This window comes from Candidatus Binataceae bacterium, assembly GCA_035650475.1.
GTDB lineage: Bacteria > Desulfobacterota > Binatia > Binatales > Binataceae > JAKAVN01.
Genome location: DASRHP010000010.1, coordinates 228766 through 286436 on the forward strand (window position 1 = coordinate 228766; position 57671 = coordinate 286436).

A 57671-nucleotide genomic window follows, 5' to 3' on the forward strand; every position below is an offset into this window, starting at 1 on the left:
GAAAGCCGTCCATCTCCGGCATCATGAGATCGAGCAGGATCACGTCCACCGGGGTTTCCCGCGCGATCCGCAGGCACTCCTGGCCCGAGATTGCCGGCAGCGCGACGAAGCCCTCGCGCTGAAGATGGCGCGCTAGGATCGCCACGGTGTCGGGGTCGTCGTCAACCACCAGGATGTGAGGCACCCGTTCCTCCGGCATAGGCTCCCTTCCTCACGCGTCGTCGCGCCAGTTCGAATTGTTCGGCGCGATCACCCCGCATCGCCGCAGCTTGGCCGAAAACGTCGTGCGCTTGAGCCCGAGCAGGCGCGCCGCCGCCTGCTTGTTGCCGCCGGTCTGTCGCAGCGCCTCGTTGATCATACGCCCTTCGAGCTCGCGCACCATCGCGTTGAGGTTGACGCCGCCTTCGGCGAGCCGGCCCGGAACGTGATTGTCGGCGGCCGCGCGCGTCGTCGCCGCCATGTTGGGCGGCAGCAGCGAGGCGTCGATCGCCGAACCCTCGCAAAGGATCACCAGTCGCTCGACTATGTTCTCCAGCTCGCGCACGTTGCCCGGCCAATCGTACGACCACAGGCTCACCATCGCCTCCTGCGTAACCTCCCAGTGACGGCCGGGAAAGCGCGCGCGCATCCGCCCGAGAAAGTACTCCACCAGCAGCGGGATATCCGAGCGCCGCTCGCGCAGCGGCGCGATCATGATCGGCACCACCTGGAGCCGATAGAAGAGGTCCTCGCGAAACGTCCCCTTTTTGATCGCGCCCGCGAGGTCCGAGTTGCTTGCCGCGATCACGCGCACGTCCACCTTGTTCGAGCGGTCGGAGCCGACCGGCCGCACGATCCCGTCCTCGAGCACGCGCAGCAGCTTGGCCTGTAGCTGCATCGGCATCTCGCCAATCTCGTCGAGGAAGATGGTTCCGCCATCGGCCGTGCTGAACAGGCCCTGGCGCGGCCCGAAAGCGCCGGTAAAGGCGCCGCGCTCGTGGCCGAACATCTCGGATTCCAGCAGCTCGTGCGGGATCGCGGCGCAGTTGACCGGCACGAACGCCCGGCCGCGTCTCGCCGAGAGGTCGTGGATCGTACGCGCGACGACCTCCTTGCCGGTGCCGCTTTCGCCGGTGATCAACACGGTGGCGTCGGTGGCGGCCACGCGCTCGACCAGCGCGCGCAGCTTGACCATGGTCGGATGTTCGCCGATGAGCGCGCGCTCGCTTACGGGCCGCCTAGCCGCGGCGGTGTCGTCCTTCAACTCGGGTGCGGCCACCTCTCGCAGGCCTCCCCCCTTGGCAGGCACTGGCATTGCGCAGCAGCCGGATTTTCTCACGCGCGCCGGTCGCCAAACAAGATACAAACTGCTGCCCGGACCGCGTGAGCGTGCGAGCACGAGAAAAACCGGCGCGTCTGTGAATAATAACAGCCCGCTTTGACGGGCTAGGCGCGTTAGAGATGACGCATCGATTCTATCGTCCGCTCACTTCGGCGCGATAGCTGGCGAGCTGTCCGGGAGCCTCGGCGACGGAAATTTCCAGCGTGACGACGGCGTCGAGCGCGTGCTGCGCCTTAAGCGCCGCGCACAGTTCGTTCCAGATATAACGCGCCAGTTCCTCGGCCGAACTGTGCGCGATCGGCAGCATGCAGGCGTCCGCCGCCGGCAGCCGAAACTCCTCCTCGCCATAGCGGATTCGTACTTGCCCGTTGTCCAGCCGTTCGATCCGCAGGCAATCGCTCTGTGCCGGTATCAGCGTATGCTCGTCGAGCCGGTCCACGATCGCTTTCGTAAGGCGCTTGACGAGGCCGAAGTCGAGCACGTAGCCCGTCGGTGACAGCCGCCCCTCGACGCGCACTCCGACCTGGTAGTTATGGCCATGCAGCGGCTCGCGGAAGCCCGGGTAGGCGATAAAGTGCGCGGCGGAAAACTTCAGGTTCTCCTTCGCCACGTAGATCGAGAATCCTGACGCCACGCCGGTCACTCCACCGCGCGCATGGGAGCCGCCGCGAGCAGCGGCGCGAGGCTCGGATGGGTCCGGGCGGCGAACTGCTTGCGATAACGAGGATGGTCGAGCGAGGTCGCCGCCAGGAAGCGCTCGGGCTCGCCCGGCGCGGCGGCGTCGAGATGGCTCAGCAGCTCACGGCCCCAGTCGCTATCCGGTTCCAGTTCCTCTATCAGGTCATCCACCGCGGTCCCATGGATCCCGCCGAGCAGGCATTCGGCGAAGTAGCCGGCCTGACCGGCGCGATCGAGCGCCAAGCTCTTCACCTCCATCGCTTCGCGCATGGTGAGCAGCCGATCCATCCCAAGCTCGCTGCGCCTCGAGCGCACTGCCGGGTCGCCGCTGCCCTCGTAACCCGAGCCTATCGCGGCAATCGCGACCCGACCGTCGGCGAGCGGCACCGGATGGAAGATATATCCGGGCGAAGTGTAGCCGAGCAGCTTGCGCAGCGCGCATCGATAGGCGAGGAGATCGAAATCCGTGCGGCGCGCGATGGCGAGCAGGAAATCGCCGAGCGCGGCGCCGGCGGCGTCGGCGCGCGCGATCAATTCCAAGAATTTCTCGGGTGAATACTCCTCACGTTTGGCGATGAGTGGCGCCCACTTGCGGTCGAAGACCAACGCGACGGCGCCGATTCCGTTCGTGCCGGAGCCGTTTGCGGATACGCCGTCGCGGCTCGCGCGCGCGACGATCGGCTCTCCCGCGCGTATCGGCTCGAGGTCCATCGCAAGATACTGCCCGTGGGTCGAGGGCTTGGCGAATCCGCGGCGCGCGTTGCCGAGTGTAACCGCAAATGCGTCACGCGCGACGAGCCGGCTTGCGCCGCCGCGCCGCTCGGCCAGTATTCCGTACCCGCTGAGCAGCGAGCCGTAGCCAATCACCAGCAGAGTTTCGTTCGCCACCTCGGTTGCCGCACCTCGTGCCGCGCGCGCCGCAATGAGCATTATGCTAGCCCACGCGGCTCGCGGTTCAAACCAGCATCACGACGCCGCGCGCCGATGCGCCCGTCGCCTCGGCGATCGCGCGCAGGTAGATCAGGAGCTGCACTCGATATTCTTCCAGACGCGGCGCGATGTCGGCCTCGGTCTTGAAGTCCACCACCACCCATCGCTGGCACCCGTCCGCACGCTCGGGAAAGGCGAGGTCCGCGACGCCCTCGATTGTGAGGCCGTCTTCGGTCTTCATCACGAGAGCGCACTCGCGGCGCAACGCTGCGCCAGCGGCGGCCGCCGCGCGGATCAGCGGTGAACGGAGCGCCGTCGCGACGGCCTCGCATGCGGCCGCGACTTCGGCGTCGTCGGCGCCGAGCATCCGGGCGAAGAAGTGCGCGGCCTCCGCGATCGCCTGCGCGTCGGCGTCGAGCGCGACGCGCGAGAGCATCGCGTGGACCAGCGAGCCGAAACGCGCGCCGCGCGGACGGGCGCAATTGCGCTCGACTTGCACGAATTCGATTCGGGCCGGGTCGCCAAGCCACGCGGGCCGTGCGTCGCTCTCGACGATTCGCGCCGCAAGCTCGGTTGCGGCCACTACTTTGAACGTTTCGGTCGCGCCCTCGGCGCGCACGCGCGCGCGCCGTTCCTGCCATCGCGCATGCTCCTCGGCACCCTGCGAGGCAACCCGCGCGCCCTCGTCGGCCGTCAGCAGCCGGCTTTGCCTGAGCCCCATCGTCTCGCGCACGTCGAGCCTGAGCCGCGACGGATCCCACCAGACGACGCGATGGTCGCCGGCCTGTGGGCGATGAAGCCCGGGGGCAACCACGCGCGACTTGGGCGGCGCCTTGGGCGGACGGACCATCAGCGTATCGTCCCCAAACGCGGGACATCCGAGCGGCGTGGTTTCCAGCGGCGCGCGCCAGTCCTTCTCGGCCGGGTAGATCACCGGAGCAAGCTTGCCGAGCCATCCATCATGCGGCGCGGATCCGACCGCCGGCACGATCAACAAGTCGCGCGCGCGCGTCGCGGCAACGTAAAGCAGGCGTATCGCCTCCTCGCGGTCGCGGCGGATCTCCTCCTCGGCGTGGTCGAGCAGTTCGCGGGGGGCATGGCCGCCGAGGCGCAGCGCGCACAGCCCGCGCTCCGGATCGACCCATCGATGGGCTTCGCCGGCGGTCTCGTTGCAGGTCAGGTCGGCGAGCAGGACCACCGGGAATTCGAGGCCCTTGGCGCGATGGACGGTCATGATCCGCACGCCCTCGGCGCCTTCCTCGACCACCGGCGCGTCGGCGCTTTCCTCGCGCTCGGCGCGCGCCTCGAGCTCCTCGACGAAGCCGCGAAACGAGCGCGCGGCGCGCCGCACCTCGTAACGCCGTGCGAGATCCATCAGGCGCATCACGTTGGCCAGCGCCTGTTCGCCGGTGGGCCAGATCGCCAACGCCGCGTGGGCCCGCACTTCGGCGAGCAGACGCGCGATAGTCTCGGCGATCGGACGGCGGTTGCGGCCGCGGCTGAGCTCGCGCAGCACCTTGAGGGCGCCGCTGACCTCGGCCAGCGCGGGCGGCAGCTCGGCGGGCAGCCTGCGGAACGGATGGAGCGAGCCGACGGCATGGCGGAAGGAGAGCAGCGCGGCGTCGTCGAGCGCGAAGAGCGGGCCGCGCAGGGTCGCGAAGACGGCCAGCTCATCGTCGGGCCGCTCGATCGCGCCGAGCGCGTTGCGTATGGCCTCGACCTCCTCGCGCGCATTGAACGAGCCGCCCTTGATGAGCACATGGGGGATATGGCGCGCCTCCAACGCGCGCACGTAGGGACGCGTCACGTCGCGCCCGAAGCTCGTGAAGCGCCGGAAGAGCACGCAGATGTGCCGCGGGCGGATCGCGACGCGCCGCGCCGGCGCGTCGCGCTCGGTTACCGTCCATCCGCTTTCCTCGACCAGCCAGCGGACGAAGGCGCCGACCGCGTCGGGCAGCGACTCGTCGATCTGCCGCTTGGTCACGTAGCCGCGCTCGTTGAGCGGCGCGGGCACCGGCAGCACGACGGTCGCCGGCTGCGTCGGGCAGTCGTCGCGAAAGCGATCGAGCGGCGAGTAAGCGGGCTGGCTCGCCGACTCGGCCGGCATCAGGGGCGCGAAGGCGGCGTTGATCGCGCGCTGAAGCTCGGGTGTCGCGCGGAAGCTGACCGTGAGATGCTCGAGCTCGGCGCCGCGCTCCAGCAGGCGGCGCTTGACCTCCTGGTAGAACGCCACGTCGGCGCGCCGGAAGCGATAGATCGACTGCTTGGGATCGCCCACGATGAAGAGCTTGCCCGGCGCCGGGCGCACGCGCCGCCAGTCGCTTTCGGCAGGATCGTCGGCGGCGAGCAGAAGCAGGAGTTCGGCCTGGAGCGGATCGGTGTCCTGGAACTCGTCAACGAAGATGCGGCTTATGCGCGCCTGAAGGTCGGCGCGCACGGAAGCGTTGCCGCGCACGAGGTCGCGCGCGATGAGCAGCAGGTCGATGAAGTCAACGACGCCGGCATGCCGCTTGGCCTCCTCGTAAAAGCCTCTGAGCGGCCACAACTCCTCGCGCAGGAGCGGCGCGAGATTGGCGCCCGCAGCGTCGCGGAAACGCTCCAGCCGTGCGCGCAGCGCGGCGCGCCGCGCGATCACCGCGGCGCGCGCCTCGCCGGCGAACTCCTCGCCGTATCCACGCCAGCGCCAGCGCCCGTCGCCACCCCGCAGGAGTGCAAGCAGCGCAGCCTCGAGCGCGTCGTAGTCGCGGCCGCGCACGCTCTCGAGCCGGGTCGCCTCGTTGATCGGGCGCGCGATTTCCTCGAGCGCCTTGCGCAACCAATCGTCCGGTTCGCCGCGCGCCGCCAGCGCGCCGAGCGCGCGAATCTCCTCGACTAGGCCATCGATTGCGGAATCGCGATCGAACTCCTGACGCGCCCATGGCGCGCTGAAGTCGCGCCATTGCAAAAGCTCCCACGCTGCGGCCCGAATCGCGGGCCGCGGACCGTCGCGATCGAAGGCGTCGCGCCGACGCAGCAGGCGGCGCAGGCCCGGACCGGGCGCGCCCAGCGCCTGCTCGAACCAGCGGTCGAACGCGCCGTCGAAGAGTTCGGCGGCGACGTCGTCGGCCGCGACCTCGAACATGGGATCGACGCGCGCCTCGACCGGCCGCTCGCGCAAAAGGTCGGCGCAGAAGGAATGGATCGTGCCGATGCGCGCCTCTTCGAGCTGCCGCAGCGCGTCGGAAAGGCGTCCGCGCTCGGCCGCGCCGCGCGCCCGGTCGCCGCGGGCGCTCTCGATCTCAGCGCGCAGACGCAGCTTCAGCTCGCCGGCGGCCTTCTCGGTGAAGGTGACCGCGACGATCCGCCCGAGCTCGGCGCGTCCCTGGGCGAGCGCGGCGACGATCCGATGAACCAGCGCGGTGGTCTTGCCGGTGCCCGCGGCGGCCTCGACGATCAGGGTCGCGTCGAGATCATTGCGGATACGATCGCGCGCGCGCTGATCGGCAAGCGCCCCGCCGGTGGCATGCGCAAGCGAGCCGCTCTCGGCCGTCTCGCGATCGGGCGCTTCGTTCATCGCTGGCTGCGCAGTTTCTCGAGCGAGGCGAGGCGCGCCGCCGGCTTGAGCGCCGTGCGTAGCTCCTCGTACGGCCCACACACCATCCGATAGTCGCACCACTCGCACGCGCCTGCGGCGGGCGCCGCGGGCAGGAAGCCGTCGGCGATCGCGCCGTTCACGACAGCGGCGAATTCTCCCGCCGCCTCGCGCGCCGCGGCGTCGAGCGCGACCACGCGCTCCTCGTAGCCGCCGCGCGAAGTGCAGTAGTACAGGCGGCCCGACTCGACCGGCTCCTTCAGCAGCTTCTCGGCGGCGAGCGCGTAGAGCACCGGCTGGAGGAAGCGGCCACCGCCGATAACCACGTCGGCGGGCGCGTCGGCCTTGCCGCTCTTGTGATCGGTGACGCGCAGCCGCCCGTCGTGCGCACGCTCGACCAGGTCGATCGAGCCGCGCAAACTGAGCGCGATCCGTGGCCCGCTCGTCGGACCAAGCGCAAGCGCAACCGGCTCGGCGCGGCTTGCGGGGTCGGCCTGCTCGCGTCCCTCCAGGCCGAAGGCGAGCTCGCAGCGCTCCGGCGTCCATCGCTCGGGATCGTCGGCGGCGCGGCGGAGCCACTCCCGCAGGTCGGCGCGAATCGCGTCGATCGCGTCGTTCCATACACGTTCGATCGCCGGAGCGAGCCGCTCGTGCCAATTGTGGGCGACCTCCTCCAGGGTCCGATCCATCTCGGACAGGATTCCGTCCAGCGCCTCGCGAGCGACCGGCAGCCGGCCCGCCGCGCGCAGGCGGGTGAGCAGCTCGAACTGGACCTCGTGGAGCAGTGCGCCGCGCGTGAGCGGATCGATCACCTCGATCGCCTCGGCCTCCTCGCGCGGCTGGATCCGATGGATCGCGTAGAGCAGGAAGCGGTAGGGGCAGACGGCGTAGTGCTGGAGCGCGGTCGGCGAATAGGAGCGCGCGGAGAGCTGATGCCTGGCCAGGGCGGCGCGCGCCTCGGGCGCCGGATCGACGAGCCCGTCGGCGGGCGTCCATCGCCTGAGCCATCGCCGTGCCCGCGCGCGCAGAGCGCGCGCCAAATGCTCGTTGGCGCCGAGCAGATAGTGCGCTGCGCCGATCGTGGTTTCCGGATCCGCGTCCACCAGCCGTTCGAGCACAGCGAGATCGAACTCGGCCTCGTCGATCGCGTCGGCGGCCTGGCGCGGCGCCGGCCATCCCAGGCGCGCGGCCTGCTCGCTGGTCGCGCGGCGGGCGAGCTCGTCGAAGCCGGGCAGGCGTCCCTCGGCGGCGCGCAGGACTTCGAGCGCATAGAACGACGGCACGCGCGGCCGGCCCTGGTCGAGATCTATGCGCGGGTAGGAGAAGAGCACGCGGCGGCGCGCGGCGCCGGCCGCAAGGCGCAGCGCGAGCCGTTCGGCGCCGGCGCGATCGGCCTGAAGCTCCAGCCCGTGTCCGAGCCGTTTGCGCGCCGCGTCGAGCAGGATCGGATCCTCGATGAGCTTTTTAGGGAAGATGCGCTCCGTCAGCCCGGGCACGATTACGACTTCGAAGCTGAGACCGCGGAGATCCTGCGTGGGCGCAACCAGCACTGCGCCGTAACGCCGGCGCGGCGGCGGCGCTTCGAGCCGTCCCAGCCGTTCGGCCAGTACCTGGCGCACCTCATCGAGACTGACCGGCCCCACGGGCGCCATCGGTTCGAGCTCGGCCAGCGCGGCGAGAACGGGGGCGGAATCGCGCACGGCGAGATGAGTGAGCGCGCGCAGATGAACCAGCCATTCGCCCCATGCCGCACGCTGCGGCAGCGCCGCGAGCGCGTCGATCTGCGGCATCGCGACGGCGCGCAGATGTTCGAGGTCGATGAGACGGCGATCGAACGCTTTGGCGCGGGCGTCGTCCTCGACCAGCTCGCGACGCTTCATTGCGAGTTCTTCACGCAGGCCGTCGAGCCTTCGTTGCCAGCGCTCGCGGCTGCCGATCACCGACGCGTCCACCAGCAGCCGCTCCCATCGCCAGGGCGCGCGCAATGTGCCCTCGACCACGGGCACCGGGTCGTCGTCTTCGATTTCGACCGGCGAGGCGCTGGCGTTGTCACTCGTTGTAAGTTCAGGGGCCGTGGCGCCTGCTGTCTCCAGATCGGGCGCGACAAAAGGACGTTCATTGCCGCGCCGGGGGTCGGGTACCTGCGCCAGCGACAGGTACTCGGCCCATCGGCGCGCCGACAGCCGTTCGGCGGCGCAGGCCAGCAGCGCGAGCAGCGCGCGCCCGCCCGGCTCGGGACGGCTGGCGCCGCGCGCGAAACTGGTGGGGATGGCGGCGCGGCCAAGGGCTTCTTCAAGATATGGTACGTAGCGCGCGGGCGCATGCAGCGCCACGGCGATCTGATCGAAGGGGATGCCGCGCGCGGCCTCGGCGAGGATACGCCGCGCGACCTCCACGCACTCCTGCATCTCGCCCGGCGCCGAGACGACCTCGACGCTGTCGTCGAGCGAACGCTCGGGCGGCGTCTCCTCGCTGAACAAGTAGTCCTGCAGCCGCGCCAGCGACGGGGCCGCGGCGGCGTCGACGCGCAACGCCGCTTCGGGCGCAACGCCGAACGCCGCTTCGAGCATCGCGGCGCTTACCCCATCGCCATGCGGCACGGTGGCGAGGACGCTGGGCGAGCGCACTGCCAGCGCGGCGAAAAAGTCGCGTTCAAGGGCCGAAGCGACCGCGACGTCGAGGAGCAGGAGCGGCATCGCGCCGTAGCGCGTGGCTTCGTCCGAGCCATTCATCGCGGCGGCGGTCGCAATTTTCAGCATCGCCGCACGGTCGACCAGCCGCGCCTCGGCAAGCTCGGCCTCGAACTGGCGCAGCATCGCCGCCAGCGGCGCGCCGATTTCGTCGAGCGCTTGAAGCTCTTGGGCGCCGACACCGGCCATCCTGAGTTCACTCAGCGTGCGTGCGAGCGCGCCGGGGAATCCTGGCCGGTCCGCGACCGGTGCGAAATAGCCGAGCCCGCCGCCGGCGGCTAGCTTGTGAACCGCACGCGCAGCCACGGCCTCGACGCTGAGGCCGCTAACCGGCGCGAGACCCTCGCGGAACAGCGCGTCGGCGCACAGCGCGCCGACCAGCCGCGTCGGAGTGAAGCGATTGATCCCGAAGAGCGCGCGGCGGCCGGCGACCGCGCGTACGAGATCGTCGGCGGCGCTGTGGCGCGCCGCCACCACGATCGTTTGGCCTTCCGGCGGTAGCGCGTCGAGCCATCGCGCAGCCGCTTCGAGCCGAACGGCGGCGCGCGGCGAGATTACAATCGAGCGGCGGAAAGCAGTCATCGCGTACGGCCGGCTCGCCCGGCAACCGGGCCGGCCCGCCTCAATCGTCTGCCGCGTAAGCGTATGCCGCAAGCGCTGCGGCGCGGCTTAGTGCACAGCGTGGCGCTCGACGCGGGCAGAATGCAGTAGTGAGCTACTTGGCCAGTACGACCGCGTCGCCGACGCGTACCGTGCCGGGCGCGCCGATCGAAGCAAAGACGCCGAGTTTGGCCTTGTGATGCTGCGCGGCGGTGCGCAGGATCGCGAGGTCGCGCGGCAGCTCACTCTGCGCATGGGTCGTCATCACGCAGCGCAGCGCCGGCTGCATCGCCGTGATCTTCACCTCCGCGCCGACTTCGAGCACGCCGTCGAGCCATTCGTCCTCGACGAAGCCGCCGCTGTCGCCGCCGGTATCGACGAAGATGTTGGGTCGGAAGCGGCGCGGGTCAAGCACCGAGTTCGGTCCGCACAGCCGCTTCATGTGCATAACCGAGCCGCTGGCGAGTACATGGACCGCCGCCGAATCGAAGAATGCTCCGCGCATCAGGGCGAAGGTGCCGGGCAGCGTCTGGCGGGTCAGGCCGGGAAAGATCTGTTCGACCGGAACGTCGGCGAAGATCGTGTTTGGATCGATCTCGCCGCGCGCATGCTCGTCGGGTTGCGCGGTCACCAGGCGCACCGGGCGTCCGAGCGTCGCCGACAGCCGTTCGGAGGCGTCCGGGTCGGCAGCGTGGATTCGCGTGCCGTCGGGAAAAACGATCGTTACCGGCGCGAGCGCTCCGGGCGCCGGCGCTGAATCGTAGCCGGCGCGAAAGCCCAGCATGTTCGGCCATTTCTTGGCGGTCGTGATCCCGCCCGAAGCCTCGCGCAGCGCCCAGGCGCGATCGCCGATCGCGCCGTTGGGCGTGAGCGGCAACTCGTCGAGCTTCTCTCCCAGCATCGACTTGACCGGATAGCGGTAAAGCGCGCTGACCACTCCGACCTTGCGCCGTTCCATCGTGCGTTCCTTTCCCAGGCAGATTACCATGTGCGCGCCGCGGGGTCGCGCGAGCGGGCTACAAACTGGTCGCGCCTGGATGCGGGTCGGGCGGACGTATCGTGGTGCCAGGCGCGGCCCCGGGCGCGGTGCTCGACGCCTTCAGATCGTCCGCCTTTGAAGTGGAACCGCCTGCGGTCGCGGAAGCGCTTGGAGCTGCCGCCGGGCTTGGCGCAGCAGAGGGTAGCGCGGCAGCGGGGGTCGACGGGGACGCCGACGGAGTGGCCGCGCCGGCACTGCCGCTCTCCGCAGGAGTCGCGGCGGGCGCGGTAGCCGAAGCGCCAGCCGCGGGCGTGGCGCCTGCGGCCGGAACGTACACTGTCGGAATCGGCGTGGCAGGCCCACTCGGCGTTTCGCTTGCCGCTGGCGTCGGCTGGGACGCGCCGGCGAAGGTGGCGGTGCCGACGCCGTAGTCGTAGACCAGCGCGCCGCCGAGATAACCCTGGTACGAAACAAGGATAAGTGCGGCGACCGAGACGATTAGATAGAGCGGACGCGAGCTCGCGATGAAGCCGAGCACCTGCACGCCGATCCGCCATACGGCGAGCGCCGTGATGACCCATGGAATGATGTCGTCACCGAGCCAGGCGTGGCGCTTGAGGACATCGAAGGCGGGACCGTCGGCGGCTTTGACCGCCTTCCATACCTTGTCGGCTTCCCATCCGCCGGTCACGCTGGAGCCCCATGCCGCTCCCGCCGCCACGATCATCAGCGCGAGCGCCGCGTAGCGCAGCCACAGCCGGTTCGAGAACAGGCTGGCGACAAGGTCGGCGACGACCGCGAGCACGAAGATCGCGACCGTGAAATGGTCGATTACCGGATGGATGTGCCACTGCTGAATAGTGGCGAGCAGGCTTTGCATCCCGGACGTCCTTTGGCGAAACGGTTACCCCGCCCGCGTGCGTCGGTTTACGCCATGCGCAGCAGGCCGTGGCGGTTTTGGTCTTTATTACAGAGCGGCGCACGTCGCGCAAATCGCCTTGGGCGAAGCACGCGCAATTGTGCGGTCTCGCTCTTCGATGACGAGAAGAATCGGCTAGCGGCTAGACCGGCGGGCCGGAAGACGGAGTACCGGATGGCGAAGCTGTTGGCGAGGGCGCTGCCGACGGCGACGGGGCGACGCCGGGCGTTGGGACGGATATCGCGGCCGGCGTCGGCGCTGGCGCCACGGACGGTATGGGAGTTGCGGCAGGCGAAGCCGGGGGCGCCGCGCTGGGAGCCGTGGCGGGCGCGAAGATGACCGTCGCCGCGGTCGGGAGGCTGGGGCGCACGACGATCGTGGCGCGGTCGGTCTGAAGCGGACCCCATGCGCGCGCGCTTAGCAGGTAGTTCAAGGCGGCCGGCGGCGAGAGCGCCTCCCACCGCGGATGCCATGCGGCGGACAGCTCGAACTCATAACGTGCCTGCACGTCGACCTGCGGCAGGTTCGGCGCTTCGGCGCCGGCGACGACCGCCGAGGCGCTTGCGGCGTTGTCTGCAGGCGCGAACTCGCGCAGATACCATCGCAGCACCGGCGAGCCGTCGGCAAAGAAGACCCGCGCGCTGCGGGCTGGCAACTGACCGATCACTCGCGTGCATTCCTGCCGGGCCTGAAGGGTGGTAACCGGCGCGGTCCAGAAGAGCAGCGCGGTGCGTGCCCACGGCGCCTGGCTGGCGTCGGGGGCATAAAAGACAAAGCTGTTGGCGGCCTGCACGTAAAGTGTCAGCAGCGCGAGCACGGCGAGCGGATAACGGATGACAGTCCACGCCGGCGCGTGATGGAGGTAGTCGATCGCGACGGCGCCGAGCAACGCCATCGGTACGATCATCTGGAGCACAAGCGCCGGCGAGCGCTGCGGCGTCCAGAGATAGAAGGCAACCGCCACCAGGCTCCAGATGAGCGCGCCCGTCGCCAGGCGCGACCGCACGCGTATCGTGACCACCGCGATCGCACCCGCCACGGCCAGAATCACGAGCAGGAACTCATAGAACGCGAATATCGGCAGATAGAAATTCAGCCCGGCCCTGAAGCCCGCTACGCCCGAGGGTGCAAAATTGATGTGCGCGGCCGCCACTACCGCGCCGAGTGGAGAGCGCGTCGCAAGCCCGCTCTCGAGCAGCGCCCACAGCGCCGCAGCCACCAGCACGCCGACGAAAAGCAGCGCCTTGCGCCGCGTCCACCACACCCGCACCTGGAGCATCGCGCGCCGGTCAGTTACGGCCCGCCCGAGGCCGATTACAGCAAGCGCGGCCAACATGAAGAGCGCGGTCATCATCGCGGGCGCGGCGGCACTCGCGAGCCCCAGACCAGCGGCCGCGCCGACTCCCGCCGCTCCGGCCGGCGTCGGCCTCTCGACAAGCTCGAGGAAGGCCGCAAGGGCGATCACTGCGAACGCAAGCGCGGGAACGATCGCCGCTGTGCTGCGCGCGAAATAGGCGGCGCTGGGCGAGAGCGCGATCAGCGCGGCAAAGGCGAGGGCGCCGGCGCGCCCCAGATGGCGGCGCATCGCGAGTGCCGCGCCAATCAGCAGCAGGCCGCTAAGCGCGTACGCGATGCGTGCGGCGAAGTCACCGGCGCCGAGACCTGCGAAGACCGCAGTCTCGGCCAGTTGAACCCAGCTCAGATGAGCGCCGACGGCGGCGTTGCCATGGAGCAGGGAGAGTTCGGTGAGCGCCTCGCTCGCCTCGGCGGGATCGAGCGGCCGCGCGCCGAGCATCAGCAGGCGGCTCACCACCGCCCAGCATGCCACCGCCGCCCATCCCAGATGCTCGGCCGTAAGGACGAAGAGCGCGCGCCCAAGGCGTTCGGCCGAGTGATCGCGGACCGCTTCGGGCGCGGCTTCGACGGCTTCGAACTCTTCCAGCGTGCCGAGCTCGACTCCGAGCCGCCATTCGTCGATTTTGCCCTTACCTTGGGAGGCCACCCTGCAAAGCAGCTATTCGGGCGCCGCCCGCTTGTCAACGCGCCGTGCGCGCGGGCTAAGCGATTTATCAACCGCCTGCCCCCGCTGCGGGCGACTCATGCTATCAGCCAGCGCCATGGCGGCTTGGCCGCGGCACATCGCTTGCCTGACCGTCGTGCTTGAGCGCGCGGGGCGCTATGCTGGAAAATTCGCTGTCCGGACGGCGAGCCAGGCATGAACGCGCGCAGGCTAATCAGCGGAGCGGTTTCGATACTGATCGTGGCGGCGCTGCTCGCGCTGTTTTTCAGCTTCCGCGCCCACGCCCCCCATCTGCACGGGCCGCGCTTCAGCGTCTCGGTCCGCCAGCTGCCGTACTATGCCTTCTGCTCGTTCTACCGCATGCTGGCGGCGTATGTGCTGGCGATGGTGTTCTCGGTCGCCTACGGGATGGCCGCAGCGCGCGGGCGGAGGTGGGAGCGGGTGATGATCCCGGCGATTGATATCGCGCAGTCGGTGCCTGTTATCGGCTTTTTCCCCGCCGCGGTCTATTTCTTCGTCGCGCTCGCTCACGGCGGCCGGCTGGGGGTCGAGATGGCGGCGGTCTTCCTGATCTTTACCAGCCAGGCGTGGAATCTGGCGCTGGGCGTGTTCGAGTCGATGCGCACGATACCCGACGACTTGCGCCAGGCGCTCGAAGCCTTCGGCGCCAGCGCCTGGTTGCGTTTTCGCAAGCTGTCGTTGCCGGCCTGCGTGCCGAAGCTGGTCTACAACTCGATCCTGTCGTGGGTGGCTGGATGGTACTTCCTGATCGCGTGCGAGATCATCACCGTCGGCCCCTCGCACTACCGGTTGCCGGGTCTGGGCAGCTACCTGATGGAGGCGGCGGACCGCGGGCGCAGCGGGGAGATCATCGCCGGACTGACGATGCTGCTGTTGATCATCGTCCTGATGGACCTGATGGTATGGCAGCCGTTGACCGTGTGGGCGGAAAAGTTCCGCTACGAGTTTGCCTCAGGTGCCGCCGGCGAACCGATGGGCTCGCTAGGGATGCTGCACGCGCTGAGTGCGCTGGGCCCGGCGGTTTATCGCACCGCGCGCTTCGTGATACGGCCGCCGGCGGCGCTGCTGCGCGTGTTGCTCGCCGGCCTGCCGGCGCTTGATTCCACAACCCGCGCGCGCATTGCGCGCGCCGCTCGCGCCACCGGCTACGCGGCACTGATCGCGCTCTGGCTGATCTTCCTCTATGCGATTTTCAAGGGGCTCGCCGCCCTTGCCCACGCGCTCAGCGGACCGTGGCCGGACCAGGCGCGCTTGATTCCCGCCGCCACCGGCGCCTCGATCCTCCGGATCGTCGTCGCCTACTCGATCTCGCTCGGCTGGACGCTGCCATGCGCGCTCGCGGCGGCGGACAATGTGCGCTTTCGCCGGTGGCTGGCGCCGATTGCCGAGATTGTCGGTTCGATGCCGGCCACCGCGCTCTTCCCGCTTATCGTGCTGTTCGTGGTCGAGGTGACCGGCGGTATGAATCTCGCCTCGATCCTGCTGATCCTGACCGGCATGCAATGGTACCTGCTGTTCAACCTGCTCGCCGGCGTCAACCAAATCCCCGAAGACCTCAAGGAGGCGGCGCACGCCTATGGTCTGAACAGGTTGGCCATCTGGCGCAAGCTCACCGTGCCAGCGCTGGTGCCGTCGATCGTCACCGGCAGCATCACGGCGTGGGGTGGCGGCTGGAACGCGTTGATTCTGTCGGAGTACTTTTCCTATCGCGGCAAAACCTACAAGGTGCTGGGGCTGGGCGCGCTGCTCGACGCCGCGACCTACGAGACCGGCGACAGCATGATGATCCTGCTTAGCCTGCTTTCGATGGTCGTGGTAGTGGTAGGCTTGAACCGGCTGGTTTGGCGCAGGCTGTATAACGTGGCGACCGAACGTTACAGGATCGATTGACCCAAGGTGAGCGGCGATGTGTGACGATCCGCCAGAGCCATGGCCCTGCTCGAGCTCAGACAGGTTTCCAAGAGCTACCCCCACGCCAAGGGCAACCTGCGCGTGCTCAACGAGATTTCCTTCAGCGTCGAGCGTGGCGAATTCGTCGCGATCGTGGGGCCGTCGGGGTGCGGCAAATCAACTCTGCTCAGGATCATCAACGGGATCATTGCGCCGACCGCGGGCCAGGTGCTGTACAACGGCCAGCAGGTGGACGGCATCAACCCCGAATGCGCGATGGTTTTTCAGTCCTTTGCGCTGCTGCCGTGGCTGAGCGTGAAGGCCAACGTCGAACTCGGGCTGGAGGCGCGTGGCGTGCCGCCCGCCGAGCGCGAACGGTTGGCGACCCTGTATATCGATAAGGTGGGACTCGATGGTTTCGAGGAAGCCTACCCGCGCGAGCTTTCGGGCGGGATGAAGCAGCGGGTTGGGCTGGCGCGCGCGCTGGCGGTTGAGCCCGCGGTCTTGCTGATGGACGAGCCGTTCTCGGCACTCGACGCGCTGACCGCGATCGGCCTGCGCGAGGAACTGCTCGACATCTGGCAGGCGCCCGACAGCCCGGTCGAAACCATCATCATGGTCACCCACATCATCGAGGAGGCGGTCGAACTGGCGGATCGCATCCTTGTGCTCTCGGCCGGGCCCGGACGGCTGGCGGGCGACCTGAGGGTCGATTTGGCGCGCCCGCGCGACCGGCGCAGCGAACCTTTCAACAGCCTCACCGACAAGGTCTTCTCGCTTATCGAGGAGCGCGCTTGATGGCTCCGCCGGCGATCCATCCGATTCCTGACAGCCAGTTGCCATGGGTCTTCGGCTTGCTCGAGATGCTCGAGGACCGCGGCGGGCGCGAGGACGGCTACAAGATCGCACGCGACCTCAACTTCAAGTTTGCCGACCTGCTCAAGGTGATGAAGGCGGCCGAGATCCTCGGCCTGGTTTCGACCCCGGCGGGCGACGTGGTGCTCGAACCGCTGGGGCGCGAGTTCCTCGCCGCCGACGTCAACCAGCGCAAACGGATCATCCGCGAGCAGCTGCGCAAGCACACCCTGTTCGGATACCTGGTGCGCCTGTTGCGCGCGCAGGAGGATCACTCGCTCAACAAGGAGGTCGTGCTCGAACACCTGGCGATGCTGCTGCCGGACGAATCGCCTGAGCGGATGTTCGCGACCGTCGTCAACTGGGGCCGCTTCGCCGAACTCTTCGGCTACAACAAGGACGACGATCGCTTTTATCTCGACGAGGAAGGTGAGAAGGCGTAAGCGCGCCGGCGCGCGCGCAACTCGCGGCGCCGGTTGAGATATTTTGTGAAATAGTCAATAAGTCCCGGAGATTCGGAAGGAGAATATCCCCCATGAGCACCGAGAACGAAAGAATAGTCAATGAGTTCTGCAAGACCTGGTCGACACTCAATATCGACAAGGTAATGGAGTTCTTCGCTGACGACGCCGTTTACCATAATATCCCGCTCAAGCCCGCGCATGGCAAGGCCGAGATCCGCAAGGTCATCGACGGCTTCATGCCCGGAACCACGGCGCTGGAATTCAAGATCCTCAATACGGCAAGCGCCGGATCGGTTGTGTTCAACGAGCGCGTGGACTCCTTCACGGTCAACGGCAAGCATATCGCGTTGCCGGTCGCCGGAGTTTTCGAGCTGAGCGGGGGCAAGATCAGGGCCTGGCGCGACTACTTCGATCTGCCGACCTACGTCAACCAGATTAAGGGCAAATGACGCGGCGCAGGATCATCGTTGCGCCAATCGCGCGACGCGGCGGATTCTCCGAAGATTGCGGCCGGCCGCGATAAGCCGGCGGTTGAAGACCGCGGGGCGCCGCTCCCGTTGCAGGAAGCGGCGCCGCGGCGCGCATGGCGGGTTTGTTCGGTCCTGCGAACCGAAAAACGGCGACTTAACGATGGTCGCGGATGATGCCCGTGGCGAGCCGCTAGCGCGCTGGGATTCAGGTTGACCGCCATAGCGGAAATTTTCGACGCCCCAAGCGATGCGCGAGCAGATTGTTCTTGGGTCAGGTCGTGGCGACCTGATAAACCTCGACTTAATAGAGGCCGTCAGGGGAGCGCCAGGTGATCAATCCAGCGAAAGTGGCAGGTCTTATGGCGTTGACCGCGGTTGCCGTTGTCGTCAGCGGTGCGTTGGTGCGTGCCGACGAGCGGGCCGTGCGCGAGGCGCCAACCATTCTTGCCCAGAACGGAGAGGCTAACGGAAACGCCGCCGCGACCAGCGCAGCGTCCGCCACGGGGGCATGCGCCGCGCCCCATCAGTACGTCGATCTCATCAACGCGGGCCAGTACGACGAGATAGGCGGCTTGTTCGCGGAGGACGCCGTCTATATGGGACCGGACGGCAAAACCCGCTACGGCGCCAAGGCAATCGGCGAGTTCTACATTCACTTTCTCGGCGCGCTGAAGCCTCGGGTCAAGCCTGCCAGCTTCATCCAGGACGGCCACGACTGCGTGATGGAACTGACGAACCAGAACAAACTGACCGGCAAGTACTCGTTGGTAGCGATCGACCACTTCACGGTGAACGGGCAGGGCAAGATTTCGCGCTTCATCGTCTATCTGCGGCCGGGCGACCGCTTCACACAGACTATCAACGCCGCCCTCGCCAAGGTCCACTGAAGCGCGGACGCGCTGGCAGGGTCTTTCCCCTCTGCCGCGCCAGGTCTGGCCAAAGAGATGGGCTTTTGGCGGATGGGGCGATCGCGTTAGACTGCGATCCGCACCATGGCTGCCGGTATTGCCCATCATAACGTCACCCACGCCATCATCGGCACCGCCGGGCATATCGACCACGGCAAGACCGCGCTCATCAAGGCGCTCACGGGCCAAGACACCGACCGCCTCAAGGAGGAAAAGGAGCGCGGGATTTCGATCGATCTCGGCTTCGCCTACTTCACGCTGCCCGACGGCACCCGCGCGGGCGTGGTTGATGTTCCGGGTCACGAACGCTTCATCCGCAACATGCTGGCCGGCGCACACGGCGTCGACCTCGTCCTGTTCACGGTCGCCGCCGACGACGGCGTGATGCCGCAGAGCGAGGAGCACCTCGACATCCTTCATCTGCTGGGCGTCGGCCGCGGAATCTTCGTCATCACCAAGGCCGACCTCGCCGATGCCGCGCGGCTCGCTGAAGTGCACGAGGAGATCGAGCTGCTTGCCGACGGAACCCGCCTGGCCGGCGCGCCGATCATCGCAGTCTCCGCCCTGACCGGTGCCGGGCTCGACGGGCTGCGCGCCGAGATCGCGCGCGCGCTTGCGGGTTTCGAAGCGCGCCGGCGCACGGGCCTGTTCCGCCTCCCGCTCGACCGCGCGTTCACCATCAAGGGCCACGGGACGGTTGTTACGGGCACCGCGATGGGGGCCGAAGTGCGCGTGGGACAGAAGCTGCGCGTGCTGCCCGGCGGCGGAGAGGTGCGCGTGCGCTCGATCCAGGTCCATTCGGAGCCGGTGGAAAGCGCGGGGCTGTGCCAGCGGGTCGCACTGAACTTGAGTGGGGCCGAACGGATGGAGCTCAAGCGGGGCGACGTCGTCGTTGACGATCGGCTCGAGCTCACCACCACACGGCTGGACGCGCATCTGGAGCTGCGGCCGGCGGCCAGGCGCCCGCTCAAGAACAACGACCGCGTGCGCTTTTTTATCGGCACTGGCGAGACGATCGGCCGCGCGATTGTGCTCGAGGCGCCGGGCGAGATCGCGCCCAAGCATAGCGCGCTGGTGCAGCTCGTGCTCAACGATCCAGTAGTTGCGCTGGCGGGCGACCATTTCGTGATCCGCGACGAAACGAGCCGGCGCACGCTGGGCGGCGGCGTGGTGCTCAATCCGCTCGGGCGGCGCATGCGCAAACCGCTTGAGGCCTATCTCAAGCATCTCGCCGCGCTCGACGCCGCGCCCTCGCCGGACACGATCGAAGCACTGCTGAATTTGCAGGAGAGTCTGGCGGCCACCCCTGCGCGGATTGCGCAGTTGCTCAACGCGCCCGCGCGCGAGGTGGGCGAGACGCTGCGCGATCAGCGCTTCGTCAAACTCTCGCTCGGCGACGAGGAGGGCTTTACCACGGCGGCCAAATGGGAGGAGCTCAAGCGCTTCGCGCTGGCCGCGCTTACGGCCCATCATCAGGCCGAGCCGCTGTCGCCCGGGCTCGAGATGGAAGCCTTGCGCGAGCGCCTGCCCTACGAGGTGAGCGCGCGCGCCTTCCGTGCGCTGGTCGACCGGCTCGGGCGCGAGTCGGAAATCGTGCGCGAGGAGAGCGTGCTGCGCCTACGGGGCCATCGGGTGACCCTTGGCGGCGACGAAGGCCGGCTCGGCGCGCGACTGGAGGAGGCGCTGCGCCGCGCCGAGTTCCACCCGCCCGATCTCAAGCAGCTTGCCGACGAACTCAAGCTGCGCGGCGCCGAGCTCGGCCGGTTGCGCACGCTGCTCGGTGCCCTGGAGCGCGAGGGGCGGGTGGTCAAGATCGCCACCGACCTCTACTTCGCGCGCGAGCCGTTCGAGGCCGCGCGCCAGCGCCTGCTCGACCATCTGCGCACCGCGCCCGAAATCACCGCTGCGACATATCGCGACTTGCTCGGCGCGTCCCGCAAGTTCGCGATCGCGCTGCTCGACTACTTCGACCACGCGGGCCTAACCACGCGTGTCGGCGACGCCCGCCGCCTGCGCGCCCGTTCGTAAGTGGCCGTAGCGGCCTTCTGAGCGGGACAGGCCTCGGTGCCCCGCCGGACTGTACGGATGGCTGCGGGCGCGATTGGCGAGCGCGGCGGCTTGCGCCACAATAGGCCGTTGATGCCTGAAGACCGGGACAATAACCCGGCGCGTGGCGAGCTGATTCGGCTGACCGCGCGCTGCAAGGCGGCGGGTTGAGCCGGCAAGCTGGGTCCGGAGGACCTCGCCGCCGCGCTTAGCCGCTTCGATCCGGGAAGCCATCCCGATCTGCTCGTCGGTATCACCACCGGCGACGACGCCGGCGTGTTTCGCCTGCGCGAAGATCTGGCCATCGTCAACACGGTCGATTTCTTCACCCCTGTGGTGGACGACCCGTACACCTACGGCCAGATCTCTGCTGCCAATTCGCTCTCGGACATCTATGCGATGGGCGGGGTGCCGAAAACCGCGCTCAATATCGTGTGCTGGCCGCAATCGGGGCTGCCAGGCGAGATGCTCGGCGAGATTCTGCGCGGTGGGGCGGACAAAGCGCGCGAGGCGGGCGTCGTGGTTGTCGGAGGCCACAGCGTCGCCGACGAGGAGGTGAAGTACGGGATGGCGGTGACCGGCGTGATCGATCCACGCCGGATAATCCGCAACGTCGGCGCGCGCGTCGGCGACGCGCTGGTGCTGACCAAAGCCCTGGGCACGGGGACCCTGATGACCGCGTTCAAGCGCGACCGGCTCGCGCCCGAGCACTACGCGGCGGCCGTGCGTTCGATGAGCGCGCTCAACGCGGAAGCGGCAAGTGCGATGATGCGGTTCGAAGTTCACGCGGCGACCGATATCACGGGCTTCGGCTTCGCCGGCCACGCCGTCAAGATGGCCGATGGCAGCGGTGTGACGCTGCGGGTCGAGGAGTCCGATCTGCCGCTGTTGCCGGGAGCGCTCGAATGCTGCCGGGCGGGAATGATCCCCGGCGGCGGGCAGCGCAATCGCGAATTCTTCGGCCCGCGCGTGCGAATCTCGGACGAAGTGGCGGCCGAGATGGTAGAGATCGCTTTCGACCCGCAAACCTCGGGCGGCCTGCTGATCGCGCTGTCCGAGCGCGACGCGCTGGCGCTGCTTGCCGCGCTCCAGGCTGCCGGCATCGCTGACAGCGAGATCGTCGGCCGCGTGGTCGAGCAGGGCCCGTTCGCGATCGAACTGGTTTGACGATTCGATCGGCCCCGCAGAGCCGAGTGCGAGGCATCGCGCGCGCGATGCCGACTGCCCGCGCCGGCCACGGCCTCGCGCGCCAGAGGGAGTCCCGTTTCGATGTACGATTTTGATCTGTTCACGATAGGTGGCGGCTCGGGCGGTGTGCGTGCGAGCCGGATGGCGGCGGCGCACGGCGCAAAGGTGGCGATCGCGGAGGAGCGCTATCTGGGCGGCACCTGCGTCAACGTCGGATGCATCCCGAAAAAGCTCCTGGTTTACGCCTCCGAGTTCGGCGAGGCGTTCGACGACGCCGCCGGCTTCGGCTGGACCGTGGGCGAGCGCCGCTTCGACTGGGCCACGCTCATCGCCAACAAGAACCGTGAGATCGCGCGGCTCAACGGCGTTTACGAGCGGCTGCTGACCGAGGCCGGCGTGCGGATCATGCGGGCACGCGCGACCGTCGTTGATCCGCACACCGTGGCGGTCGGTGGCCGGCACTTCTCGACGCGCTACATTGTGGTCGCGACCGGCGGATGGCCGACCAAGCCGGCGATGCCCGGCGTCGAGCACGCGATCACCTCGAACGAAGCATTTTTCCTGCCCGCCTTGCCGCCGCGGATAATTCTTGTCGGCGGCGGCTATATCGCGCTTGAGTTCGCGGGCATCTTCCACGGACTTGGCGCTCAGGTGACCATCATCCATCGCGGGGAGTTGTTCTTGCGCGGCTTCGATGACGACGTGCGCCGCGCGCTGGCGGTTGAGATGAGCAAGCGGGGCGTCGAACTGCGCTTCAACCGCCAGGTGGCGGCGATCCAGAAGGCGAGTCGCGGCTTTGATGTTGCGCTCGACGACGGCGCGCGAGTCGAGGCCGACCTAATCATGTTCGCAACCGGGCGTGCGCCCAACACGCGTGGCATCGGTCTCGAGCAGGCGCAGGTTGCGCTTGACGGCGAGGGTGCGGTGCGCGTCGATTCCTACTCGCGTTCGTCGGTGCCCAGCATCTACGCGATCGGCGATTGCACCAATCGCAAGCAGCTGACGCCGGTAGCGATCGCTGAAGGTCGCGCCGTCGCCGAGACGTTGTTCAACAACAACCCGATGCGCCCGGATTACGAGAACGTTCCCTCGGCGGTGTTCAGCCAGCCCGCGATCGGCACCGTGGGCCTGACCGAGGCCCAGGCGCGCCAGCGCTACGGCGAAGTTGACGCCTACCGCACCGGGTTCCGGCCGCTCAAACATACGCTCAGCGGCAGGGACGAGCAGTGCTTCATGAAGCTGGTGGTCGAGCGCGCCGGCGGCCGCGTGGTGGGGGCGCACATGATGGGCGCCGAGGCGGGCGAGATCATCCAGGGGCTGGCGATCGCGCTCAGGTGCGGTGCGACCAAGGCGCAGTTCGACGCGACGATTGGAATCCATCCGACCGCCGCCGAAGAGTTCGTCACGATGCGGACCAAATCGTGAGCGCGACGGCGCGGTCTTCAGGCGGCTGAGAACAGGCCGTCGGCAAGCCATCGCCCGAGCAGGCGATTGATGAGCCCAACCGCGTCATCTCCCTCCGCCGCGGCGGCTACCGCCTCGCACATGGCCGCAAAGCTCGCACCCTCCGCGGCAAGTGTGAGTGCCGCGCGCTCGCCGGCTTCGAGCGCACGGTAGTGCACCAGGCCGTTCCGCCGCCACACCAACACGCTCGCCGGTGCGTGTGCCGGCTCATTCAGCCTGCGGCCTTCGTCGATATCGCGCCGCAACTCGTCAACGCGCCATTGACAATCGAGGATCGCGCTTGCCGGATGGCGCCGAAGCGCGAGCGCAGGCCATTGCGTGGGCGCAATCGCGCGTATCGCTTCGGCGCTCAGCGCTGGCGCGTCGGCGGCGTGAAAAATCTCGACCAGCGTCCGCTCCAGGCGGGCAAGCTGCGCGGCGTACGGCCATCGCGCGCGCATCGGATGGGTGGCGAGAAAGTCGGCGAGGTAGCGCCCCGCGTAAAAGATCGACGGTTCGGTCGGCGGATGCTCGACCAGGTAGCCTGTGATGAGGTTGTGAAAGTTGTCGGCGCCGACCACGGCGAGCGTGGCCGGGAAGTCCTCCTTGAGGCAGTCGAGGATGCGGTAGAAGTAGGCGTTGGCGTAAATTTCCAGCCGTCCGACGGCGCCGAGACGCTCATCGCCGACGATCACGTCGTCCAGCTCGCCAAGCGCGCCCGGCCTCGACTCGCGTTCGGCCGCCAGACCCTCAGCGACGCCGCCGGGCGCCGTGATCAGTCGATAGAGCAGCGCCTGGAGGTTTTTGAGATCATCGCCAGCCGGCATATGATCGAAAATGGGCGCTGGCGAATCCCTGGATTTGTTCGCTCACACCCACTCGTCCAATTTGCGCCGCGCTGAGGGCGCGCTCAAGCGGCGCGCGGCGCGCCCAGGAGAAGCCACGATGGGAATGCTGGTCGACGGCCGATGGCGAAGCGACGATATCCGGGGGACCGGCGGCCCGCATTTCGTTCGCCCGCAAACCACCTTCCGCAATTGGGTCACCGCCGACGGCCGCCCGGGGCCGAGCGGCGTGGGCGGCTTCAAGGCCGAGCCCGGCCGCTATCATCTGTACGTCTCGCTGGCCTGTCCATGGGCGCACCGCACGCTCATCGTGCGCAAGCTCAAGCGGCTCGACAGCGTGATTTCGGTTTCGGTGGTCGATCCGCTGATGGGCGAGCACGGATGGGCGTTCGGCGCGCCCGACGGCTCGCTGATGCCGGGCGCGACGCGCGACGCGATCAACGGTGCGCGCTATTTGCACGAGACCTACACGCGGGCGCGCCCGGACTACACCGGTCGGGTTACGGTGCCGGTGCTGTGGGATCGCGCAGGAGCGACGATCGTCAACAATGAGTCGTCCGAGATCATCCGGATGCTGAATTCGGCGTTCGACGCCTTCGGCGACGCGACGGTCGATCTCTATCCGGTACCGCTGCGTGCGGAAATCGACGCGCTCAACCAGACCGTGTATGACACGGTAAATAACGGCGTGTACAAGTGCGGCTTCGCGCGCAGCCAGGAAGCATACGAGGCGGTCTTCGCGTCGCTGTTCGAAACGCTCGACCGGCTGGAGCGGCGGCTTGCGCGTTCGCGCTACCTCTTTGGCGTGCGGAGCACCGAGGCCGACTGGCGATTGTTCACCACGCTGGTGCGCTTCGACGCGGTTTACTACAGCCACTTCAAGTGCAACCTCCGGCGCATCGTCGATTATCCAAACCTGTGGGGCTATACGCGCGACCTTTACCAGATCCCCGGTATTGCTGAGACGGTCAGCCTCGCGCACATCAAACGCCACTACTACGCCAGTCACGCCTTCCTCAATCCGACCCGGATTGTGCCGATGGGTCCGGCGATCGATTTCCAGGCGCCCCACGACCGCGCCCGGCTCGGCGAGCTGGCGGTAGCGGCTGGCCGATAGCGACGCGAGCAACGGGTGTTTGACGCGCGGCGGCGCGCCGGACAACGATGGACGCACGCCCCGGGGTGCGGGCGTCATTCCAGCGGAGGTGCGCAGCGATGCGATTCAAGGATCAGGTCGCGCTGGTGACCGGCGCGGGACGCGGGATCGGCAAGGCAATCGCGCTCGCTTTGGCACGCGAAGGCGCCGATATCGGGCTTGCGGAGATTGACGAACAAACGGCACAGGCAACTGCTGATGAAATCCGCGCGATGGGACGGCGTGCGTTCTTCAAGCTTGCGGATATCGGCGACTGCGCGCAGGCGCAGGGATGGGTGGCTGAAGCGGCGAGCGAGCTGGGCCGGGTCGATATTATGATCAACAACGCCGGCGTCGCCAAGGGACAGCCGTTCCTCGAAATCTCGCCCGAGAATTGGGAGAACCATCTGCGCGTCCATCTATTCGGCACGTTTTACTGTTCACAAGCGGCAGCCCGCGCGATGGCGCCGCGAAAGTACGGGCGGATCGTGTCGATGGCTTCGGTGGCGGGCCTCATGGGGCCCCTCGACCTTGCGCCGTACGGCGCCGCCAAGGCCGGAATAATCGGGCTGACGCGCGCGATGGCGCTCGAGCTTGCGGATTACGGGATCACGGCCAACGCGATTGCGCCGGGGCCGATCGACACCGAGATGGTCCGCGCCGCGTGGTCCCGGGAGGCCTACGAGGAGCGCGCCAATCATTCGCCGATAAATCGCTTCGGCAGCGTCGATGAGGTCGCGCGCCTGGCGACGTTCCTCGCTTCCCCGGAATCGTCCTATATTTCGGGCGCGGTGATGGTGATCGACGGTGGCGCGACGGCGGCGGGCTCCTACATGGTCGAAAAGTATCGCCGGCGCAAGGCTGCGGCGCGCAAGTAACGCCGGCGCGCCGTCATTGCGCTATCTTGCTCAGGCCGTCGGGGCTTGCGTAGCGGCTGGCGTCGAGGTACTGCGCGCTGCAATCGCTGTTGAAGCACGGATGCTCGGCGGTGCTTACGGTCAGATGCTTGTCCTTGAAGTTGGCGATCAGCAGCTCGTTGGCGCCGTTGACGCCCAAAGCCGTGCCGGTCCCGGGCACGCGCATCGGGGACTGGAACTCGATCCAGGACTTGTAGAGTTGGCCTGCGGGATCGTAGAGATCGATAGCCAGCGGGAAGAACGTCTGTTTGTCGATGTATAGAACGCGTTTGCTGTAGCAATAGCCACTGGCAAACGCTGGCAACCTGCTCATCTCGACCACATACACGTCGCGCATTTCCCATTTGCCCAGCGTGGGCCGCGGCCAGGGTACGACGCCTTTGCCGCCCGGGTAGAAAAATTCCGCGGGCGGGCCGGTCGCTCCTCCGCAACGCTTGAACACCTGCGGGTTGAGATGGACCAGGAAGAGCATCGGCCGCAAGCCGGCGTACGTGATCTTGAAGGTTTGCGGCAGCGACGGCGGGCCGTAGTTCGACTCGTCCCAGGTGAAATCATTGCCCGGAAAGGGCGAGCAGCGTGAAGCTTCCGAAAGCCGCAGCGGGCGGCGCGCCGACGGCAGGTAGGTATCGTCCAGGCGGGTTGCGTCCGCGTAGGAAATGTCAAGGCTGGTCGTATACTTGCCCTGCTCAGGATAGAGCTGTTCATAGTACTTGACGAGATAATAGCCATTGGAATCCGGCACGGTCTGCGGAAAACCGGCATCGCTCAAATATGTCAGTTGTGAGTAAACAGAGTCGGCAATCTGGGTCTGGGTGAAATTACCCCAGGAGTCTCCCGTATAGTTGCACGAAGTCATCCGCTGCAGGCGGGGCGCATAGTGGTAGTAGGCGTCGTAGAAGATTTCGTACGGCGCAAGCGTCGGGTCCCTTTGCGCATCGGGAAACGGAATCCCGGCGACGTATCCCGTCGGTGCATAACCGCCGGTTGGCAACTGCGCCAGCTTGACTGCGCCCGCGTCCCTGGCGGTATCAGCGAGGTAACGGTCCGGCAACGGAATCGCGACCACGGGGCCGACCTCGATCCGGACGTCGGCCGGCATCCGCCAGAAATGGTCCCCTGCGAATAACGTGCGCATCCCGACCGGCATGAAGCGCGCGTAACGCTGCCAGTTCTGGTAACTGACAACGGTGCCGAGCGGGACGGCTTCGGCGTGTGACGATGCGGCCGGCGCGGCGTCGGCGTGCGCACCCATGGGCGGTGCGTTGCTTGCCGCAATGGGCTGCCCGCCGGCTGGCGGCGGAGGCGGATCGCCAGCGATTGCACCGCTTGCCAGGAAAAGGAGAGAAGCTGCCAGCCCCAGGGAGCGCCAAATCTGACACGAACCGGGCATCGTTTCGCACCTCGCTCCGCGCAGCGGGTACGCCACACTACAAATTTCCCGGCTAAGCAGACAAACCCCGATTCCGACCGAGATCATAAGGGGCTTGGTGAAAATCGCATCAAGTGCCGAATAGGCGTCTTTTAGGTGCAAAAAAGCACCATGGCGAGGAACCGCCGTCTGCCGTGTTGGTTAACCGCCGGCTGGCCGTTCCGCTAGAATGAACCTGACTTATGGCGAATCAGGGCGAGGCGCAGCAACAGCTCGATCCGACCATGCCCGAACTGAGCGTCGTGCAGGCTTCCTCAACTGGGGTTTCTGTGGGCGGCGCGCCTGCCGGCGGCATCAGAGCGGCCGACGGCGCGGCGGCGGAGGTCGTGGGAGTGAATGGCAATGCGACCACACTGCCGGCGACCGCACGACGCGATGCCGAAGTTGACGCTCCGGAGCTGTTCCTCAACCGCGAACTTACGTGGCTCGGTTTCAATCGCCGGGTCTTCGCCGAGGCGCTCGAGGAGCACAATCCGCCGCTCGAACGGGTCAAGTTCCTCGCGATCACCGCTTCGAATCTCGACGAGTTCTTCATGAAGCGCATCGGTGGCCTCAAGCAGCAAGTGGTTGCCGGGATGCGGGAGCTTACGGTTGACGGCCGCACGCCGCAGCAGCAGATTGCCGAGTGTCTTGCCGAGGTGCGCGAGTTCGAGGCGCAGCAGCGCGCACTGTGGCCGGCACTGCGCGCACGGCTCGCCGAGCACGGCATTGAGGTCCTCTCCTTCGAGCAGCTCAGCGCTGCCGAGCAGGCGGCGATCCGCGAATACTATCTGCGCAACATCTTTCCGCTGATGACGCCGCAGACAATCGATCCGGCGCATCCGTTTCCCACCATCTCCAACCTCTCGCTCAATCTACTCGTGACCCTGCGTTCGCCCGACGACGGCGAGCCGGGCCTGGCGCGGGTCAAGGTTCCGGTGGGACTGGGCATCCCGCGTTTCGTGCGCGTAGGCGAGACGCGTCGCTATGTTCGGCTCGAGGACGTCGTTGCCCATACGCTCGACCTGCTGTTTCCCGGCGCGCAGATCGACGGCTGCGAGTTTTTCCGCGTCACTCGCAACGCCAATACCGAGCGCGACGAGGACGAGGCCGACGATCTGCTCGCGCTCATCGAGTCCGAACTGCGCGACCGCCGCTTCGCCCCGATCGTGCGGATGGAGGTGATCGCCGGGATGAGCGCGGTGCATCGCGGGATGCTCGCCGCCGAACTGGGGCTGAGCGAGCGCGACGACGTGTTCGAGGTGGACGGGATGCTGGCGATGCGCGACCTGATGGAGCTGGCGGCGCTCGACGTGCCGGCGCTCCACGATCCGCCGCACCATCCGGTGGACCACGCGCGGCTGAGCCCGTCGCGCAACATCTTCCACGTCATCCGCGACGCCGGCTCGATCCTGCTGATGCATCCCTACGAATCGTTCCCCACCTCGGTGGGGCGCTTTCTGCGCGAGGCCAGCGAGGATCCCAAGGTCCGCGCGATCAAGATGACGCTCTACCGCACCTCGAGCGGCTCCGAGGTCATCGGCCACCTGTGCAACGCGGCGCTCAACGGCAAGCAGGTCGTGGTCGTGGTCGAACTCAAGGCGCGCTTCGACGAGGCGGCCAACATCCAGTTCGCCGAGCAGCTCGAGCAGTACGGCATCCACGTCACCTACGGGGTGGTAGGGCTCAAGACCCACTGCAAGGTGATCCTGGTCGTGCGCCAGGACTACAACGGCCTGCGCCGCTACGCGCACATCGGCACCGGCAACTACCACGCCGGCACCGCGCGGCTGTACGCCGACTTCGGCCTGCTCACCGCCGACGACGCGATCTGTGCCGACCTCACCCAGCTTTTCAACTTTCTGACCACCGGCTACCGCGGCGGGCGCAGCTTCAGGAAGATCCTGCCCGCGCCCGCGATTCTCAAGCGCGCGCTGCTCGAACGGATCGAGCGCGAGGTAAAGCTTCACAGCGCGGCTTCACCGGGCCTGATCCAGATGAAGGTCAACGCGCTGGAGGACGTCGACATCACCCGCGCGCTCTACCGCGCCTCACGCGCCGGTGTGAAGATCGACCTCATCGTGCGCGACACCTGCCGCCTGCGTCCCGCAATCGCGGGGCTCTCCGAGAACATTCGCGTCGTGAGCGTCGTGGGCCGTTTCCTCGAGCACGGGCGGATCTACTACTTCCGTAACGGCGGCGCCGAAGAATACTTCATCGGCTCGGCCGACTGCATGAAGCGCAATCTCGAGAGTCGGGTCGAGGTCGTGGTGCCGGTCGAGGACGCGGCCCTGCGCAAGGAGCTGCGTGCGGTTCTCGACGCGCAACTGCGGCCGAATCACGCGGCGTGGGAGATGCGCGGCGACGGGAGCTACGTGCGGCTGGTGCCCGACGATCCGAAGAACAACTGCCAGCAGGCGCTGATCGACTTTGTCGAGAAGCGCGAGAAGGAAGAGGAGAAGGCGCGCCGGCGCCGCCGCGGCTTCGCCCGCCGCGCCGCGAAGTGATCGCGAGCCTTCCATTCGGAGCAAAGCGAGGCGTCTGCGCGAAGCGCTTCAATCCGGTGCTGGTGCGCGCTCGGCGGGCGCGGCGGGCCTGAAGTGCGGCATCACGTGCCGCGCGAACAGCTCCATCGAGTGAAAGATCGTCCGCTGCGCCATCGCACCCCAGTCGAACATCAGCAGCATATGGGTCAGGCCGGCCGCCTCGTAGCGCCGGATCTTCTCCAGGCAGCGCGGCGGATCGCCGAAGATCGAGAGCGCGTCGAGCTGCTCGATTCTCGCGCTGGCGAGAAACTGGCCGATCTTCGCGAACGTCTCGTAGCCGGCGACGCCCGGTTTCACCCAGACCTTGGACGCGCTGCCAAGCTTGCGCTTCATCCCTGCCTCGGCTTCCGTGAGCGCCTGCTCCGTACTATCCGCGACGTGGGTCCAGAACACGTGCGGCAGATCGTCGGGGGGCTGGCCGTGGCCCGCCGCGGCGAAGGTCTCGCGATAGCCTCTTAGCTGCGCAGCGACTTCGTCGGGCGACGGGCTGGAGGCGAACGGCGCACAAGTGAACGCCCAACCGCGCCGTGCGATCTCATCGGCCGAGCCGGGCGAGGCGGCGGCGACGTAAATCGGCGGCGTCGGCTTCTGGAGCGGCCGCGGAAGCAGCGCAATATCGTCGTACTGGAAATGTTTGCCGCGATAGGAGAACTGCTCGCGGGTCCAGGCGAGCCGGATCACCTCCAGGCATTCCCAGAAGCGCTCCCTGGACGACTCCATCGGCACGTGAAAGCCGGCGAACTCGTGCGGCTGGTAGCCGCGCCCGGCGCCGAAGCAGACGCGCCCGCCGCTTATCAGGTCGAGCTCCGCGATATCCTCGGCGAGCCGGATCGGATCGTTGACCGGCAGAACACTGACGCCGGTGCCCAGGCGCAGCCGGCGCGTGCGCTGCGCGATCGCGGCCAGCATCATCTGCGGCGACGGGAATACGCGCTGGCTTGCCTGGAAGTGATGCTCGCCGACCCAGAAGCCCGCGTAGCCAAGCTCCTCCGCATACGCGGCTTCTTCAAGCACCTCGCGGTAGAACTGCTCGTGCGAGCGCAGATGCTCGTAGTTGTCGCCGAGGGTGAGGATGGAAAAGCGCATCGCCATGACACATCACCTCCGAGGCCAACTGTAGCGAAGGGCTTAACCCCCGGCGCGCTCCTGCGGGGAAAGGTGAGCGGGAATTTCGAGCGGTTGTCGGCGTCTCATGTTGTGGATTTCGGAGTCGGCGCCGCCGTCGGCGTGCCGCTTGCTTGCGGCGCGGCGGGTGTGGGCGTTGGCGATACCGGAGGTAGCTCCTTCATCGCGACGGGCGGCAGCGGGATCGGAAAGATGACGCAGCCCGCAAGCGCGGCGATCGCGAGGAGGATCAGCAAGCGGAAGGCGGTCTTCATGCCTTGAGCGCTCGTTGTCTTTGGACTACAAGTGTCGCTTCCCGGCCCGTGCGGGATGCGCCATGGAGTGAATATCATGAAACGCGCGCTTTTGGTTATAGACGTGCAGAATGAGTATTTCAGCGGCAAGCTGCCAGTCAGCTATCCGGCCGGGTCGCTGGAGAGGATCGTGGCCGCGATGGACGCGGCGCGCGCGCATAACGTGCCGGTGGTGGTGGTCCGCCATACGGCGAGGGGCGACCGCGGCGTGTTCAAGCAGGGAACGCCCGAATGGGAGCTGCACAAGGAGGTCGCCGCGCGTCCGCATGACCGACTGATCGACAAGACTATGCCGAGCAGCTTCGCCGGCACCGAGCTCGAGAGCTGGCTGCGCCAGAACGGGATCGACACTCTGGCGATCGCCGGCTACATGACCCAGATGTGCTGCGACAGCACCGCGCGCGACGGCTTCCATCGCGGGTTCAGGGTCGAATTCCTCGCCGACGCGACCGGCACGCTCTCGCTCGGGACCGAGGCCGGCAAAGTGGCCGACCGCGACCTGCACAACGCGGTGCTGGTAACGCAGTCCACGATGTTCAGCAAAGTGATGAAGACGGCGGACTGGATCCGCAGTCTGGAGCAAAAATAATCCGCCGCCCGACCGAAGGACCGGGGTCACGCCTCGCAAGGCCGCTTGCGGAAGGTGCGGTTCGCGACAGCCGCGCTCAGCCGCCTTTGTGCCGGAGGTAATGGCGATGGGCCTTGGCGCGGTTGCCACAGGCCTGCATCGAGCACCAGCGCCGACTGCCGTTCTTGCTGTCGTCGATAAACAGCCACAGACACTTGCCGTTGGCGCACTCGCGGACCCGCTTTAGCTGCGAACTCGCCAACAGGTCTCCCGCCGACCACAGCACCGGCGCCAGCAGCACGGGTGCCGCAGGCCGCGCCAGTTCGAGACGCCATCCGAAGCCCGCACCGGCGCGCCCGAGCGCGACGCGCGCCGGCGCGCGCGCAAGCTCGCGGTTGACCGCCGCCAGGTCGTCCGCCGCCGGCTGCGCGCCGGCGGCGACCGCGTGGAAGACGCGATAGATCGTTTCCCGGATAGCGATCGTCTCGTCGAAGAGGCGAGCCGCGCGTGCCAAGTCGTCACGCACCGCGGCCGCCGCGGATTCAAAACCACCCGCTATCACCGTGCCACTCCCGGCACACCATCGCACCACGTCGGCGAGCTCGTGCAGGCTCTCCTCGCGCGAACTGCCGCGCCAGGCGAGGGTGTTGGCAAAGTCAAGGCAGAGCGAGTGCTGCGGAGCGACGAGAAGCGCGCCGGCCGCGCGCCTACCGCTAGAGGTCCCCATCGCCCCCATTCTAACCACCATGTAGGATTGACAACAATCGGCCCTTCTTCTATAACCGGTATGCCAGTTAGGCAACATCCTCGCGGGAGGTAACGGTCATGATCGATCACGTTTCGATTGGCGTGAAGGACATTGCGGCGGCCCGGCGCTTTTACGACGCCGCCCTCGCGCCGCTCGGCTACAAGTGCCTGAGCGAGAGCAAAGAGGCGCTGGGCTACGGCGCCGACTCGCCGCAACTGTGGATCCTGAGCGTCAAGCGTCCGGTCCCCGCCGACGAGGGCTCGGGGCTGCACATCTGCCTGCAAGCCGCGCGGCACGTAGATGTGGATGCCTTTCATGCCGCCGCGCTCAAGACGGGCGGGCGTGATAATGGCAAGCCCGGCGTGCGCAAGGACTATGGCGACAACTACTACGCGGCGTTCGTCGTCGATCCCGAGGGCTATCGAATCGAGGCTTATTGCGGCGCGCAGTGAGCGCGTCGGAGCCGACCGCTCAGGAAGAATCGCTTGCGAAGGCTGGCCGCTGACTGCGCCTGCGGCGGGCGGCCGGCCTTCCCCTTGACCAGCGACGCCAAGGTACCCCGTTCACATGGGGCAAGTTGACCCGTTCGGGCACACAATTGTGCAACGCATCTGGGTAGATTGGGAGCAGACCGATCCCCGCCATTGTGGTTCAATCCTTGCTCGCAGGATGAACGATGGTTTCGACACAGCAGACGGCAGGCGGTCCTCCGGCGCATCCGTATCGCGTCATTCTCTGTCCGGTTGAGTTCGACGAAACCTCGCTCGCGGCGCTCAGGCATGCCCGCGCGCTGGCGGATGCCGCCGGAGCGACGCTGCACCTCCTGCACGTCGTGCCGATCATCCCCACCGTGAGCGAGGTCGTCAGCGACCTCGAGCCGGGCGGCGAAGCCTCGGCGCAGCAGCGGCTGCGTGATTTAGCCGAGCGCGAGCTTCCCGGCGCGAAGTTTGAGCTCCACACGCGGGTTGCGCTCAGCTCCGACATCGCGCGACACATTCTGGCTGCGGCGCGCGAGCTTGACGCCGACCTGATAGTGATTGCGACCCACGGGCGCTCGGGTCTTGCTCATTTTCTGCTCGGCAGCGTGACCGAAGCCGTGGTTCGCAATGCCTCCTGTCCGGTGCTGACGGTTCGTCCCTGACCGGCGGCTCGATATTTGCTTTCCCCGCAACCGGTGCCCGCTAACGTTTGCCCGGGCGCCGGGCGTACCCGCGTCGGACGCCAAGGCGCAGGGCAGGGAGGATTTCATGAAAATCAACTGGTTCCATCTGATGCCCTATCGATGGCTGCCTGAGGACTTCAGGCAGCGTTACCGCAGCGTATGGGTCGATATTCCAAGCGAGCTGTGGGACTCCGAGCGCGGCCACTTTCTCTACAACGAGTATCTTGACGAGCTTGAATTCGCCGAGCAGATGGGCGTCGACGGGATCTGTGTCAACGAGCATCACGCCAATGCCTACGGCCTGATGCCGTCACCCAATCTGATGGCGGCGTGTCTGGCGCGGCGGATCTCGCGCGCCAACCTGGTCGTGCTCGGCAACAGCCTGGCGCTATACAACCCGGCGATCCGCGTGGCCGAGGAGTTTGCGATGCTCGACTGCATCTCGGGCGGCCGGCTGGTGGCGGGCTTCCCGGTGGGTTCGTCGATGGACACTAACTTCGCCTACGGGGTGACGCCGGCGACGCTGCGCGAGCGCTACCGCGAGGCGCACGACCTGATCATCAAGTCGTGGACCACGCCCGAGCCCTTCGCTTTCAACGGTCGCTACAACAAGATTCGCTACGTCAATTTGTGGCCGCGTCCGCTCCAGAAGCCACATCCGCCGGTTTGGGTCCCGGGCGGCGGTTCGATCGAAACCTGGGACTGGGTGCTCGATAACGACTACGCCTACTGCTACCTGTCGTACTTCGGCTACAAGCACGGACAGAAAGTAATGGACGGTTTCTGGGAGAAGGTGGCGCAAAAGGGCGCCGAGCCCAATCCCTACCGCGCCGGCTTCCTGCAGCTCGTCGCGGTTTCCGAGACTGACGCCCAGGCCGAGAAGGACTACTCCAAACACGTCGATTATTTCTTCAACCGCTGCCTGCACGTCTATTCCGGCTTCGCCGACGCGCCGGGCTATCGCACCGAGGCCACCATCCGCGCCGGATTGCAGGCCCAGGTGGGCGAGGCGGCCGACCTCTTCCGCTTCGGCTTGAGCTGGAAGGAGTTCGTCGAGCGTGGCTACGTCATCAGCGGCTCGCCGGCCACCGTGCGCGAGCGCCTGAGCGAGGTCATCAAAAACATGCGCATTGGGCAGCTGATGGTGCTCCAGATGATCGGCAGCATGCCCAAGGAGCTGGTGCGCAAGAACACCGAGCTGTTCGCGCGCGAGGTGATGCCGTCGATAAGGACAATCTGGGCTGACCAGTGGCAGGACCGCTGGAGTCCACGCCCGCTTCCGAAGCGCGCGATTCCGGGCGTCGCGGTTGCCAACTGAACAGCGAGGGAGCCATGCACGAACTCAAAACGCTCAATCTCAGGCGCGGCCTGTTCGAAGTCAAATACTATCAACACGGCAAGGGGACGCCGCTGGTCTATCTGCACGGTGCAGGTGGCCTGCCCGGATTCACGCCCGACCTCGAGCTGCTCTCCAGCCACTTCACCGTCACCGCCCCGCTCCATCCGGGGTTCGGCTCCAGCGGGATCGACGAGTTGCACGAAGACGTGCTCAAGTTCACGCTCTACACCTGGGATGTGCTCGACGCGCTCGGCATCGAGCGTCCGATCCTGGTCGGACACAGCCTGGGCGGGATGCTGGCGGCGGAGATGGCGGCGCTCGAGCCGACGCGTGTGCGCAAGTTGGTGCTGGTCGCGCCGGCGGGCCTGTGGCTCGACGAATGTCCAACGCTGGACTTTTTTGCGATGAAGCCCGAGGAACTCATTGCCGCGGCTTTTTACGATCCCGACAGTGCTGCCGCGCGCGCGTTTGCCACGCTTCCGACCGATCCCTCCGCGGCGGCGGAGGTGATGGTGCAGCGCATGCGCGGGCTAGCCGCCGCCGCACGCTTTCTGTGGCCGTTGGGCGATCGCGGGCTTGGCGAGCGGCTCTACCGGGTCAAGGCGCCGACCCTTCTGCTGTGGGGCGAGGCCGACAAGCTGATCCCGCCGCGCTACGCCGAGGCCTTCAAGCGCTTGCTGGAGGGAAGCCCCGAGGTGAAGATCGAAAAGATCGCGCGCGCCGGCCACGTGGTGCTCGCCGAGCAGACCCAAGCCGCGGTGGACGCGATCGTCAGTTTCACCCGGGCGTAGCGCCGCGAAACGCCGCGGCGCCAGATCAGAACCGCGCCGCGGCGTTTTGGCGAGTCGGCGGCGCACGCCTGGCGTGGTAAAAGTGGAGGGGGAGGAGGCCAGCCTTGCGCCGCAATACCGCCAAATCCAAGTCGCGCAAAACCGTGCCGAGCGCCCCGAGCTCGGCGCCGCGCACCGTGTTCAGGAAGATCCTGTGTCCGATTGATTTTGATCGGATCTCGATTCCCGCGCTCAAACTGGCCCATACGATCGCGCGCCAGAACGGCGCGCGCATCTATCTGCTCTACGTCATTCCGGCGGCGCTGCGCGCCGAGCTCGAACCGCTGGCGGAGAAAAACCTGCTGGCGGTCACCCGCAAATGGCTCGAAGGCAAGGTGCCCAACGAAGTGATCGTGCGCACGGGCAAGCCGGTCGAGGGCGTGCTCAAGGCGGCGCAGGAGCTCGATGCCGACCTGGTCGTGATGGCCACCCATGGGCGCACCGGCGCCCGGCGTGCCCGCTTGGGCAGCGTCACCGAAGAGGTCGTGCGCCGCTCGACTCGCCCGGTAATGACCATCCACCCGGGCTAGCTGCGCGCGGTGGCCGCGTCGCGGTCGCCGAGCAGGCGGCCGATGAGCCGGCGCTTGACCAGTTCGACCAGCACCAGGTAAGTGCCGGTCGCGACTATCAGGAACACGAAAAACATCGCCGGCAGCGGCACGAACCCCATGTCGCGGCCGAGCGGCGTCAGCGGCATCAGGATCCCCGCCAACACCACGGCCACGATCGTCGCGCCAAGGGCGCGGCTCGGTCGGCTGCTCAACGGATTGCCCGCGGTACGAATCACGAACAGCACCAGCGTCTGCGTGGTAAGCGACTCGACGAACCATCCGGTGTGGAACAGCTCTTCCGAGGAATGAAACAGCGCGAGCAGCACGAAGAAGGTGAGGAAGTCGTAGATCGAGCTGATCGGCCCGATCACCACCATGAAATTGCGGATGATGCGGATGTCCCAGCGCTGAGGCCGGCGGATGTAGGCCGGATCGACGTTGTCGGTCGGGATCATCACCTGGGCGAGATCGTAGAGAAAGTTGTTGAGCAGGATCTGCGTCGGCAGCATCGGCAGGAACGGCAGGAACAGCGAGGCCCCCGCCATGCTGAACATGTTGCCGAAGTTCGAGCTGGTGCCCATCAGCAGGTACTTCAGCACGTTGCCAAAGGCCTTGCGTCCCTCGATGATGCCGCTGTGCAGGACCTGGAGATGGTGTTCGAGCAGGATGATGTCGGCGGCGTCCTTGGCCACGTCCACCGCCCCCGCCACTGAAATCCCGACGTCGGCCGCGTGCAGCGAAGGGGCGTCGTTGATGCCATCGCCGAGGAAGCCGACCACGTGGCTGCGCAGCTTGAGCGCGCGGATGATCCGGTTTTTCTGCGCGGGCGACACGCGCGCGAAGACGTGGGCCTCCTCGGCCACGTGGGCGAGCGCCGCGTCGCTCATCCGTTCGATCTCGGCGCCGAGCACGATTCGCCCGGCGTCGATTCCGACCTGCGAGCAGATATGCCGGGTGACCAGTTCGTTGTCGCCAGTCAGGATTTTGACGGTTACCCCGTCGCGGCGGAGCGCGGCGATCGAATTCTCCACGCCTTCGAGCGGCGGATCGATGAAGGTTAGAAAGCCGGCGAGCACAAGATCGGTTTCGTCGGCGGCGGTGAAGCCGGCGCGCGCCGCGACCGGCCGCCATGCCACCGCCAGCACCCGAAAGCCCTCGGCGTTGAGTTCCCGGTAAAGCTCGCGGCAGCGCACGCGCCCGTCCTCGCCGAAGGGGGCTTGCGCGCCGTCCGCCTCGTAGCGCGTACAGGCGTCGAGGATGCTCTCCGGCGCGCCCTTGGTGATCAGCATCCGCGTTCCGTGCCCTTCGACGACGATCGACAGGCGTCGGCGCTCAAAATCGAAGGGAATCTCGTCGGTCTTTTCCCAACCGCGTGCTTCTTCGCGATGTCCGGCGAGGATGGCGGCGTCGAGCGGGCTGCGGATGCCGGTTTCGAACAGGCTGTTGAGCCGGGCCAGGTGCAGCGGGCGCTCTGAAGGCCGCCCGGCGGGGTCGAGCGCGCGGTCGAGCGTCATCGCCGAAGCCGTCAGCGTGCCGGTCTTGTCGCTGCACAGCACGTCGATGCTGCCGAAATTCTGGATCGCGGCCAGGTGCTTGACGATCACCTTCTCGCGCGCCATTCGCACCGCACCACTGGCCAGGGTGACCGTCGTGATCATCGGCAGAAACTCGGGCGTCAGCCCGACCGCCAGCGCTACGGCGAAGAGCAGCGACTCCATGGCGTTGCGATGCATCGCGATGTTCACCAGCAAGATGAACAGCACGAGGAACAGCACCGTTTCGACGATCAGGATGCCGAACTGGCGCGCACCGCGGTCGAACTCGGTTTCCGGCGGACGTACCGCGAGCCGCTCCACGATGTCGCCAAAGGCGGTTGCGGGGCCGGTTGCCACGATGAGCGCCGTCGCGCTGCCGCTCACCACCGAGGTGCCGAGGTAAACCATGTCGGACCTGAGCGTGCCCGTCGCGCCGCCCACGCTGCCTGCGGCCGACTTTTCCGCCGGCGCGGATTCGCCGGTCAGCGCGGCCTCCTGGACGTGGAGGTCGCGGCTTTCGAGCAGCCGCGCGTCAGCGGGCACCAAATCGCCCGCCGACAGCCGCACCACGTCGCCCGGCACCAGGCTGCGCCGCGGCGTTTCGATCCACTCGCCGTCGCGCAGCACGGTTGCGGTCGGGGCAACCTGCTCGCGCAGGCGCTCGACCGCGCGCTGCGAGCGGTAGGCCTGCACGAAATTGAGCGCGATACTCAGGAGCACCATCGCGGCGATAATCCCCGCGTCGATCACCTGGCCGAGGAAGGCCGAAATGATGCTCGCCACCAGCAGGATGACGACCAGGGGGTTGGTGCAGAAGCGAAGGAATTCTCGAAGCGGCCCGCGATGACGGGTTGGGGCGGGTTCGTTGGGGCCGAAGCGCAGCGCGCGCCGCGCCGCTTCGTCCGCGCTCAGACCGGCCGGCGACGAGTCCAGACGCGCGAATAGCGCTTCCAGGGAGAGAGCCGCTTCCCCGTCGTCGCCGGTGGGATGCGGTGCCGGACGGGCTTCGAATGGCGCGCCGGCGGCGTCATCTACAGATGCGCCTGGCGACGATTGGGGCGGCATCGGATGGCCTCCTATGTACGATGTACTCGCACGCGCGCCTTCGCAATGGGCAAATTTTGGCTGTTCGGGCTCCTCGTGGACCGGCCTTGCCCGGTCGTGCATAATCAGTGGCAGGGCGCGTCCCGGCTGATTCCTGACCTGTGGAACGCATTTTAATCCTCGACGACGAACCCGACATGGTGGCGACCTGCCGGCGCATCCTCGGTGCCGGCTACGAGTGCCTGGGAACGACCGACCCGCAGGAGGCCCTGCGCCTGCTCGCCAGCGAGCGTCCGGACCTGATGCTGACCGATCTGCGGATGCCCGACATGGACGGAATGGAGATCCTACGGCGTGCACGCGAGATCGACGCCCAGATGCCGGTGGTGATGCTGACCGCGTTCGCGACTCTGGAGTCGGCGGTCGCCGCGGTCAAGGCCGGCGCCTTCGACTACCTTTCCAAGCCGTTTACGGTGGACCAGCTTAAGGTCACGGTGGAGCGCGCGATGGGGCGCCGCCGGCTCGAGCTGGAGAACCTCCATCTGCGCGAGCAGCTGCGCGGAACCTACGGCTTCGAGAACATCGTCGGGCGCTCGCCCGCCCTCCAACAGGTGCTCGAACTGGTACGCAAGGCGGCGCGCTCGGATGCCAACATCCTGGTGCTGGGCGAGTCGGGCACAGGCAAGGAGCTGATAGCGCGCGCAATTCACGCCAACAGCCCGCGTGCGGCGCAGCCGTTCGTCCCGGTGGATTGCGCCTCGCTGCCGGAGAACCTGCTGGAGTCGGAGCTGTTCGGCCACGAGAAGGGAGCGTTTACCGGGGCGGCGGCGGCCAAGCCAGGACTGGTGGAAACCGCCCATCACGGTACGCTTTTCCTCGACGAGATCGGCGAGTTGCCGATCGGCTTGCAGGTCAAGTTCCTGCGCGCGCTCCAGGAGCGGCAGATCCGCCGCGTCGGCGGTACCCGCCAGATCGACGTTGATATCCGAGTGGTGTCGGCGACCAATCGCGACCTGCGGGCGGCGGTCGCCGAGGGCAAATTCCGCGAAGACCTCTTCTATCGCATCAACGTGATCGATATCGCGCTCCCGCCGCTGCGCGAGCGCCAGGGCGACATCGAGCTTCTGGCGACGAGTTTTCTGCGCAAGTATGCGGGCCGCAGCAAGGGCGCGCCGCGCGGCTTTGAGCCCGAGGCGATGGCGGCGCTGGAGACCTACGTCTGGCCCGGCAACGTGCGCGAGCTGCAAAACGTGATCGAACGCGCCTGCGCACTTGCCGACAGCGAGATGATCACGCTGGCCGACCTCCCCGAGCATGTGCGCACGCTCGCGCCGCGCGCCGAGGCGCCGCCGCCGGCCGAAGTCACGACCCGGCTCACGTTGAAGGAAGCCAAGGAGCGCTGGATAAGCCAGCTCGAAGCGGCCTACGTGGCCGAGCTCCTCAAGCGCGAGGGCGGCAACGTATCGCAGGCGGCGCGCAAGGCGGGCGTCGATCGCAAGACGCTCCATCGGCTGCTCCACAAGCACAGCATCCGCTAGCGCGGGCCACCTGCGAGCACGCCTTAACCTGTGCGCCGGAGAGTGTGAAGCCGGGGCTGCGAGCTATAGCGTCCCACCGGAATTGCCAGTAGTAATTCCTCCTCTCGGGACAACGCGTAAGGAGCGGCTGTTGCGATACCAGCATCGCGCCTGAGCCGCGATCGAGGGCCCCGGGGTAGTGGCGTGATGCGGCCTTAGTCCAGCGACTTGCGCAGACGCGTCACCGTAAAGGCGAGCAGCGCGACGCCGACCAGCGCCATCGCCAGCATATGCGGCCACAAAACCTCGAGTCCGACCCCTTTGAGGTACAGTCCGCGAAGCACCACCAGGAAGTGCTGCAGCGGATTGACCTCGCTCATCCACTGCAAGGCCTCCGGCATCGAGCTTACCGGCGTGCCGAGCCCGGAAAACGTGATCAAGGGCATCACTACGAAAAACCCGCTGACCATCGCCTGCTGCTGGGTCGTCGCCGCGGTCGAGATCAGCAGGCCCACCCCGAGCATGCTCAGCAGGAACAGCGATGCGCCGAGCATCAGCACCGGCGCGCTGCCGCGAAAGGGCACGCCGAACCACCAGGTGCCCACCGTCGCCACCACCGCCGTATCGACGAGGCCGACCAGGAAAAACGGCAGCGTCTTGCCGAGGATAAACTCGCTGCGACGAATCGGCGTGACCATGATCTGCTCGAAGGTGCCCAGCTCGCGTTCGCGCACCACGGCGAAGGCGGTAAGCTGGATGACGGTTATCAGCACGATGCTGCCGATAAGCCCAGGCACGATGAACCATCGGCTGAGCATGTTGGTGTTGAACCATGGCCGCGGTGCCAGCACGACCTCGCTGATGGTGGCGGCAAGCGCGGGTGCCGTGGTGTAAAGCCGCCGGCGGAGCTGTTCCTGCGCAAACCGATTGGCGATATCCGAGACGTAGCCCAATGCGATCAGGGCGGTGTTGGAGTTGGTGCCGTCGAGAACCACCTGCACCGGTGCGCTGCGCCCCTTGCGCAGCAGCGCGGCGAATCCCGGATGGATCTGAATTGCCAGATAGACGCGGCTTTCGTCGATCAACGTCCGTATCTGATCGCGGTTTTGCAGCTCGTAGCGGACGGCGAAATAGGGGCTGGCGGCGAAGCGCGCGACAAGCTCGCGGCTCTCCTGGCTGTGGTCGAGATCGAGCACGGCGGTAGGCACGTGACGGACCTCGAGGGTCGCCGCGTATCCGAACACCAGCATCTGAATGACCGCGGGCGCGAAGAGCACGAAGCGCGCCTTGGGATCGCGCAGGAGTTGGATGAACTCCTTGATCAACATCTGGAGCAGACGCCCGAACATCTCGCCGCTCCGCCTAATCCAAGCGCTTGCGGAAACTCAGAACCGCAACTGTGCCGATCAGCAGCGCAAAGCCGGCCAGAAACAGGATGTCGAAGCGCAGCGCGGCGCTGGTGATGCCCTTGAGGAAGACGCCCTTTAAGATCGTGTCGTAGTAGCTCGCCGGCACCAGATAGCTGATCACCCGGATCGGCGCCGGCATTTGATCGATCGGAAAGATGAAGCCCGACAGCAGGAAGGCCGGCATGAAGGTGGCCACCATCGCGGCCTGACTGGCGACCAGCTGCGAACGTGCGCGCACCGAAATCCAGAAGCCCAGCGCAAGCACCACGAACAGGAACAACGCCGAGGTTCCGAACAGCGTGCTCAGATGGCCGCGGAACGGGATGCGGAACCAGAAGATGCTGACCGCGGCGCACATCGCCGTCGCCACCATCCCGATCACGAAGTAGGGCAGGAGCTTGCCCGCCACCAGTTCCAGCGGCGTCACCGGCGTCGAGACCAGCTGCTCCATCGTACCGCGCTCCCATTCGCGCGCGATCGTCAGCGCGGTCAGGAAGGTGCCGATCACCGCCATCACGATCGCGATCACCCCGGGCAGAATAAAGGCGCGGCTTTCAAGGTCCTCGTTGAACCAGGTGCGCGCGTCGAGACTGAGCGGCGGATCGACCCGGGTGATCCCGTTGCGCGCCATCCAGTCGGCCTGGACCCGCTGCGAATAGCGGCTGAGCACGGCTCCGCTGTAGCCCATCGCGACGTTGGCGGTGTTGTCGTCGCTCGCGTCGACCAGCGCCTGCACCTTGACCGTGCCGCCCTCGGCGATGAGCCGTGAAAACTGCGAAGGGACGATGATGGCGAGCCGGCAGCGGCCAGAGTCGATCTCGCGGACGACCGGCGCGTAGCTGGTGAAATTGCCAACGATGCGGAAGTACTCGGAAGCCTGGAACCGCTTGAGGAGGTCCTGGCTCTGCTGGCTGCCCTCGCGATCGTAAACGCACATCGGCACGTGCTTGATGTCGAAGCTTACGCCGTAGCCGTACAGCAGCGTCATCACGATCGGCATCGCCGCGATGATCACCAGGCTGCGCCAGTCGCGCAGCACCTGGATGATCTCCTTGCGGGCGATCGCCCAGGTCCGCTTCCAGCGCATCGCCGCTAGCGCTCCCCCGCCGGCGCGCCCCGCGGCGTCTCACGCGTCAGCGCGACGAAGACGTCTTCGAGCGTGGGCTCGATGCGCGAGAGCGCGCGCACGCGCACGCCGCGCTGGGCCAGGTTGCGGTGCAGCGCGTCGAGCGCCAGGTCCTCGGCGACCACCAGATGCAGGCCGCTGCCGAAGACGCTGGCCTCGACCACGCCCGGCGTCGCGCGTGCCGCCTCCACCGCTTCGCCCAGCTCCTCGCATTCCACGCGCACGAGCGTTGCGGGGCTGAAATGGCGCTTGAGTTCCGACGGCCGGCCCAGTGCGACCATCCGGCCGCGCGCGATGAGCGCAAGCCGATTGCAATACTCCGCCTCCTCCATGTAGTGGGTCGTGACCAGCACGGTCACGCCGTCGTCGGCCATCTGGTGAATGATGTCCCAGAAGCGCCGGCGCGACATCGGGTCCACGCCCGAGGTCGGCTCGTCGAGAAAGACGATGGGGGGCCGATGCAGCACCGCGCATCCGAGCGCCAGGCGCTGCTTCCATCCCCCCGCGAGATCGCCGGCGAGCGCGTGCTCCCTGCCGTCCAGGCCCGCCATCGCGACCGCCCAGGCGATTTGCCGCGCCAGCTCCGCCGGAGGCACGCCGTACATCCCGCCGAAGAAGCGGAGGTTTTCGGCCACCGTAAGGTCCTGGTAGAGCGAGAACTTCTGCGACATGTAGCCGATATGCTGGCGGACAGCTTCGGGATCGCGCGCGACGTCGATGCCGGCGACCAGTGCGCGCCCCGCGCTCGGGCGTAGCAGCCCGCACAGCATCCGGATCGTGGTCGATTTGCCCGAGCCGTTGGGCCCCAGGAAGCCGAAAATTTCGCCCGGCGCCGTGTCGAAGGTGAGCTGGTCAACTGCCGTGAAATCGCCGAAGCGCTTGACCAGCCGATCCACCGCCACTGACGGTGCGGCGATCATCCGGGCGCTCCCTGCGCCGAAGCGGACGAGGGCCGCGCGACACCGCCCGGGCTCGGCGGCGCGCCTGCGCCGAGCGTTGCCACGAAAACGTCCTCGACGCTCGGCTCGACCGCGGCCGCTTCGGAGAAGGGCACGCCAGCCCCCTGCAATCGTTCCTTAAGTTCAGCGATTCGGCGCGGCGCGTCGTCAACCACCAGGCGCACGGTGTCGCCCAGCAAAAGCGCGCTCGACACGCCCGGCGCACCGGCCAGCACCGCCCGGACCCTGCGCGCCTGGGACGAGGTGATCGAGACCACCGCTCCAGGCAGCTTTCGCTTGAGCTCGGCGGGCGAGCCGGTGAACAGCAGGCGTCCCTGGTGGAGCAGGGCGAGGCGGTTGCAGCGCTCGGCCTCGTCAAGATAGGCGGTGCCAATCAGCACCGCGACGCCCTCGGCCAGCAGCGAGTAGAGAATGCTCCAGAAGTCGCTGCGCGAGATAGGATCGACACCGGTGGTTGGCTCGTCGAGCAGGATGACCCGCGGATGATGGATGAGCGCGCAGGTCAGCCCGAGCTTTTGCTTCATTCCGCCCGACAGCTTGCCTGCCAGCCGCATGCGAAACTCGCTCATCCCCGACGCCGCGAGCAGGCGCGCCGCATGCGTCTCGCGCGTGCGCGCGTCGACGCCGAAGAGGTCGGCGTAAAAGCGGATGTTCTCCTCGACGGTGAGATCCTCGTACAGCCCGAAGCGTTGAGGCATATAGCTGATATGGTTTTTAACCCGCTCGGGATCGGCCACGACGTCGAAGCCGGCCAGACGCGCGCTGCCGCGGTCGGGCAGCATCACCCCCGCCAGCATCCGCATGATCGTGGTCTTGCCCGCGCCGTCGGGGCCGACGAGCCCGAAGATCTCGCCCGCGCGGGCGGTGAAACTTACGTCGTCAACCGCGACCGTTGCGCCCAGCCGCTTGCATAGTCCGCGCGCCTCGACCGCCGGCTCACCGGCGCTTATTGCAGCACGGTCGCTCATGGGGAATTCTTCGCTCCGCGAGCCGGACCGCCGTTGGAGCGGGCGGAAGGAGGGCCCAACAAGATCCGTGCGTCGGCGGGCATCCCGGGCACCAGCTCGTGGGTCGGGTTGAAGACGTCGATTTTGATCCGATAGACCAGCGTCACCCGCTCCTCGTGGGTCTCCACGCTCTTGGGCGTGAATTCGGCCTTCGAGGCGATCGCCGAGATTCGGCCGGTGTAGCGTTTGTCCGGATAGGTGTCGGTCGTGATGACGGCTCGTTGCCCGAAGCGCACGCGCCCGATGTCGGTCTCGTTGACGTAGGCGCGCAGCCATACGTGGTCGAGGTCGGCAAGCGTGACCACCGGCGTGCCCGGAAGCATCACCTCGCCCAGTTCGGCGTCACGGGTCAGGATCACGCCCGCGAACGGCGCGTATAGGGTCGTGTAGCCCAGCACGATTCGGTTGAGTGCGAGCGTGTGGCGGGCGTTATTGACCGCCGCGCGCGCCGCCTCGACGCTCTTTTCGGTGGCCACTACCAGCGCTTCGTCGTGCTCGAGGGTGGCCTGTGACTGCTCGAAGGCTGTCTGCGACAGGTCGCGATTCTGAGCCGAAAGCGCGTCGGACTCGAACAACTCTTGCGCGCGCCGGTAGTCAAGTGATTTCTGCCTGAGGTCGGCCTGGTCGCGGACGACGGCCTTTTTTGCAGCGTCAGCGTTCGCGATCGCGACCTGGAATTGTTGCTCCGCTTGTTCCAGCGCCGCCTGCGACGCTGCCACGTTCTGCCGATAGTCGGCGTCGTCGAGCTTCGCGATCAACTGCCCTTGCTCGACCCACTGTCCCTCGTCGAAGGGCAGCGCGACGATGCGCGACTGCACGTCCTTGAAGCTCAGGATGCTCTCGTGGGCCTCGATGTTGCCGGAAACTAGGAGGCTATTGCGCGGCGCATTCTGCCACAGGCGCGCAAGCGGCAGCGGGTCTTCGAGGACCCACGCTCCGGTCGCAATTGCGATGCTGAGGGCGATAAGAGCGATGGTCCGGGATTTGAGGTGCATGTACGATGGCCGCGCACTCCCTCAAGCGACGCGCCACTTGGGGCGCATTCCGGTGCGCGCGATCGCCTCCATCACGCGCGCGGTTTCGCCGAGGTCGCTCCAGTGCAAGCCCTCCACCGGCATCACCGCCAGATTCAGCGCGGCGCGCTCGAGCACATGGCTTGAGAAATTGATCGGCGCGAGGTCGCGGTACAGGTCTTCGACCGCGCGGTGCTCGAAGACAGTGTTAAGGGTGGGGCGGACCTTGGCAAAGGCGAAATACAGCCGCGGCGAGGCGACCATGAACATCCCGAGCAAGGTCGAAACCCGGCCGACAATAACCGACGTATTCCACAGGCTTCCCTGCTCCATCAGCCGATGCGCTAGCGCGAGCGAGGGCTTCTCGACGAAGCGCGTGACGGCGTGCAGCCCGCTGCCGTTCACCCTGAGAATTCGTGTGCCGGGTGTGATCCATCCGTAGCTGGTTTCCGGGGTTGACGCTTTAATGCCGAGCAGCACGGTGAGTTCGGGCCGATCCTCCACCGCAGCGAAGGCCGCTTGTACGTGCCGAGCAAACGCGTGCTCGTCGTCGATGAAATGATCCGAGGGGAGAATCACCGCCGACGCGCCGGGCGCGGTTTCAGCCAGCCGCAGCAGGGCGTAGAGGATTGCCGGCGCCGTGTCGCGATTGGCGGGCTGCTCGACCACGCTGCGCGGCTCCAGATGGCTCAGCAGGGGGAAATAGAAGTCGTGATGCGCACGGTTGACCACGGTCAAGGTCAAGCCCCGATCCGCCATGAGCGCTGCCCGACCCAGCGCCTGCTCGAGCAAAGTGGTGGTGCCGGTGAGCACGCAGAACTGCTTGGGTGTTTCGCGTCCGACGATTTGCCGGGTCAGCGAACGCAGCCGCGTCCCGTCTCCGCCCGCCATCACGATCGCGGTGCGCGAAGCTTGGCGCTCAATCACGTCCATTCGGGTCTCCTTGGTTGCGTGGTTCCGGTTGGAGATTGAGTTTTGCTTTGAATAGCAAGCGGCTTGCCATCGGCTGTGCAGCGGGAGCGTGCGGACAAGTTTGACGTCGGCAGCCAGCTTCGACCTCGCTTTGGATGAATCTCCGCCGGCGAATCGGTCTCCCGATTCGGCACAGAAGGCCGGGTCATCCTCGACGCAAAATCAGGGACGGCGGTGAATTATGAGAGCGGCCTTCAATGCCCGTTGTGGTTCCGGCCGAGCAGGGAATCGATAAGCGCGACCAGCTGGCGGTTCGCGAATGGCTTGCGCAGGTATGCCGATGCCCCTGCCGCACGAGCCTCTTCCAGGGAGCGCGAGGAGTGGTAGGCGGTCATCAGGACAATCGGCGTATCCGGGGACTTTCTGTGCACGTAGCGGGCCATCTCGAAGCCATCGCTCACCGGCATCGTGATATCGCAGAGCACGAGACCGGGATGCTCCGAGTCAAAAAGCGCCATCGCGCCGGCCACGTCGTTAGCGACCACGCAGCCGTAGCCCACCGAACGAAGCAATCGCGCGCAGCTGTCTGCAAGGTCCGCTTCGTCGTCAACGATCAGGATGGTCTTGGTCGGCGCCATTTCGGCCCTAGTTCCCCATCTGGGCCGAGAAAAGTTTACAGCAACTCATATGCCAAAATGTTTTCCCACGTCGAAGCCGAAGTTGAGGCCGAAAAGGACCAAATCGGCAAGGCCGCGTCGGCTTTTCGACCCTGGGCGCCTCCCCAGGGAAACTTCCCCACTGAGGCGCTGCCGCCCCATCTTGCACCTCGCTAAGGAGACAAATCCTAATCTGCATCCAGAGGGAACCCCGTGGCATGGTGCGTGCTACCTGAGGCGTGATGCCGACAGATACAAGCTCGGTTCGAAAAGAAGCACTGCCGCGGGAGGATTTCGCCATGTACGTTGTCGATCATGCCGCACCCATGAATTCGGGCAGGCCCCATGGCCTGAGCGGCAAGGCCGGGTTTTACGGGCTGGTCGGATCGAGCGACGTGATGCGCCGGCTGTATCGCCGAATCGAGGCCGTCGCCAGCTTCCGCTCGACTGTGCTGATAGTGGGCGAGAGCGGGACGGGCAAGGAGTTGGTCGCGCGCGCGATTCACGATTGCGGAGCCCAGCGCGGGCCCTTCATCCCCTTCAACTGCGCGGCGATCCCGCGCGAGCTGGTCGAGAGCGAGCTCTTCGGCCATCGCCGCGGCGCTTTCAGCGGAGCGACGGCCGATTTCCAGGGCCTGTTGCGCGCGGCCGAGGGCGGCACCGTCTTTCTGGACGAAATAACCGAGATGGCGCCCGACACGCAGGCCAAGCTGCTGCGCGCATTGCAGGAGCGCGCGGTACGCCCGGTCGGCGCCACGCGCGAGATTCCGATTGACGTGCGGCTGGTCGCTTCGACCAACCGCGACCCCGGCGAGGCGGTGCGCAGCGGACAGCTGCGCAGCGACCTCTATTACCGGCTCCAGGTCAACGTGCTCGAAGTGCCGCCGCTGCGCGCGCGGCGCGAGGATATCCCGGCCTTGGCTGCACACTTCGTCGCGCTATTCAATGCCCGCAACATGGGAGCGCGGCTTGTCACCGGCATCGAGGACGACGCGATGGCGGCGCTTGCGAGCTACGAGTGGCCGGGCAACGTGCGCGAGCTTGCCAACACCATCGAGTCCGCCTTTACCTTCGGCACCGCCGCCACTATCGGCCTTTTGGATCTCCCCTCGAAGGTCGCTAGTGCGCGCGGGGGTGCACCAGCGCCTATCGAGGTCGCGGCGCCGTTCCACGCCGAGCTGCCGTCAACCCGCAGCGTCCAGGCGGGCGCGGTCGGTACCTTCGCTGACTTCGAGCGCCAACTCATCGTGCGAGCGCTGGAATCGACCGGTGGCAACAAGGTCCAGGCTGCCCGCCTGTTGAAGATCTCCCGCAAGAAGCTTTACGCGCGAATCGAACGCTATGGGCTCGTGATGCGTGAGGCAAGCCAGACGCCGGTCGCTCCTTCGCAATTCGCGCCGTCCTGAGAGGGGATTCTGATCGCTTCAACGGCGATCGTTCCGCCAGCGCGGCGGGCGGCGCGTGCGGCAGATGCGGCCGGTGTGCCGCCCGTCCGAACATTTTCGACCGGTTGCTTTTGCGCCCACGCCGACAATGAACGTCGACCGCTACGCCGCGCGCATCCTGCCGCCCGAGCTCCAGGGGCTGACCGAACTCGCCTTCGACATGCGTTGGAGCTGGAACCATGGCGGCGACGCGATGTGGCGCGCGGTCGATCCCGAGCTATGGGAATTCAGCCACGACCCCTGGCTGATGATCGAGACGGTTTCCACCCGGCGCCTTGAAGAGCTGGCCAAGGATAAGACCTTCCTCGCCGAACTGACCCGTCAGCTCGAGGAACGCGAGCGCCGGATGCGCGAATCAACGTGGTTCGAGCGCAGCCATGGGCGCGACGCCCTCGGCACCGTCGCCTACTTCAGTATGGAGTTCGGGTTGAGCGAGGCGCTGCCAATCTACTCGGGCGGGCTCGGCGTCCTTGCCGGCGATCACATGAAAACGGCGAGCGATCTGGGTGTGCCGATTATCGGCGTCGGCCTGCTCTACCAGCGCGGTTATTTCCGCCAGGCGCTCGACCACAACGGCGAACAGGTGGCCTGCTACCCGTACAACGCGCCCTCGATGCTGCCGGTGCGGCCGCTGCGCGACGCCCGGGGTGACTGGACGCGGGTCGAACTGCGCTTTCCAGGCCGGATGCTCTACGTCCGCGCATGGGAGGTGATGGTTGGACGGGTCCGGCTGTGGCTGCTCGACACCAACGACCCGCTTAACCATCCCGCCGACCGCGGCATCACTGGCGAGCTCTACGGCGCGGAGCCAGAAATCCGCTTTCAGCAGGAGATCATCCTCGGCGTCGGCGGCTGGCGGCTGGTCGAGCAGATGGGAGTTGACGCCCGCGTATGCCATCTCAACGAAGGCCACGCCGCCTTCGCCATCCTCGAGCGCGCCCGCCAGTTCATGCTGCGCAGCGGGCAGCCGTTCAAGGTCGCCCTGCGATGCACCCGCGCGGGCAACGTTTTCACCACGCACACGCCGGTCGCTGCAGCCTTTGACGTTTTTGCCCCTGAGATGTTCGGCGAGTACGCAAACCGCTTCGCGGCGGCAGTCGGCGTCGGCGTTGAGGAGCTGCTCGCGCTCGGCCGCGCCAATCCTCGCGACCCTCGCGAGCCGTTCAACATGGCGTACCTTGCGGCGCGCGGCGCGGCCAGCATCAACGCGGTCAGCCGGCTGCACGGCGAGGTCAGCCGGCGCATCTTCCGGCCCCTGTTTCCACGCCTTCCACTGGCCGAGGTGCCGATAAGCCACGTCACCAATGGCGTGCACATGCCGTCTTGGGACTCGCAATTCGCCGACGAGCTGTGGACGGAGAGCTGCGGCAAGGGGCGCTGGCTGGGCGAGCTGGAGGAGATCGAGAGCAACCTCGGATGCATCAGCGACGAGGTTCTGTGGAGCGCGCGCAGCCATGCGCGTCAGGCGTTGATCGAATACGTCCGCCTCCATCTGAGACGCCAGCGCGCGATGCGCGGGGCCGACCCGCGCCAGCTCGAACAGTGTGAGCGCCTCTTCGACACCAACACGCTCACGATCGGCTTCGCCCGCCGCTTCGCGAGCTACAAGCGCCCGACCCTGCTGCTCACCGATCCCGCCCGCCTTATCCGCCTGCTCAACGACCCTATGCGTCCGGTGCAGCTTTTCGTTGCTGGCAAGGCGCATCCTAACGACACCGAGGGCCGCCGGATGGTGCGCCAATGGTCGGAGTTCGCCACCCGGCGCGAAGTCGAGGGTAAAGCCGCCTTTCTCGAGGACTACGACCTCGCGATGGCGGCGCATCTGGTACAGGGCGTCGATCTGTGGATCAACACGCCGCGCCGGCCCTGGGAGGCGTGTGGCACCAGCGGGATGAAGGTGTTAGTCAACGGCGGGCTCAACCTTTCGGAGCTCGACGGATGGTGGGCCGAAGCTTACTCGACCGACGTGGGCTGGGCGCTGGGCGACGCGCTTGAGCACGACGCGGATCCGCGATGGGACGCGGTCGAGGCCGAGGCGTTGTACCGGCTGCTTGAAGAGCAGGTTGTCCCCGCTTTCTATGCGCGCGACGCGCGTGGGATGCCGGTCGGATGGATCGCCCGCATCCGCGCGAGCATGTCGAAGCTTACTCCGCGCTTTTCGAGCAACCGGATGATGCGCGAGTACGTCGAGCGCTACTATCTCCCGGCGGCGACTGACTACAGGCGGCGCAGCGCCGGCCATGGCGAGAATGGCGCCGCACTCCAGTCATGGTACGAGCGGCTGGCGGCGGGCTGGGCGCAGCTCCACTTCGGTAACGTCGAAGTCGTGAAAGTCGGCGAGCAACACCTGTTCGTTGCGCACGTGTACCTGGGCGAGGTGGATGCCGACGCGGTGCGCGTCGAGCTATACGCCGAGCCCGCCGACGGCGCGACACCGGAAGTGTACGTGATGACGCGTGGCGAGAGCCTCGCCGGCGCCGTCAATGGCTATATCTATACCGCCGCGGTGCCGGCCGTGCGCCCGTCAACCGACTATACCCCGCGCATCGTGCCCGACCACCCACAGGCCCGCCTCCCGCTGGAAGCAAACTTGGTGATGTGGAAAAGCTGATGGGCGAAGGCGGCGGGCAGCTCAACGGCGAAGCTGGGTGCCGGCGGCCAGCGTCTGCAAAACGCGCAGGGTGTCGAGCGCGGTTGCAATTCCCGCCATCGGCAGCAGCGACATCGCCTGCACCAGGTCCATCGCGCGACCGAGCCCGCTTTCGAGCAATTGCGCGCTGGGACGGTCGAAGATGTTCGGCTCGCCACGGCGAAACAGCGTCGCGTCAAGCCGCCGCAGCGGTTCGAGCACCGGCGGTTCGTGCAGCGGCCACAGGGCGCATCGCGGTTCGCGTGAGCCGGTGCGGTCGAGGATCGCGTTGACCGCGCGCCGCGCCGCTTCGTTGGCGCCTTCCATGCTCGCCAGCTGGGTGTACGTCCGCACGTAGTCGGAGGCCAGCAGGAGGTTCTCGATAGGGCCGGCGGTTTCCGGGCGCGAGTCCCACGATCCCACGGTGTTGATGAGCAGCGGCTCGAGGTTGCGCATCTCGGGATGCGCCAGCGCGTGGGCATCGTCCACGATATCCGGGTCTAGATACCAGTCGGCGAGGTTCTCGCGCTCGAGCACCGGCGCCCTGCCGGGCGCATTGAGGTGCGCGCAGAGCTGCACCCACACCTCCTCCATGATTTGGCGGCGCGAGCAGTGCCGCGCGGGCCCGTGATGCAGTCCGGGCGAATCCCAGTCTGAGATGTCCACCGACAGGATGCCGTTCACCTGTCCGTCGCCGTAATCGCGCGCGATCGGATCGCGCCAGAACTGGCTCTGCGAAATCGAGGTCAAGGCCCACGGCGAGTCGAGATAGGTGACGTGTCCGGCGATGACCGGAACGTCGCGGTAGAGGTAGTACTGAATCCCGTTCATCCATGCGGTATAGAGCTTGTCGAGTTTGGCGAGCGCCGGGTCGATCGCGAGCATGGCGTCGCTCAGCAATCCGCGGCTGCGAAACACTTCGACCGGCAGCGCAGCGATGTAGTAATCGGCGACGACCTCGACCCGGCGGGTCCGCGGCGCCGGCTCTCCCAACACCTGATCACCGCTTTGTACTCGCCGGCCGGCGTGCTGTTCGATGTGGGCGCGGGTGATCCGAGTGCCGTCGCAATCGAGCGCGACCACTCTGCAATGGCGCTCGAATCTCACCCCCAGCGTTTCCAGATACTTTCGCCAAGGGTTGATCCAGACCTCCTCGGTCGGTCCGTTGAGCAGGCGATCGACCTCGACGCCCGGCGTCATCAGCCCGTACATTAACTGGAGCAGAATCGTTCCGCCCGTGCGCGCACTGACCTTTTCGGCGCGGCATGCGACAAGGCATCGGCTGAGCCCGATCGCGAGGAGGCGCTGGTAGTCGCGCGACATCTGGGGGGCGCCGATAAAGTCCCACCAGCTCTGATGCTCGAAGGTCCGAAGCCGGCGCTCGTCGCAGCTCGTCGCCAGCGCCAGCATCCGGTTGAGGAAGTAGGTCGTCTCGTGCGCCGGGATACCGGCGCGGGCGAGGTCCCACGCTCCCTCGATCAGGCTGCCGACGTCGCTCAGCGTGCGTGGAAAACGCGCGGGGCCGCACAGCCCCGGTGCGCCCATCCGGGCGAACTCGATGCGAGGGGCGTCGACCAGGTTGCCGAGCACACCCCTGGGCTGGTTAGCGAAGGGAATGCGCCGCATCGTATCCGGCAGGTGGCGGTAAAAGCCGGGAAAGAAGCGGAAGCCGTGCTCGCCGGGCAGCGGCCGGCGCCCTCCGGTGGCACGGCCGTGGGCGATACTGCGCGCCTTGCCGCCGAGCAGTCCGCGCCGCTCATACACGGTTACCGCGAAGCCGCGCTCAGCCAGTTCGTGCGCGGCGCTGAGGCCGGCCACACCGCCGCCCAGGATCGCTACGCGCGTTTTGGCCATCGGCGGCCCCCCAAACCGCCCAAGGTCGAGCAGCCTATTTTACAGCCTGCTGTTGGTCTCGCCGCGCGAGGTTTTCGAGCAGTGCGCGCGCCTCCTTGAAATCCGCGAGCTCGAAGCCCTCGGTGAAGGCGCCGTACAGCTCCGCCAGCATTGCATGTGCCTGCGCGTGGCGGCCCTCGGCGATCCACAGGCGGGCGAGGCTGTTCGCCGTCCGCAACTCGGCAAGCTTCATCCCGCGTGCGCGCGCGAGGTCGAGCGCTTCTTTGAGGCTGGCTTCGGCGTCGGCGCGTCCGTCTCTGCCGTCCGGAGCAGCGAGCGAGGCATACACTTCGCCGCGCAACCGCAGCAGATCGGCCTCGGCGGCGCGTTGCTCATGCTCGTGCGCGTATTTCAGGGCCCGCTCGAACTCGGCCAGTGCGGCGTCACGGTTACCCAGCCGCGCCTCGGTCCTAATCAGCGCGGTCAAGTACAGCGGAACCTCGGAGCCCGCACCGACCGCGAACCACGCGTCGATTGCCTGGCGGAGCTGATCAATGGTATCGCGCCCGGGAGAAAGCTCGGCCGCCGCCATCCCGCCTAAAATCCTGCCGCCTGCCGCCCATAGCGGAAAGTCTTGCTCGATTGAGAGGCGAACCATCTCGTCGGCCGCCCGCCGCGCCTGCTCGAATTCTTTGCGGTAGAGATGGGCACGCGTGATGAAACACCAGGCGAACGCCGCGCTCAGCGGATGGGAGTGGCGGTTGGCGATCTCGAGCGCCTCGTGGTTGAGTCGCAGCCCGGTGTCAGGCAGGCCCAACTCCAACACTGCCCATCCCAGGTAGGCATGGATCGCCATCCCCGGGTCCTGCCCGTAGATGAGAGCGTGCGAGCGATGCTCATCCGGCACCCACAGCGCAAGCGCCCGTTCGAGATGCTCGCGCGCGACCGCCGGCCAGCCCATCATCAAGCGCGAGATGCCGGCGCGCAGATGGGCCTCCATCTGGAGCGCCGGAACCTGCAGGCGGTCGGCGAGTTCGAGCGCTTCGAGAGCGACCTTCTCGGAGGTGCGGATGTCGCCGCGCACGAGATAGAATGCCCACAATCCCATCATCACCGGGATCGTCTGCGGCGACTCGCCGAACTTCTCACAGATCGCGAGCGCACGACCGTAGGCCTTCTCCAGCTCCGGCGCCGAGTACCCCTTGACCGCCATCCACGCGACGCCGAGCGCGATCTGAAGGCCGAGCTCCTGCTGGTCGCGTTCAGGGCCTTCGGCAAGCGCCTCAAGCAGCTCCAAGGCCTGGCCGAGATGGCTGAGGGCTTCGATATTGGCCGAGCGCTCGATCGAGCGTTGGCCGGCGGCATGCCAGAACGGAATGGCGCGTGCGCTCAGGCCGCCGCGGGTGTAATGGTGGGCCAGCAGTTCGGGACGTTCGGCCTTGATTTCTGGAAATCGCTCGTCGAGCACGGTGGCGACGCGCTGATGGTGTCGCTGGCGAGTGCTCTTGAGCACCGATTCGTAGGCGGCGTCCTGGAGCAGCGCGTGCTTGAAGACGTAGCGCGCCTGGGGGATCGTCCCGTGCTGGAACAGGATCTCGGCGCCGACCAGATTCGCCAACGCCTGCTCCAGCGCCTCCTGGTCCAGCCCCGAAACGGCACGGAGCAGTTCGTAGGAGAACTCGCGACCCAGCACCGACCCGAGTTGGGCAACTTCGCGCGTGGTGGACAGCCGATCCAGACGCGCCATCAGCGAATCCTGCAAGGTGGCGGGAATCGCCAGCGCCGGCAGTGGACCGCTGAGTTCGTAGCGCCCTCCCGCGTCGCGCAGGATGCCGGATTCGAGCACGTTTTTGGTCAGCTCTTCGACATAGAGCGGAACGCCGTCGCTCTTGGCCGCGAGCAGGCGGGCGACCTGAGCCGGCAGCTCGCCTCCTGCGACCCGCTCGGCCATCGTGCGCGCCTCAGCGTCGGCGAGGCGGCTGAGCGTGAGGGTGGTCGCGTGCGGCCGGCCCGACCAGGGCGGCGCAAACTCCGGACGGGCCGTGAACAGCAGCAGCAGCGGTGCCGAATGCGCCTGCTCGACCAGCATCGAGAGCAACTCGACGGTCGAAGCGTCGGCCCAGTGCAGGTCCTCGCTGATCAACAGCAGCGGTCCGCGCTCGGTCGCGCGGCGTACCCACTCCACCAGCACCTGCAAGGTTTTCTCGCGTTGGCGCTGGGGGCTGAGCTGGGGCGCCGGATAGCGCTCGGGCGGCAGCGGCAGCGAAAGCAGGTTCGCTACCACCGGCATCGCCTCGTCGAGCGCAAGGCCGCTATCCCGGAGCGTGCGCTCGAGTCTGCGCAGGCGCTTGTCCGCCTCGTGCTCACGGTCGAAGTGCAATATGCGCTGGAGAAAATCGATCACGGGGTAGAAGGCGCTGTTCTGGTAGTACGGAGAGCATCGCAGTTCGAAATGCCTCGCGCCTTCCTCCGCGACCTGTTCCTTGACAACCTCGGCCAGACGCGATTTTCCAAGTCCGGCCTCGGCGCTGAGTGTCACTGTCCGTCCGTCGCCGCGCCTGGCCGCTTCCCAATAGTGGCCGAGCAGGGCGACTTCTTCGTCCCTGCCGACCAGCGGAGTGAGGCCGCCGGAGAGCGCGGCCTCGAAGCGGTTGCGCGCGCCCGTCTCGCGCACGACGCGATGGACCGCAAGCGGATCGGCCACGCCCTTGAGCTGGCGCGCGCCCAGCGGCTCGCACTCGAATAGTCCGCGCACGAGCTGCTGGACCGCCTCGGTGATGAGCACGGTGTCGGGGTCGGCGAGCGCCTGCACGCGCGCCGCGATATTGGGAGTGTCGCCCAGCGCCAGTTCCTCGCGCCGGCCGCCGCCGCCCATCTCGCCGACCACCACCAGACCGGTGTGAATTCCGATCCGTACATGGACCGGCCGGCCCAGTTGCGCGTGTAGCTGGGGCAGCTGTTCGATAATCGCGAGTCCGGCGCGCACCGCGCGCTGCACGTCGTCTTCATGCGCGGCCGGATAGCCGAAGTACACCACGATGCCGTCGCCGAGGTACTGCGCAACGTGGCCCTCGAAACGGTTCACCACGCGGCCGCATAGCCGCTGGTAGGCCTCGATCAGGCGGCGCAGATCCTCGGGATCGAGCTGGGTAGAAATCTCGGTCGAGCCCACGAGGTCGCAGAACAGCACCGTCAGATGCCGCCGCTCGCTCGCATGCGGCGTCCTGGGCTGCGCGGCGGGGGTCGATCCTGAGAGTCCTGCGGCTTGGTCCTCCGATGATATCCCGCCGGCCGGGGCGGACGCGCCATCCAGCGCCGCGCCGCATTGCAGGCAAAATCTCGCGGCCGGCGGATTGTCAGTCGCGCACGCGGCGCATCGCCTGCTCAGCGGCGCACCGCATCCGATGCAGAAACGTGCGTTCGCGGGATTCTCGCAAGCGCAGACCGGACAGCGCATCGCACGTACCCCCAAGACCAGGCGCGCCTCGACGACGGCGAAGAGAGACAAGTTCTACAATGGCCGCTCCGACTTCAGCAAGCGAAATCTTCGTGGCCAGGGTTCGATTGTCTTTGCTCCCAACGGAGCCACGGCCGCGGTTGCTGCATGTGTCCGAATCGCACCCGCAAGCCCGCTGGTCCTTGCCCGCAAGGGCCGCAATCGATGGCAATCATCTTGCTTCCCTATAGTGCGAGGCAAAATCGTGTCGGGGGGCGCAAAGCCCGGGAGAGAAGCAATGATCGTTGCTCGCTGGATGACCAAAAATCCGATCACAATCAAGGCGGACGATACGCTGGCAGCGGCACGGCGCAAGATGGACGCGGGCAAATTCCGCCGCCTGCCGGTGGTCGAAGACGGCGCGCTGGTCGGCATCATCACCGACCGCGACCTGCGCCAGCACGTCGGCGCTCTAGAGCACGTCAGGGTGGACGCCGTAATGTCGAAAGGCGTCGTAAGCGTCACGCCGTCCACGATGCTGGAGCAGGCGGCCTATCTGCTGGTCAAGCATAAAATTGGCGCGATGCCGGTGGTAGATGCGGGCAAGCTGGTCGGAATTGTCAGCGCAACCGACCTCTTGCGCGCGTTCGCCGAGGTTCTCGGCGCCACCGAAGAGGGCGTCTCCCGTAT

The 57671-nt window shown here is 67.0% G+C and carries 45 protein-coding genes (2 of these 45 only partly in view); 21 read left to right on the forward strand and 24 right to left on the reverse strand.

Annotated elements, in window-relative coordinates:
- The 9 genes from VFB33_11235 to VFB33_11275 all read right to left on the reverse strand — a co-directional run.
- Positions 1-199, reverse strand: the 5' end (the start) of a protein-coding gene (locus VFB33_11235) for a response regulator (GenBank protein ID HZO82255.1). Its footprint begins 245 nt before the window's first position; only the first 199 of its 444 coding nucleotides appear in the window; it begins with the start codon at positions 197-199; its stop codon lies beyond the left edge, outside the window.
- Positions 200-211: 12 nt separating this feature from the next.
- Entirely contained in the window at positions 212-1258 is a 1047-nt protein-coding gene (locus VFB33_11240; GenBank protein HZO82256.1) for a sigma-54 dependent transcriptional regulator, read from the reverse strand.
- 196 nt (positions 1259-1454) lie between these two features.
- Complete coding sequence (locus VFB33_11245; protein HZO82257.1) at positions 1455-1955, reverse strand: 6-carboxytetrahydropterin synthase; 501 nt, start codon at positions 1953-1955, stop codon at positions 1455-1457.
- A 5-nt stretch (positions 1956-1960) separates the two neighbouring features.
- Positions 1961-2887: a hypothetical protein gene (locus tag VFB33_11250; GenBank protein ID HZO82258.1), complete on the reverse strand. Its 927-nt coding sequence runs from the start codon at positions 2885-2887 to the stop codon at positions 1961-1963.
- Positions 2888-2954: 67 nt separating this feature from the next.
- On the reverse strand, positions 2955-6482 hold the full coding sequence (locus tag VFB33_11255) for a UvrD-helicase domain-containing protein (protein ID HZO82259.1): 3528 nt from the start codon (positions 6480-6482) through the stop codon (positions 2955-2957).
- Entirely contained in the window at positions 6479-9772 is a 3294-nt protein-coding gene (locus VFB33_11260) for a PD-(D/E)XK nuclease family protein (GenBank protein ID HZO82260.1), read from the reverse strand. The genes VFB33_11255 and VFB33_11260 overlap by 4 nt, the downstream gene beginning before the upstream one ends.
- 133 nt (positions 9773-9905) lie before the next feature.
- Positions 9906-10748: an MOSC N-terminal beta barrel domain-containing protein gene (locus VFB33_11265; GenBank protein HZO82261.1), complete on the reverse strand. Its 843-nt coding sequence runs from the start codon at positions 10746-10748 to the stop codon at positions 9906-9908.
- A gap of 58 nt (positions 10749-10806) precedes the next feature.
- Positions 10807-11649 (reverse strand): DUF2231 domain-containing protein, encoded by an 843-nt coding sequence (locus tag VFB33_11270; protein ID HZO82262.1) that lies wholly within the window; start codon positions 11647-11649, stop codon positions 10807-10809.
- Between the two features lie 181 nt (positions 11650-11830).
- A complete protein-coding gene (locus tag VFB33_11275; GenBank protein HZO82263.1) occupies positions 11831-13690 on the reverse strand; it encodes a hypothetical protein in 1860 nt (619 codons plus the stop codon).
- 213 nt (positions 13691-13903) lie between these two features.
- Between VFB33_11275 and VFB33_11280 the strand changes: the two genes are divergently transcribed.
- The 8 genes from VFB33_11280 to gor all read left to right on the forward strand — a co-directional run bounded on the left by VFB33_11280 (position 13904) and on the right by gor (position 22975).
- The gene (locus tag VFB33_11280) at positions 13904-15619 is read left to right on the forward strand and encodes an ABC transporter permease subunit (GenBank protein HZO82264.1); all 1716 of its coding nucleotides are present in this window, start codon (positions 13904-13906) and stop codon (positions 15617-15619) included.
- A 39-nt stretch (positions 15620-15658) separates the two neighbouring features.
- Positions 15659-16417, forward strand: coding sequence for an ABC transporter ATP-binding protein (locus tag VFB33_11285; protein HZO82265.1), 759 nt, complete (start codon positions 15659-15661; stop codon positions 16415-16417).
- A complete protein-coding gene (locus VFB33_11290; protein HZO82266.1) occupies positions 16417-16917 on the forward strand; it encodes an AAA-associated domain-containing protein in 501 nt (166 codons plus the stop codon). The genes VFB33_11285 and VFB33_11290 overlap by 1 nt, the downstream gene beginning before the upstream one ends.
- Before the next feature lie 92 nt (positions 16918-17009).
- Positions 17010-17387 carry a limonene-1,2-epoxide hydrolase family protein gene (locus VFB33_11295; GenBank protein HZO82267.1) on the forward strand — a complete coding sequence of 126 codons (378 nt, stop codon included), beginning with the start codon at positions 17010-17012 and terminating at the stop codon, positions 17385-17387.
- 350 nt (positions 17388-17737) lie between these two features.
- Positions 17738-18295 (forward strand): nuclear transport factor 2 family protein, encoded by a 558-nt coding sequence (locus VFB33_11300; GenBank protein HZO82268.1) that lies wholly within the window; start codon positions 17738-17740, stop codon positions 18293-18295.
- Positions 18296-18400: 105 nt separating this feature from the next.
- Positions 18401-20344 (forward strand): selenocysteine-specific translation elongation factor, encoded by a 1944-nt coding sequence (selB, locus tag VFB33_11305; protein ID HZO82269.1) that lies wholly within the window; start codon positions 18401-18403, stop codon positions 20342-20344.
- Between the two features lie 111 nt (positions 20345-20455).
- Positions 20456-21529: a selenide, water dikinase SelD gene (selD, locus tag VFB33_11310; protein HZO82270.1), complete on the forward strand. Its 1074-nt coding sequence runs from the start codon at positions 20456-20458 to the stop codon at positions 21527-21529.
- A 102-nt stretch (positions 21530-21631) separates the two neighbouring features.
- Complete coding sequence (gene gor / locus VFB33_11315; GenBank protein HZO82271.1) at positions 21632-22975, forward strand: glutathione-disulfide reductase; 1344 nt, start codon at positions 21632-21634, stop codon at positions 22973-22975.
- 17 nt (positions 22976-22992) lie between these two features.
- Here gor and VFB33_11320 read toward each other — a convergent pair whose 3' ends face one another.
- Entirely contained in the window at positions 22993-23820 is an 828-nt protein-coding gene (locus tag VFB33_11320) for a DNA-binding domain-containing protein (GenBank protein HZO82272.1), read from the reverse strand.
- A 118-nt stretch (positions 23821-23938) separates the two neighbouring features.
- Here VFB33_11320 and VFB33_11325 point away from each other — a divergent pair, with 118 nt between their 5' ends.
- Together VFB33_11325 and VFB33_11330 are read left to right on the forward strand one after the other, a co-directional pair.
- Positions 23939-24955 (forward strand): glutathione S-transferase family protein, encoded by a 1017-nt coding sequence (locus VFB33_11325; GenBank protein HZO82273.1) that lies wholly within the window; start codon positions 23939-23941, stop codon positions 24953-24955.
- A 98-nt stretch (positions 24956-25053) separates the two neighbouring features.
- A complete protein-coding gene (locus VFB33_11330) occupies positions 25054-25851 on the forward strand; it encodes an SDR family NAD(P)-dependent oxidoreductase (protein HZO82274.1) in 798 nt (265 codons plus the stop codon).
- Positions 25852-25864: 13 nt separating this feature from the next.
- Here the strand turns inward: VFB33_11330 and VFB33_11335 are convergent, their stop codons facing one another.
- A complete protein-coding gene (locus tag VFB33_11335) occupies positions 25865-27142 on the reverse strand; it encodes a DUF1329 domain-containing protein (GenBank protein HZO82275.1) in 1278 nt (425 codons plus the stop codon).
- 359 nt (positions 27143-27501) lie between these two features.
- On the opposite strand from VFB33_11335, the gene ppk1 reads away from it, so the two are divergent.
- Positions 27502-29805 carry a polyphosphate kinase 1 gene (gene ppk1, locus VFB33_11340; protein ID HZO82276.1) on the forward strand — a complete coding sequence of 768 codons (2304 nt, stop codon included), beginning with the start codon at positions 27502-27504 and terminating at the stop codon, positions 29803-29805.
- 48 nt (positions 29806-29853) lie between these two features.
- Here ppk1 and VFB33_11345 read toward each other — a convergent pair whose 3' ends face one another.
- Positions 29854-30930, reverse strand: coding sequence for an LLM class flavin-dependent oxidoreductase (locus VFB33_11345; GenBank protein ID HZO82277.1), 1077 nt, complete (start codon positions 30928-30930; stop codon positions 29854-29856).
- A 104-nt stretch (positions 30931-31034) separates the two neighbouring features.
- Complete coding sequence (locus VFB33_11350) at positions 31035-31223, reverse strand: hypothetical protein (protein HZO82278.1); 189 nt, start codon at positions 31221-31223, stop codon at positions 31035-31037.
- A 76-nt stretch (positions 31224-31299) separates the two neighbouring features.
- Here VFB33_11350 and VFB33_11355 point away from each other — a divergent pair, with 76 nt between their 5' ends.
- Entirely contained in the window at positions 31300-31851 is a 552-nt protein-coding gene (locus tag VFB33_11355) for a cysteine hydrolase family protein (GenBank protein ID HZO82279.1), read from the forward strand.
- A 76-nt stretch (positions 31852-31927) separates the two neighbouring features.
- On the opposite strand, the gene VFB33_11360 is transcribed toward VFB33_11355, so the two are convergent.
- Positions 31928-32557, reverse strand: coding sequence for an ABATE domain-containing protein (locus VFB33_11360; GenBank protein HZO82280.1), 630 nt, complete (start codon positions 32555-32557; stop codon positions 31928-31930).
- A 98-nt stretch (positions 32558-32655) separates the two neighbouring features.
- Between VFB33_11360 and VFB33_11365 the strand changes: the two genes are divergently transcribed.
- From VFB33_11365 to VFB33_11385, 5 genes are all read left to right on the forward strand, one after another.
- Positions 32656-33030 carry a VOC family protein gene (locus tag VFB33_11365; protein HZO82281.1) on the forward strand — a complete coding sequence of 125 codons (375 nt, stop codon included), beginning with the start codon at positions 32656-32658 and terminating at the stop codon, positions 33028-33030.
- Between the two features lie 224 nt (positions 33031-33254).
- Complete coding sequence (locus tag VFB33_11370; protein ID HZO82282.1) at positions 33255-33719, forward strand: universal stress protein; 465 nt, start codon at positions 33255-33257, stop codon at positions 33717-33719.
- 106 nt (positions 33720-33825) lie between these two features.
- Positions 33826-35058 (forward strand): LLM class flavin-dependent oxidoreductase, encoded by a 1233-nt coding sequence (locus VFB33_11375; GenBank protein HZO82283.1) that lies wholly within the window; start codon positions 33826-33828, stop codon positions 35056-35058.
- A gap of 14 nt (positions 35059-35072) precedes the next feature.
- The gene (locus VFB33_11380) at positions 35073-35870 is read left to right on the forward strand and encodes an alpha/beta fold hydrolase (protein ID HZO82284.1); all 798 of its coding nucleotides are present in this window, start codon (positions 35073-35075) and stop codon (positions 35868-35870) included.
- A gap of 104 nt (positions 35871-35974) precedes the next feature.
- A complete protein-coding gene (locus tag VFB33_11385; GenBank protein ID HZO82285.1) occupies positions 35975-36439 on the forward strand; it encodes a universal stress protein in 465 nt (154 codons plus the stop codon).
- Here VFB33_11385 and mgtA read toward each other — a convergent pair.
- Positions 36436-39060, reverse strand: a complete 2625-nt coding sequence (gene mgtA, locus VFB33_11390) for a magnesium-translocating P-type ATPase (protein HZO82286.1) — start codon at positions 39058-39060, stop codon at positions 36436-36438. The two genes, VFB33_11385 and mgtA, sit on opposite strands and share 4 nt — an antisense overlap.
- 140 nt (positions 39061-39200) lie before the next feature.
- On the opposite strand from mgtA, the gene VFB33_11395 reads away from it, so the two are divergent.
- Complete coding sequence (locus VFB33_11395; protein ID HZO82287.1) at positions 39201-40577, forward strand: sigma-54 dependent transcriptional regulator; 1377 nt, start codon at positions 39201-39203, stop codon at positions 40575-40577.
- A gap of 194 nt (positions 40578-40771) precedes the next feature.
- On the opposite strand, the gene VFB33_11400 is transcribed toward VFB33_11395, so the two are convergent.
- The 7 genes from VFB33_11400 to VFB33_11430 form a co-directional block, all read right to left on the reverse strand.
- Complete coding sequence (locus VFB33_11400; GenBank protein ID HZO82288.1) at positions 40772-41905, reverse strand: ABC transporter permease; 1134 nt, start codon at positions 41903-41905, stop codon at positions 40772-40774.
- 13 nt (positions 41906-41918) lie between these two features.
- On the reverse strand, positions 41919-43052 hold the full coding sequence (locus VFB33_11405; protein HZO82289.1) for an ABC transporter permease: 1134 nt from the start codon (positions 43050-43052) through the stop codon (positions 41919-41921).
- 5 nt (positions 43053-43057) lie between these two features.
- Positions 43058-44011, reverse strand: a complete 954-nt coding sequence (locus tag VFB33_11410; protein HZO82290.1) for an ABC transporter ATP-binding protein — start codon at positions 44009-44011, stop codon at positions 43058-43060.
- Complete coding sequence (locus tag VFB33_11415) at positions 44008-45018, reverse strand: ABC transporter ATP-binding protein (GenBank protein ID HZO82291.1); 1011 nt, start codon at positions 45016-45018, stop codon at positions 44008-44010. The genes VFB33_11410 and VFB33_11415 overlap by 4 nt, the downstream gene beginning before the upstream one ends.
- The gene (locus VFB33_11420) at positions 45015-46052 is read right to left on the reverse strand and encodes an HlyD family efflux transporter periplasmic adaptor subunit (GenBank protein HZO82292.1); all 1038 of its coding nucleotides are present in this window, start codon (positions 46050-46052) and stop codon (positions 45015-45017) included. Before VFB33_11420 ends, VFB33_11415 begins: the two co-directional genes overlap by 4 nt.
- Positions 46053-46073: 21 nt before the next feature.
- Complete coding sequence (locus VFB33_11425) at positions 46074-47003, reverse strand: sugar phosphate nucleotidyltransferase (protein HZO82293.1); 930 nt, start codon at positions 47001-47003, stop codon at positions 46074-46076.
- A 233-nt stretch (positions 47004-47236) separates the two neighbouring features.
- Complete coding sequence (locus tag VFB33_11430; GenBank protein HZO82294.1) at positions 47237-47620, reverse strand: response regulator; 384 nt, start codon at positions 47618-47620, stop codon at positions 47237-47239.
- A 317-nt stretch (positions 47621-47937) separates the two neighbouring features.
- On the opposite strand from VFB33_11430, the gene VFB33_11435 reads away from it, so the two are divergent.
- Positions 47938-49044 (forward strand): sigma-54 dependent transcriptional regulator, encoded by a 1107-nt coding sequence (locus VFB33_11435; GenBank protein ID HZO82295.1) that lies wholly within the window; start codon positions 47938-47940, stop codon positions 49042-49044.
- Between the two features lie 127 nt (positions 49045-49171).
- Complete coding sequence (gene glgP, locus VFB33_11440) at positions 49172-51694, forward strand: alpha-glucan family phosphorylase (protein ID HZO82296.1); 2523 nt, start codon at positions 49172-49174, stop codon at positions 51692-51694.
- A 21-nt stretch (positions 51695-51715) separates the two neighbouring features.
- Here the strand turns inward: glgP and VFB33_11445 are convergent, their stop codons facing one another.
- A complete protein-coding gene (locus tag VFB33_11445; GenBank protein ID HZO82297.1) occupies positions 51716-53566 on the reverse strand; it encodes an FAD-dependent oxidoreductase in 1851 nt (616 codons plus the stop codon).
- A gap of 34 nt (positions 53567-53600) precedes the next feature.
- On the reverse strand, positions 53601-57002 hold the full coding sequence (locus VFB33_11450) for an adenylate/guanylate cyclase domain-containing protein (protein ID HZO82298.1): 3402 nt from the start codon (positions 57000-57002) through the stop codon (positions 53601-53603).
- Positions 57003-57279: 277 nt separating this feature from the next.
- Here VFB33_11450 and VFB33_11455 point away from each other — a divergent pair, with 277 nt between their 5' ends.
- A protein-coding gene (locus VFB33_11455; protein ID HZO82299.1) for a CBS domain-containing protein crosses the window boundary here: on the forward strand, positions 57280-57671 show its 5' portion. It continues 217 nt past the right edge of the window; the window shows 392 of its 609 coding nt (coding positions 1-392); it begins with the start codon at positions 57280-57282; its stop codon lies beyond the right edge, outside the window.

What these genes read in the sequence shown, in the direction of transcription:
- VFB33_11255 (HZO82259.1), bottom strand. Translation starts at nt 6,482, where the DNA reads ATGAACGAAGCGCCCGATCGCGAGACGGCCGAGAGCGGCTCGCTTGCG.
- VFB33_11260 (HZO82260.1), bottom strand. Translation starts at nt 9,772, where the DNA reads ATGACTGCTTTCCGCCGCTCGATTGTAATCTCGCCGCGCGCCGCCGTT.
- VFB33_11265 (HZO82261.1), bottom strand. Translation starts at nt 10,748, where the DNA reads ATGGAACGGCGCAAGGTCGGAGTGGTCAGCGCGCTTTACCGCTATCCG.
- VFB33_11270 (HZO82262.1), bottom strand. Translation starts at nt 11,649, where the DNA reads ATGCAAAGCCTGCTCGCCACTATTCAGCAGTGGCACATCCATCCGGTA.
- VFB33_11280 (HZO82264.1), top strand. Translation starts at nt 13,904, where the DNA reads ATGAACGCGCGCAGGCTAATCAGCGGAGCGGTTTCGATACTGATCGTG.
- VFB33_11285 (HZO82265.1), top strand. Translation starts at nt 15,659, where the DNA reads ATGGCCCTGCTCGAGCTCAGACAGGTTTCCAAGAGCTACCCCCACGCC.
- VFB33_11290 (HZO82266.1), top strand. Translation starts at nt 16,417, where the DNA reads ATGGCTCCGCCGGCGATCCATCCGATTCCTGACAGCCAGTTGCCATGG.
- VFB33_11295 (HZO82267.1), top strand. Translation starts at nt 17,010, where the DNA reads ATGAGCACCGAGAACGAAAGAATAGTCAATGAGTTCTGCAAGACCTGG.
- selB (HZO82269.1), top strand. Translation starts at nt 18,401, where the DNA reads ATGGCTGCCGGTATTGCCCATCATAACGTCACCCACGCCATCATCGGC.
- gor (HZO82271.1), top strand. Translation starts at nt 21,632, where the DNA reads ATGTACGATTTTGATCTGTTCACGATAGGTGGCGGCTCGGGCGGTGTG.
- VFB33_11320 (HZO82272.1), bottom strand. Translation starts at nt 23,820, where the DNA reads ATGCCGGCTGGCGATGATCTCAAAAACCTCCAGGCGCTGCTCTATCGA.
- VFB33_11325 (HZO82273.1), top strand. Translation starts at nt 23,939, where the DNA reads ATGGGAATGCTGGTCGACGGCCGATGGCGAAGCGACGATATCCGGGGG.
- VFB33_11330 (HZO82274.1), top strand. Translation starts at nt 25,054, where the DNA reads ATGCGATTCAAGGATCAGGTCGCGCTGGTGACCGGCGCGGGACGCGGG.
- VFB33_11335 (HZO82275.1), bottom strand. Translation starts at nt 27,142, where the DNA reads ATGGGTGCGCACGCCGACGCCGCGCCGGCCGCATCGTCACACGCCGAA.
- ppk1 (HZO82276.1), top strand. Translation starts at nt 27,502, where the DNA reads ATGGCGAATCAGGGCGAGGCGCAGCAACAGCTCGATCCGACCATGCCC.
- VFB33_11345 (HZO82277.1), bottom strand. Translation starts at nt 30,930, where the DNA reads ATGCGCTTTTCCATCCTCACCCTCGGCGACAACTACGAGCATCTGCGC.
- VFB33_11350 (HZO82278.1), bottom strand. Translation starts at nt 31,223, where the DNA reads ATGAAGACCGCCTTCCGCTTGCTGATCCTCCTCGCGATCGCCGCGCTT.
- VFB33_11355 (HZO82279.1), top strand. Translation starts at nt 31,300, where the DNA reads ATGAAACGCGCGCTTTTGGTTATAGACGTGCAGAATGAGTATTTCAGC.
- VFB33_11360 (HZO82280.1), bottom strand. Translation starts at nt 32,557, where the DNA reads ATGGGGACCTCTAGCGGTAGGCGCGCGGCCGGCGCGCTTCTCGTCGCT.
- VFB33_11365 (HZO82281.1), top strand. Translation starts at nt 32,656, where the DNA reads ATGATCGATCACGTTTCGATTGGCGTGAAGGACATTGCGGCGGCCCGG.
- VFB33_11370 (HZO82282.1), top strand. Translation starts at nt 33,255, where the DNA reads ATGGTTTCGACACAGCAGACGGCAGGCGGTCCTCCGGCGCATCCGTAT.
- VFB33_11375 (HZO82283.1), top strand. Translation starts at nt 33,826, where the DNA reads ATGAAAATCAACTGGTTCCATCTGATGCCCTATCGATGGCTGCCTGAG.
- VFB33_11380 (HZO82284.1), top strand. Translation starts at nt 35,073, where the DNA reads ATGCACGAACTCAAAACGCTCAATCTCAGGCGCGGCCTGTTCGAAGTC.
- mgtA (HZO82286.1), bottom strand. Translation starts at nt 39,060, where the DNA reads ATGCCGCCCCAATCGTCGCCAGGCGCATCTGTAGATGACGCCGCCGGC.
- VFB33_11400 (HZO82288.1), bottom strand. Translation starts at nt 41,905, where the DNA reads ATGTTCGGGCGTCTGCTCCAGATGTTGATCAAGGAGTTCATCCAACTC.
- VFB33_11405 (HZO82289.1), bottom strand. Translation starts at nt 43,052, where the DNA reads ATGCGCTGGAAGCGGACCTGGGCGATCGCCCGCAAGGAGATCATCCAG.
- VFB33_11410 (HZO82290.1), bottom strand. Translation starts at nt 44,011, where the DNA reads ATGATCGCCGCACCGTCAGTGGCGGTGGATCGGCTGGTCAAGCGCTTC.
- VFB33_11415 (HZO82291.1), bottom strand. Translation starts at nt 45,018, where the DNA reads ATGAGCGACCGTGCTGCAATAAGCGCCGGTGAGCCGGCGGTCGAGGCG.
- VFB33_11420 (HZO82292.1), bottom strand. Translation starts at nt 46,052, where the DNA reads ATGCACCTCAAATCCCGGACCATCGCTCTTATCGCCCTCAGCATCGCA.
- VFB33_11425 (HZO82293.1), bottom strand. Translation starts at nt 47,003, where the DNA reads ATGGACGTGATTGAGCGCCAAGCTTCGCGCACCGCGATCGTGATGGCG.
- VFB33_11430 (HZO82294.1), bottom strand. Translation starts at nt 47,620, where the DNA reads ATGGCGCCGACCAAGACCATCCTGATCGTTGACGACGAAGCGGACCTT.
- VFB33_11435 (HZO82295.1), top strand. Translation starts at nt 47,938, where the DNA reads ATGTACGTTGTCGATCATGCCGCACCCATGAATTCGGGCAGGCCCCAT.
- glgP (HZO82296.1), top strand. Translation starts at nt 49,172, where the DNA reads ATGAACGTCGACCGCTACGCCGCGCGCATCCTGCCGCCCGAGCTCCAG.
- VFB33_11445 (HZO82297.1), bottom strand. Translation starts at nt 53,566, where the DNA reads ATGGCCAAAACGCGCGTAGCGATCCTGGGCGGCGGTGTGGCCGGCCTC.
- VFB33_11450 (HZO82298.1), bottom strand. Translation starts at nt 57,002, where the DNA reads ATGCGCTGTCCGGTCTGCGCTTGCGAGAATCCCGCGAACGCACGTTTC.